This is a genomic window from Pseudomonas sp. GW821-FHT01C01 (assembly GCF_059422645.1).
In genome coordinates this window covers 1-57,671 of sequence record NZ_JBWKXF010000028.1, presented here as the reverse complement: position 1 = coordinate 57,671, position 57,671 = coordinate 1, and the positions used below count along the sequence as shown (strand labels likewise).

Sequence of the window (57,671 nt, the reverse complement as noted above, 5' to 3'; positions counted from 1 at the left end):
GTGATCGCATCAATCTTCAGCGTTGGCTGGCCGACACCCACCGGCACCGACTGCCCATCCTTGCCACACGTGCCCACGCCGCTGTCCAGCGACAGATCATTACCCACCATCGACACTTTGCTCATGGCTTCCGGCCCGTTGCCGATCAGGGTCGCGCCTTTGACCGGAGCGGTGATCTTGCCGTCCTCGATCAGGTACGCCTCGCTGGTGGAGAACACGAACTTGCCGCTGGTGATGTCCACCTGACCGCCACCGAGGTTGGCGCAGTAGATGCCGCGTTTCACCGAAGCGATGATTTCCGCCGGGTCGCTTTCGCCGGCGAGCATGTAGGTGTTGGTCATGCGCGGCATCGGCAGGTGCGCGTAGGATTCGCGACGGCCGTTACCGGTGCGTGCAACGCCCATCAGGCGGGCGTTGAGCTTGTCCTGCATGTAGCCTTTGAGTACGCCGTTTTCGATCAGCGTTGTGCACTCGGTCGGCGTACCTTCGTCATCGACGCTCAATGAGCCACGGCGACCGGCCAGGGTGCCATCATCGACAATGGTGCACAGCTTGGACGCAACCATCTCGCCCATGCGCCCGCTATAAGCCGAGCTGCCCTTGCGATTGAAGTCGCCTTCCAGACCATGACCGACGGCTTCGTGCAGCAGCACGCCCGACCAGCCGGAGCCGAGCACCACCGGCAGCGTACCGGCCGGTGCCGGAATCGCTTCAAGGTTGACCAGTGCCTGACGCAATGCTTCGCGGGCATAGCCCATGGCGCGGTCTTCGCCGAGGAAATAACGGTAATCGGTCCGACCGCCACCACCATGACCGCCGCGCTCGCGGCGACCGTTCTGCTCGACGATCACACTGACGTTGAAACGCACCAACGGCCGCACATCCGCCGCCAGACCGCCGTCGGTGGAAGCCACCAGAATCCGTTCCCAGACACCGGCCATGCTCACGGTGACTTGCTGGATGCGTGGGTCGAGGGCGCGGGTCGCGGCGTCGATTCGCTTGAGCAAATCGACTTTCTCGGCGCGGGTCAGCACTTCCAGCGGATTGTCCGGCGCATACAACTGCGCAACATCCTGGCTGGTAAAAGCCTGGACGGTGCCGTGTTGCCCGGCCCGGGAAATCGAACGGGCGGCACGCGCCGCCGCGCCCAGGGCTTCGAGAGTGATGGCATTGCTGTAGGCAAAACCGGTTTTTTCGCCCGATTGCGCACGCACGCCCACGCCTTGGTCAAGGTTGAAGCTGCCTTCCTTGACGATGCCGTCTTCCAGCGCCCAGGACTCGGAGATCTGTCCCTGGAAATACAGGTCGGCCGCATCGATGCCCGGCCCGGCCAGATCGCCGAGTACGCCTTGCAGGCTCTCGATCGTGACGCCACCGGGCGCCAGCAGGTGTTCACTGACTGAGGACAACAACTCGCTCATATGCTTTACGCCTTAAATTCGTCGTTCTGATGCAGGTCGCTGGGCGCCCTGCGAGAAAAAGCGCCGGTGACTGGACACCGGCATCCGCGCCCGGATGGACGCCTGTTCGCTGCTGTCGCGTTCAGCCAGCAGCACGGCCTCGCCCTGATCCTGTTGCGCCAGCACACGCCCCCACGGGTCGACGATGGCGGCATGACCATAGGTTTCCCTTGGCCCCGGATGCGTCCCGCCCTGGGCTGCCGCGAGTACGTAACATTGCGTCTCGATGGCCCGCGCCCGAATCAGCACATCCCAATGCGCCGCGCCGGTCACCGCCGTGAACGCCGAGGGGGCAGTAATCAGTTCCGCACCGGCAGCGCGCAGTTCACTGTACAGCTCGGGAAAGCGCAGGTCATAGCAGACCGTCAGGCCGACCTGGCCGACCGGTGTGTCCGCCACGACCACACCGCTGCCATAAGCATAGTCATCGGATTCACGATAACGGCCACGATTGTCCGCCACGTCCACGTCGAACAGGTGCAGCTTGTCGTAGCGCGCCACCGTTTCGCCCTGGTCATCGACCAGCAACGAACAGGCATGCGCTTTCGCCGTCGGTTGATCCACCGGCGGCAACGGCAATGTGCCGGCCACAATCCATAACTTGAGGTCGCGTGCGGTCTGTTTCAACCAGGGCAGGATCGGGCCGTCGCCCAGTGCTTCGGCGCGCCCGATGTCGGCAATGTCGCGCCGGCCCATGGCGGCGAAGTTTTCCGGCAATACCGCCAGTTTCGCGCCGCCGGCGGCCGCTTGTTCAAGCAGTCGACGGGCCTGGGCCAGATTGGCCAGCACATCGCTCTGGCTGACCATTTGAATCACCGCTACAGACATGGCCTTTTCCTTATTGAAATCAACACAGACCTTGTAGGAGCGAGCTTGCTCGCGATGGACGTGAACGATGACGCAGGCTGTCTGAAAAACGCGTCGCGTTCAAACTCATCGCGAGCAAGCTCGCTCCTACAGGGGGGCGAGCCGCAATGGTCATGCTACTCCATAGGCCCGAAGGTTGGCTTTTCAAAAAGGCTTGTCGAAGGTGATTTTCGGTTCTTTCCACGGCCCTTTGACGGTGTACTTCACACTGGCGAAACGGGCGACACGGTCACCGATCAGCTTGTCGATCAGGAACAGCGCCCCGCCGACCGCGGGTGCACCGATGATTAGTGCGGCAATCGGCAAGTTATTGGTTACCGGCAAGGTCACCAACAGTTTCGCATCGATCTGGTCGGCCACCAGGTTCAGGGTGCCATCGAGCTCGATGGTGCTCGATGGCCCCGTCAGCCGGATCGGCTCACGGGTGACATACACTCCATTGGTCCCCACCAGCAGCCCCTTGACCTGGTCATAACTCAGACCTTTGCCGAACAGGTCGGAGAAATCCAGGCGCAGACGCCTGCCAATGGAGTTGAAGTTGAGCAATCCAAATACCCGCAACGCCTGAGCACTGCCTTCGACCTCGACGAACTGGCCCTGATTGAGCGTTGCATCAAGCGAGCCGGAGAAACGTTTGGTCGCCACCCAGGCCGGCGAGCCGGGCCAGCGGCCATCGACATCCATGTAAAAGTCCTTGCTGGTGACGCTCGGCGCATACCCCCAGTTCTTGAGCACATCGGCGAGGTTCTTGCCGCTGATGCGTCCCTTGTACCAGCTTGTGCTGGCGCCGGGCGTGCCTTCCCAACCACCGCTGCCCACCAACAGAATGCCCTTGAGGCCCAGGTCCAGCGAGTTGAACACGATACCCTTGGCCGTCGGACGAATCTTCAGCGACCAGCCCCCCACCAGATCCTGGCCCTGGAATAGCTGATTAATGGTGATGTCCATCGCGGGGATTTTCGTCGGGTCCACCGAGGCCAGCGGATCAGGCGAGTTTTCATCGGCCAGCACGGTCGGGTCCGGTGCCGGCAGGCGCACGGTTTGCAGATTGACCGTGATCGGCGCCCCTTTCGCATCGGGAAGGTTGGCGTTGCCCTTGATCTGCTGGCTGTCGAGTTGCAGCGTCCAGGCGGAAGGGTTGCGCGCCAGCTGGATCGAGGCCTGATCGAGCGTGGTGCCAATACCGCTGAGCTTGTCCACCTTGAAATCCGCACCGCTGAGCAATTGCTTGGCGCTGCCTCCGGGATCCTGCCCGGCGTATTTATCCACCAGATCCTTCCACGGGCCAACGTCCAGCTCCGACAGCACGCCCCGTATCCGCAGGCCTTTGGTGCCAGGCAACACGGCCTCGCCGCCACCGAGGAACAAGTCCCCGCGACCGTCGGCGAAATTGCTGGCCGGGGCTGCAAACGTGAAACTCGCCAGGTCCCCGTAGTTGACCCAATAACGCCGTTCGTCGCCCTGCAAGGTCATGCGAAACGTCGTGTCGCGCCCGGCATCGGTGGTCATGCCGAACGGTGCAGGCAAATCGACGGCCACGCCCTTGAGGTTGGAGTTGACCATCAATTGGCTGTCGGCGCCGTTCAGGGTCAGTTGCAGTTGATAGGGGATCACGCCACTCACTGGCAGAGGCTGGGTAACCTTCAGCCAGTCGGTCAGTTTCTTGACCTCGACCTGGCCGGACGCGCTGACCCGGGTATTGAGTTTGCCTGCACCGCCATCGGCAAAAATCTGCGCGGTAACCGGCTTGTCGAATGCCCGTGCGCTGATGTTCTGCCCGCTCAGGCCTTTGGCACTGTCGAAACGGAAATCACCTTTGAGCTGAGTCAACTCCAGCACAGGCTCCGCCAGCTTCAAGCGCGCCTTGGCGGTCTTGAAGTCGACGAGGATCTTCGGCTCCTCGTCTTTTGCCAACGGGATATCCAGCTTCAACTTGCCTTGCAGGTCACCCTCGCCTTCCCAGCCGGCGAAAGTAGCTGCGGTGCCGATCGGTGCTTCCTGAAGGATTTTCAGGCCATCGCCCAAACCACCGGCAAATCCGCCATCGAGGAACAAATGAACGTTCTGCCCCGCAGGCACATGGGGAATGTCGACGTAGATATCGCTGACCTGCGTGTCGAGCAACTGGCCCTTGCTGGCCAGAATCCGCACCCCGCTGTCCTCAACAAACACATCACCACTGACCTTGCTGACATGGGGCCAGCCCGGCTGGAATGCCAGTTCGGCATCGTGGACCTTGAAGTACAGGCTGATGCTGCGATCGGCGTCCGCGGCACCGTGGTGGAGCGACCCTTGATACTGGAAGAAGCCTTGATCCACCGCGCCCTTGAGAATCGCGGTGCGCAGCCATTCATCCAGCGCCGGGCTGAGGACTGCCGGCAGGTACTTGGCGGTGTAGCGTCCGTCACCGTCCACCAGGCCAACCCGCAGGTCCATGTAGTCTTCCTGGGTGTGATCGAAATGCAGGCGAATCAGGAAGTCGCCGGCAATCTTGCCTTCCTCGCCCAGTACCTTCAGGTACGGCGCGATCAGGGTGAAGCCTTCTTTATCGAGTTTCCAGGTCAGCCGCGCGTTGGCTTGAATGTACTGCCACGGTTTGGCGAAAATCGGGTCCAGGTGCAGCATGAAATCCTTGCTGTCCATGCGCAGTTCACCATGGCCCAGATCACCGCTGATGCTGCCACTGACATTTCGCGCCGCCGGCGCACCGTGATAAGCGTCGAAGCCGACCTGATCGAGATTGGCGGCAAAGCTGAACTTGCTGTCGTCGGTGGCATTGGGCCGCACGTCGATCAATACATTGCGCAGTTCGCCCGTCACCTTGAGCCGCTCGACAACGGTGGCAAAGCCTTGCGGCAACGGCGCAAGAGCATTGAGCAGCGGCGTGAGCGGGGTCAGGTCGACGCGGTCGGCCTGCAGATGCCAAAGTTCTTCGGTCTTGTTGGTGGCGGCGTTTTGCTTGAGCTGCAAATGCGTTTCCCAGCGGGTGTCGCCGAGGTTCATTGCCAGGGAATCCAGGGTCACCAGCATGCCTTCGGCATTGCGCTGGAAGTAACCGTTGAGCGCCAGGTTGTTGATCTGGATCGGCTGGCGGTCGACGTAGGCGCCCTTGAGTTGTGGCGCGTTCAAGCGCACTGCCGCGCTTTGCAAGGTGCCTTTGCCCCAGGTCGCCCACAGCTCGCCGCCGGCCTTGATCTCGGAGAAATTCCATTGCTGGCTTACACGCTCGGGCAACCACTTCGACCAGTCGCTTTGCGGCAGGCTTAGATAGACTTCGGCTTCACCGTCCTGCCATTCGCTGGCACGAATGCGCGTCCGCAGGCTCATGGCCACCGGCTGCCCGTCAGGCAGGGTCAGCCTCGCGTCGAGCCGTTGCCGCGACGCCCCGGTTTTCAGATTCAGACCGACATAAGTCAGCGTCAGCGGCGACTGTGCAAACGGCTGCAGGGTCACCTGGCTGTCGAGCACCGACAGTTGCTGGATCATTTGCATACGATTGAGCAACTGTTCCGGATCAATGGGTTGATCCTGTTGCACTGGCAAACCTTCCAGAGCCCATTGACCGTCGTCGCCCTCCTTGACGCTGATCTTCAGGCCGCTGACTTCCAGATGCGCGATGCGTACCTGGCGTGCCAGCAGGCTGGCCCAAAGGTCCGGCACTGCGCGCACCTGATCCAGATGCAAGGCATTGGCGCCCTCGCCGACCGTCACGTCGTGAGCCATCAATATGGGGGCAAATCCGCTCCAGTTGCCTTCGAGCTCACCGATCTGCAACGGCATGCCCAAGGCATCGCTGGCTTTGGTTTCGACGTCGGCACGGTACTCGGCCACCAGCGGCGTCAGCTCCCGGCCAAGGCTGACGTAGAGCGCCATCAACACCAAAACCAACGCGCACAGGCCCAGACCCCAGCGGATCAGTGCGGCCAAAATGCGTGTCAGACGGTCCATGTCAGGTGGCCCCCATGGCAAAAGTTTTGCAAAAAGCTGAGGCCAGCCATTCAGAAAAAGTTAAAACGCAGCGATTCAGAGCAACACCACGTCGTATTGTTCCTGGGAATACATGGTTTCTACCTGGAAGCGGATGGTGCGTCCGATAAACCCTTCCAGCTCGGCGACGTTGCCCGACTCTTCGTCAAGCAGGCGGTCCACCACTTTCTGGTTTGCCAATACACGATAGCCTTCCGCCTGATAGGCGCGAGCCTCACGCAGGATTTCACGGAAGATTTCGTAGCAAACGGTTTCCGGGGTCTTGAGCTTGCCGCGTCCCTGACAGGCATTGCACGGCTCGCACAACACTTGTTCAAGGCTTTCACGGGTGCGCTTGCGGGTCATCTGCACCAGGCCCAGCTCGGTGATACCGATGATGTTGGTCTTGGCGTGATCGCGCTCCAGTTGCTTTTCAAGCGTGCGCAGCACCTGGCGCTGGTGTTCTTCATCTTCCATGTCGATGAAGTCGATGATGATGATTCCGCCGAGGTTCCGCAGGCGCAACTGGCGGGCGATGGCCGTCGCAGCTTCGAGGTTGGTCTTGAAGATGGTTTCTTCGAGGTTGCGATGGCCGACGAACGCCCCGGTATTGACGTCGATGGTGCTCATGGCTTCCGCCGGGTCGACCACCAGATAACCGCCGGACTTGAGTGGGACCTTGCGTTCGAGGGCCTTCTGGATTTCGTCTTCGACGCCATACAGGTCGAAAATCGGCCGCTCGCCCGGGTAATGCTCCAGGCGGTCGGCAATCTCGGGCATCAATTCGGCGACGAATTGCGTGGTTTTCTGGAAGGTTTCCCGGGAGTCGATGCGGATCTTCTCGATCTTCGGGCTCACCAGGTCACGCAGGGTGCGCAGCGCCAAACCAAGGTCTTCGTAGATCACGCTGGGCGCGCTGATGGTTTTGATCTGGGCGCTGATCTGATCCCAGAGCCGCCGCAGGTAGCGGATGTCCATGAGAATTTCGTCGGCACCGGCGCCTTCGGCTGCCGTGCGCAGAATGAAACCGCCGGCTTCCTTGATACCTTCCTTGGCCACGCAATCAGTGACCACTTGCTTGAGGCGCTCGCGCTCGGCTTCGTCTTCGATCTTCAGGGAAATGCCGACATGGGCCGTGCGTGGCATGTACACCAGATAACGCGAAGGGATCGACAGCTGGGTGGTCAGGCGCGCGCCTTTGGAGCCGATCGGGTCCTTGGTCACTTGCACCACCAGGCTCTGGCCTTCGTGCACCAGTGCACTGATGCTCTCGACCGCCGGGCCTTCGCGCAGGGAAATTTCCGAAGCATGAATGAACGCGGCACGGTCAAGGCCGATGTCGACGAATGCCGCCTGCATCCCCGGCAATACCCGCACGACTTTGCCTTTATAGATGTTGCCGACGATCCCGCGCTTTTGCGTGCGCTCGACATGGACCTCTTGCAGGACACCGTTTTCGACCACCGCCACGCGCGACTCCATCGGCGTGATGTTGATCAGGATCTCTTCACTCATGGCAGGGTCTCGTTCAGGCATGTTCACGATAATGGCCGCATCTGTTCAGAACGTTGCTTAGTGTGCGTTCCGGGTTTGCCAACAGGGTATGCCGAAATGGCCAAGCAGTTCCGCGGTTTCGCAAAGCGGTAGTCCCACCACCGCCGAATAACTTCCATCGAGCCCGGCGACAAACACCGCACCCAGTCCTTGAATGCCATAACCACCCGCCTTGTCCTTTGGCTCGCCGCTGGCCCAGTAGGCCGCTGCTTCATCACGACTGATATCACGAAAACGCACCCGACTGGTGACAACCCGGGACTCGCAACGTTCGCCATCGAGTACCGCAATCGCGGTGAGGACCTCATGCTCACACCCTGACAACATCATCAGCATGGCGCACGCATCCGCATGATCAACCGGTTTGCCGAGAATTTTTCCGCCCTGTACCACGGCAGTATCGGCACCCAGCACGCAGAACGGTTCGTCAGACACGACTCCACCGCGACCGGCCTCGGCCTTGCCGCGCGCCAGACGCTCGACATAGGCCGATGGGGATTCTTGAGCTAAAGGGGTTTCATCGATGTCCGCACTGACGGCGGAGAACGGTACGCCGATCTGCGTGAGCAATTCACGTCGACGCGGCGAACCAGAGGCAAGATAAAGCTGTTTCATCAAGACATCTCCCTGTCCAGGTGCGGGCAAATGCCTGACCGAATCAATTGATTTTGTAACGTCGACGCAACCCGCGCAAACCGAAACTGATCCAGGGCCAGAGCAATGCACTGACCAGTGCCGGCAGCACCAGCGCCAGGGTTGGCTGACGATTGCCGGTCAGGGCACTGAGCCACAACTGAACCAGTTGGGCGAGGCCGAAGATCACCAGGATCACCAGGCTCTGCTGCCACATCGGGAACATCCGCAGACGTTGCTGCAGCGCCAGTACCAGATAGGTGATGAGGGTCAGGATCAAGGCGTTCTGACCCAGCAACGTGCCATAGAGCACGTCTTCAGCCAGCCCCAGGCAAAACGCCGTCACCATCCCGACGGTCTGCGGCAGGTTCAACGCCCAGAATGCCAGCAACAAGGCCAGCCACAGCGGGCGCAGGATTTCCATGAATTGCGGCAAAGGCGAAACGCTGAGAAGTAGACCGATGGCGAATGTCAGCCAGACTATCCAGCCGTTTCGGGATGCTTTTACACCGCCCATTATTCTCTTCCCACTGGAGTAGCCGGCACGGAGACTGGCGGTTTGGCGGCAGGCTTCGCGGCAGCGGGTTGCGCCGCAGGCGGTTTAGCCGCCGCAGGATGCGTGCTCGCAGGCTTGGCTGGCGTGGTGGTCGGCTTGGCTGGCGCAGTGGCCGCAGGTGCCGCCGCGGCAGGAGTTGCCGGTGCGGCGGCCGGGGCTGCGGGGGCTGCCGGGTTGACCAGTTTCGGCACCGTCGCCGGAATGATCGGTCCACCGCCCTGCGCGTCCAGGTTTTCCTGGGCCTGGGCGGCAGCGTTGGCGCGCTCTTCGGCAGTCCGGTTGTCGCTGAACACCAGCAGCAGGTAACGGCTGCGGTTCAAGGCGGCGGTCGGAATGGCGCGGACAATGGCAAATGGCTGGCCGGAATCGTGAATCACTTCCTTGACCGTCGCCACCGGGTAACCGGCCGGGAAACGTTGGCCAAGGCCGGAGCTGACCAGCAAGTCGCCTTCCTTGATGTCGGCGGTGTCGGCCACATGACGCAACTCGAGACGCTCGGGGTTGCCGGTGCCGCTGGCAATCGCCCGCAAACCGTTACGGTTCACCTGCACTGGAATGCTGTGGGTGGTATCGGTCAGCAGCAAGACGCGGGAGGTATAAGGCATCAGCTCGACCACCTGGCCCATCAGGCCACGGGCATCAAGTACCGGCTGACCGAGGACCACGCCGTCGCGTTCACCCTTGTTGATGATGATGCGATGGGTAAAGGGGTTGGGATCCATGCCGATCAACTCGGCCACTTCGACCTTCTCGTTGACCAGTGCCGAAGAGTTGAGCAACTCGCGCAGCCGAACGTTCTGCTCGGTCAGGGCGGCAAGCTTCTGCATGCGCCCCTGCAGCAGCAGGTTCTCGGTCTTGAGTTTTTCGTTTTCGGCGACGAGTTCGGTCCGGCTGCCAAACTGACTGGCAACGCCTTCCCACAGTCGTCCGGGCAGGTCGGTGATCCAGTAGGCGTCCATCAGCACCAGCGACATCTGGCTGCGTGCTGGCTTGAGCAGACTGAAGCGGGCATCGACCACCATCAGCGCGACCGATAGCACGACCAGCACCAACAGGCGCACGCCCAGCGAAGGACCCTTGGTGAAAAGCGGTTTAATAAGCCGCTCCTCCCAGGCAAATGTTCTGTTTATTCATACGGCAGCAATCCGGCCTGGATGCAGACTGACAGAAGATAAACGCGAACAGGCAGCACCGCAAAGTGCCGCCTGCGCGCTCAACAGCATAGAAGCGATCCGGCGACTTACTCGCTGGAAAGCAGGTCCATGGTGTGTTTATCCATCATTTCCAATGCACGGCCACCGCCGCGAGCAACGCAGGTCAGCGGGTCTTCGGCAACGATCACCGGCAGACCGGTTTCCTGGGCCAGCAACTTGTCCAGGTCACGCAGCAAGGCGCCACCACCGGTCAGTACCAGGCCACGCTCGGCGATGTCGGAAGCCAGTTCCGGAGGCGATTGCTCCAGGGCGCTTTTCACGGCCTGAACGATGGTTGCCAGGGACTCTTGCAGAGCTTCCAGCACTTCGTTGGAGTTCAGGGTGAATGCGCGTGGAACGCCTTCGGCCAGGTTACGGCCACGAACGTCGACTTCGCGAACTTCGCCGCCCGGGTAGGCGGTACCGATTTCCTGCTTGATGCGTTCGGCAGTGGACTCACCGATCAGGCTGCCGTAGTTGCGACGCACGTAGGTGATGATCGCTTCGTCGAAGCGGTCGCCGCCAACACGGACGGATTCGGCGTAAACCACACCGTTCAGGGAGATCAGCGCGATTTCAGTGGTACCGCCACCGATATCCACGACCATCGAACCGCGGGCTTCTTCAACCGGCAGGCCGGCGCCGATCGCAGCGGCCATTGGCTCTTCGATCAGGAACACTTCACGGGCACCGGCGCCGAGGGCCGATTCACGGATGGCACGACGCTCAACCTGGGTGGATTTGCATGGAACGCAGATCAACACGCGAGGGCTAGGCTGCAGGAAGCTGTTTTCGTGAACCTTGTTGATAAAGTACTGCAGCATTTTTTCGCAAACGCTGAAGTCGGCGATCACGCCGTCCTTCATCGGACGAATGGCAGCGATGTTGCCCGGTGTACGGCCGAGCATGCGCTTGGCTTCGGTGCCGACAGCAACGACACTTTTCTGGTTACCGTGTGTCCGAATGGCCACAACGGAGGGCTCATTCAGGACGATACCGCGCTCGCGCACGTAAATAAGGGTGTTGGCAGTGCCCAGGTCAATGGAAAGATCGCTGGAAAACATGCCACGCAGTTTCTTGAACATGGGAAAGGGACCCTAGGCAACGCGTGGGTAAAAAAGTGCGGCAAACTCTAACAACGACAGGGATTTTGGGCAAGGCGCCAATATGTTAAATTGGCCGCTTTTCTGTGCACCAAGCCCCACAATCGCGGCCTTATGACCGTAGAAGTGCGGTAGTGTTCCGACAATCTAACACACGGACGCCGTCCGTTTTGTTTTCCACTGGAGAATCCCAATGGCGCTAGAACGCTCCGATGTGGAAAAAATCGCTCATCTGGCCTGCCTTGGCCTCAATGATGCCGATCTTCCACACATCACTTCGGCCCTCAACAGCATTCTCGGGCTGGTCGACGAAATGCAGGCGGTCGATACCGACGGTATCGAGCCGCTGGCCCACCCTCTGGAGGCCAGCCAGCGCCTGCGTGCAGACGTCGTGACCGAGACCAATAACCGCGAGGCCTACCAGTCCATCGCACCAGCGGTCGAAAACGGCCTGTACCTGGTTCCGAAAGTCATCGACTAAAGGGAAAGAGCCTGCAATGCATCAATTGACTCTGGCCGAGATCGCCCGCGGACTCGCCGATAAAAAGTTTTCCTCCGAAGAGCTGACCAAAGTCCTGCTGGCGCGCATCGTCCAGCTCGATCCACAGCTCAACAGTTTCATCAGCCTCACCGAGGACCTGGCGCTCACGCAGGCGAAAGCCGCTGACGCCCGCCGGGCCAATGGTGAGAGCGGCGCCCTGCTCGGCGCGCCGATCGCCCACAAAGACCTGTTCTGCACCCAGGGCATCCGCACCAGCTGCGGCTCGAAGATGCTCGACAACTTCAAGGCACCGTATGACGCCACCGTCGTCGCCAAGCTGGCCGCTGCCGGGGCCGTGACCCTGGGCAAGACCAACATGGACGAATTCGCCATGGGTTCGGCCAACGAGTCGAGCTACTACGGCGCGGTGAAAAACCCGTGGAACCTGGAACACGTTCCAGGCGGTTCGTCCGGCGGCTCGGCGGCGGCGGTTGCCGCTCGTCTGTTGCCAGCGGCCACCGGCACCGACACCGGTGGTTCGATCCGTCAGCCGGCAGCCCTGACCAACCTCACCGGCCTGAAACCGACCTACGGTCGTGTTTCGCGCTGGGGCATGATTGCCTACGCGTCCAGTCTCGACCAGGGCGGCCCAATGGCACGCACCGCCGAAGACTGCGCGATTTTGTTGCAAGGTATGGCCGGCTTCGATCCGAACGACTCCACCAGCATCGATGAGCCCGTGCCTGACTACAGCGCCAGCCTCAACGGTTCGCTGCAAGGCCTGCGCATCGGCGTGCCGAAAGAGTATTTCAGCGCCGGTCTCGACCCGCGCATCGCCGAACTGATCCACAACAGCGTCAAGGAGCTGCAAAAGCTCGGCGCCGTGATCAAGGAAATCAGCCTGCCGAACATGCAGCACGCGATTCCTGCGTACTACGTGATCGCCCCGGCGGAAGCCTCGTCCAACCTGTCGCGTTTCGACGGCGTGCGCTTCGGCTATCGCTGCGAAGATCCAAAAAACCTGGAAGACCTGTACAAGCGCTCCCGTGGCGAAGGCTTCGGCGCGGAAGTGCAGCGCCGGATCATGGTCGGTGCCTACGCGCTGTCCGCCGGGTACTACGACGCCTACTACCTCAAGGCGCAGAAGATCCGTCGCTTGATCAAGAACGACTTCATGGCGGCCTTCAATGAGGTCGACATCATCCTCGGCCCAACCACGCCAAACCCGGCCTGGAAGCTCGGCGCCAAGAACAGCGACCCGGTCGCTGCGTACCTGGAAGACGTCTACACCATCACCGCCAACCTCGCCGGCCTGCCGGGCCTGTCGATGCCGGCCGGTTTTGTCGACGGTCTGCCGATCGGTGTGCAACTGCTCGCCCCGTATTTCCAGGAAGGCCGTTTGCTCAACGTTGCGCACCAGTATCAGTTGAACACTGACTGGCACACCCGCACCCCAACCGGCTTCTGAGGAGACACACATGCAATGGGAAGTCGTGATCGGGCTGGAGATTCACACCCAGCTCACCACCCGGTCGAAAATCTTTTCCGGTAGTTCCACCACGTTCGGCTCCGAGCCGAACACCCAGGCCAGCCTGATCGACCTGGGTATGCCCGGCGTGCTGCCGGTGCTGAACCAGGAAGCGGTGCGCATGGCGGTGATGTTCGGTCTGGCGATTGACGCCGAGATCGGCCAGCACAACGTGTTCGCCCGTAAAAACTATTTCTACCCGGACCTGCCCAAGGGCTACCAGATCAGCCAGATGGAATTGCCGATCGTCGGCAAGGGTCACCTGGACATCGCTCTCGAAGACGGCACGGTCAAACGCGTCGGCATCACTCGCGCGCACCTTGAAGAAGACGCCGGCAAGAGCCTGCACGAAGAGTTCAGCGGCGCCAGCGGCATCGACCTGAACCGTGCCGGCACCCCGCTGCTGGAAATCGTCTCCGAGCCGGACATGCGCAGCGCCAAGGAAGCCGTGGCCTACGTCAAGGCGATCCACGCGCTGGTGCGTTACCTGGGCATCTGCGACGGCAACATGGCCGAAGGTTCGCTGCGTTGCGACTGCAACGTGTCGATCCGTCCGAAAGGTCAGGTCGAGTTCGGCACCCGCTGCGAGATCAAGAACGTCAACTCGTTCCGTTTCATCGAGAAAGCGATCAACAGCGAAATCCAGCGTCAGATCGAGCTGATCGAAGACGGCGGCAAAGTGATCCAGCAGACCCGCCTGTACGATCCGAACAAGGACGAGACCCGTCCGATGCGCAGCAAAGAGGAAGCCAACGACTACCGTTACTTCCCCGATCCGGACCTGCTGCCGGTGGTCATCGAGAACTCATTCCTCGACGACGTCCGCGCCACGCTGCCCGAGCTGCCACCGCAGAAGCGCGAGCGCTTCCAGGAGCAGTTCGGTCTGTCGGTGTACGACGCCAACGTGCTGGCCACCAGCCGCGAGCAGGCGGATTACTTCGAGAAGGTCGCGAGCATCAGCGGCGACGCCAAGCTGGCGGCGAACTGGGTGATGGTGGAGTTGGGCAGTCTGCTCAACAAGCAAGGCCTGGACATCGAACAGTCGCCGGTTTCCGCAGAGCTTCTGGGTGGCATGCTGTTGCGCATCAAGGACAACACCATCTCCGGCAAGATCGCCAAGGTGGTGTTCGAAGCGATGGCCAACGGCGAAGGCAGCGCGGACGAGATCATCGACAAGCGCGGCCTCAAGCAAGTGACCGACACCGGCGCCATCTCGGCGGTACTGGACGAAATGCTCGCGGCCAACGCCGAGCAGGTCGAACAATACCGTGCGGCAGACGAAGCCAAACGCGGCAAGATGTTCGGCTTCTTCGTCGGCCAGGCCATGAAAGCCTCCAAAGGCAAGGCCAACCCGCAACAGGTCAACGAACTGCTGAAAAGCAAGCTCGAAGGCTGATGAGAATGGAGCCAGCCCGGCAATCTGGCTCCATTCCCCTGTGGGAGCGGGCTTGCTCGCGAATGCGGTTTGGCACTCAATTCAATGTTGACTGTCAGAATGCATTCGCGAGCGAGCCCGCTCCCACATTTGTTTTTTGGAACGCCCAAATGAAACGTCTGCTCGGCGCCTGCGCCCTCCTCTCGCTCCTGGCCGGCTGCGCCAGCACCGACACCGTCGATCCGCATGGCTACGACAAAACCGGCGTGGCTTCGTACTACGGTGCCAAACACCAAGGCAAACGCACCGCCAGTGGCGAGCGTTTCGACAAGAATTCCATGACCGCCGCCCACCGCCAGTTGCCCTTCGGTACGCGGGTGAAGGTCACCAATCTGAATAACGACAAATCCTGCGTGGTGCGTATCAATGATCGCGGGCCGCACACCCGTGGCCGCCTGATTGACCTGTCCCATGAAGCTGCCGAGCGCCTCGGCATGCTCAAAAGCGGCACCGCCCGGGTACGCGTCCAGGCCCTCGACGACTGACCGATGGAGCCCCGACCATTTTCGGATTAGCCGATATACCCCTGATCAGCGTGATCGAATTGCTCAGCGGATTGCTCCTGCTGATTGTCGGTGCCGAATTGATGGTGCGCGCCGCCGTACGCATCGCCGCGCGCTTGCACATACGACCGCTGATCATCGGCCTGACCATCGTCGCCCTCGGCAGCAGCGCCCCGCAGATGGCGGTCAGCCTGCAAGCGACCCTCACGCACAATGCCGACATCGCCGTCGGCAGCGTGATCGGCAGCAGCATTTTCAACATCCTCGTCACCCTCGGGTTGTCCGCGCTGATCATTCCGCTGCGGGTTTCCCGGCAACTGGTGCGCCTGGATATTCCGTTGATGATCGGCGCCAGCCTGTTGGTGTTCGTACTCGCCTGGAATGAAGAGCTGACCCGTGCCGACGGCGTGATGTTGCTGACGGCACTGGCGATTTACCTGGGGTTGTTGCTGCGCCAGTCGCGACACTCGGCACGCCCGGTATCGAGCCATGACCATCATGCGCAAGCGCCATGGTTGAGCAACCTGCTGATGATCGTCGCCGGGCTGGCAATGCTGGTGTACGCCGGGCATTTGCTGCTGGGTGCAGCCGTTGCGGTCGCCACCGATCTTGGGTTGTCGGAGCGGATCATCGGCCTGACCATCGTCGCCGTCAGCACATCACTGCCTGAACTCGCCACTTCGTTGATCGCGGCAACGCGCGGCGAGCGCGATATTGCCGTGGGCAACGTGATTGGCAGCAACCTGTTCAACCTCCTGGGTGTGCTCGGCTTTACCGCGCTGGTGGCGCCATCGCCGCTGTCGGTGTCGCCCAACGCCCTGGATTTCGACCTGCCGGTGATGCTCGGCGTCGCGGCGCTGTGCCTGCCGGTGTTTTACTCCGGCTACCGGGTGACCCGCGCCGAAGGCCTGCTGTTTCTGGGCTTGTACCTGGCCTATGGGCTGCACGTGGTGTCATTCACTACCGGCATGCCACTGGCCGGCAAGCTGGAACACTTGATGCTGTTTTTCGTCCTGCCGGCGCTGGTGGCGTTTTTGCTGTTCACGTCGCTGCGCGCCTGGCATCGCCAACACCATAAGAGGGATGTCCCATGACCGAGAATAAAAAACCCGGCGTTGAAGTCCGCCGCCAAGTGATGGGCGACGCCTTCGTCGACCGCGCACTGGGCAATGCCACCGAATTCACTCAACCGCTGCAGGACTTCGTCAACGAACACGCTTGGGGCGGTGTGTGGAATCGCGAAGGCCTACCGCTGAAAACCCGCAGCCTGATCACCCTCGCCGCGCTGACCGCACTCAAGTGCCCGCAGGAATTGAAAGGTCACGTGCGCGGTGCGCTGAACAACGGCTGCACGGTGGATGAGATTCGCGAGGCGTTGTTGCATTGCGCGGTGTATGCCGGTGTGCCGGCGGCGATTGATGCGTTTCGGGCGGCGCAGGAAGTGATCGACAGTTACCAGAAGCCTGAGTGAGTCATTGAAATCGGGGTGCCCGACATGACGCCTTCGCGAGCAAGCCCGCTCCCACAGAGGAATGCATTCCAAATGTGGGAGCGGGCTTGCTCGCGAATGGCTCGAAAGAACACCGCAAAGCCTGAGGTCAGATCCACCCACCCCACTGCAAAAAGAAGATCCCGATGTTGGTGGTGATCGCCGCCATCAGCGTGGTGATCACGATAATTGCCGCCGCCAATTCATGATTGCCATCGGCCGCCCGGGCCATGACAAAACTGGCCGCGGCGGTCGGGCTGCCGAAGTACAGAAACAGAATCCCCAGCTCCGCACCACGAAAACCCCACAACCACGCCCCCAGCGTCGCCAGCACCGGCAAGCCGATCATCTTCAACAGACTTGAACTCAGCGCCATGTTGCCGCTTTCGCGCAGCGCCGCCAGGGACAGCGTGCCGCCGATGCAGATCAGCGCCAGCGGCAAGGTGGTTTGCGCCAGATACTGGCCGGAGGTTTCCAGCCAACCCGGCAAGCCGATCTTGAAATAGGCGAACGGCGCGGCCGCAATCACACTGATGATCAGCGGATTGCTGAACACGCTTTTGCAGATGCTCCACGGATCAGACTTGATCACCGGGCTGTAGACCGCCAGCACGATGGTCGAGAGTGTGTTGTAAAACAGGATCACCAGCGCCGCGAGGATCGCCCCGAGTGAAATCCCGTAGTCGCCGTACATGCTCGCCGCCAGTGCCAGGCCGATCACGCCGTTGTTACCGCGAAAGGCACCCTGGGTGTAGATCCCCCGATCCTCCCGCGGACACTTCAAGATCGCCCAGCTCCAGGCAATGGCAAAGCACACCAGGGTCGCCATGGAAAAGTAGATCAGCAGCGCCGGCTGCAACGCCGCGTGCAGGTCGGCATGCAGGATGCCCAGAAACAGCAGCGCCGGCATGGTGACGTTGAACACCAGGGCCGACGCGGTGTGGATGAAGTTGTCGTTGATCCAGTCGATGCGCTTGAGCAACACCCCGAGAAACAGCATGGCGAACACCGGTGCGGTGATATTCAGGGTTTCGAGGAAAATTGCCAGCATGCCAGAGAGGACCTTGGGGTGGGCGTCGTTAGGGGGCTAATGATAAGCCACCGGACACTTCGGCGTCTGGTAGATCGCCTTCGCTGGCAAGCCAGCTCCTACAAGGATTGCGCTGACTCTGTAGGAGCTGGCTTGCCAGCGAAGAACGATAACGCGGTCTCAGGTGATCGGCGCCGGGTTGAACAAGGTGATGTCGTTGTGCAACTTGTGCTGCTCGGCCCACGTCTGTTTCTTGCCGCTGGCCACGTCCAGGTAGTAGTGGAATAGCTCCCAGCCCAGCTCCTCGATTGATGCGCGACCAGTGGCAATGCGCCCGGCGTCGATGTCGATCAGGTCCGGCCAGCGCTGTGCCAGTTCGGTCCGGGTCGACACCTTGACGACCGGAGCCATGGCCAACCCGTAAGGCGTGCCACGACCGGTGGTGAACACGTGCAGGTTCATCCCCGCCGCCAGCTGCAACGTGCCGCAGACAAAGTCGCTCGCCGGGGTCGCACAGAAGATCAGGCCTTTGCGCTTGAAACGCTCGCCTGGGCCGAGCACGCCGTTGATTGCGCTGCTGCCGGACTTGACGATCGAGCCCAGGGATTTCTCGACAATGTTCGACAACCCGCCCTTCTTGTTGCCCGGCGTGGTGTTGGCACTGCGATCCGCTTCGCCCTTGGCCAGGTAACGGTCGTACCAGTCCATTTCCCGCACCAGTTCCTGGGCGACTTCCTGGTTTTCCGCACGGGAGGTCAGCAGATAAATGGCATCGCGCACTTCGGTGACTTCGGAAAACATCACCGTCGCACCCGCCCGCAGCAACAGGTCCGAGGCATAACCGAGCGCCGGGTTGGCGGTGATGCCGGAGAACGCATCACTGCCGCCGCATTGCATGCCGAGGATCAGCTCGGACGCCGGCACGGTTTCCCGACGGCGTTGATCAAGCTTCTTCAAGCGCGTCTCGGCCAGTTCCATGATCTGCTCGATCATTTCGGTGAAGCCGTGGCTGGAGTCCTGCAAGCGGTACAGCCATGGCTCGCTCAAATCCACCGAACTATCGTTCTCGTGCATCACCTGCCCGGCCTGCAATTTCTCGCAGCCCAGGCTGATCACCAGCGCTTCGCCGCCCAGGTTCGGGTTGCGCGCCAGGTTGCGCACGGTGCGGATCGGGATGTACGCGTCGGTGGCGGTGATCGCCACGCCACAGCCGTAGCTGTGGGTCAGGGCTACTACGTCATCGACGTGCGGGTACTTGGGCAGCAACTCGGCCTTGATGCGCTTGACCGCATGATCGAGCACGCCGGTCACGCATTGCACGGTGGTGGTGATGCCCAGAATGTTGCGCGTGCCAACGGTACCGTCGGCGTTGCGATAACCCTCGAAGGTGAAGCCTTCCAGCGGTGCTTGCGCGGCCGGCACGTCGGTGGACAGCGGCAGGCTGTCCAGCGGCGGCGCAGTCGGCATGCGCAGTTGATCTTCCTTGACCCAGCTGCCACGAGGGATCGGCTGCAAGGCGTAGCCAATAACCTGACCGTAACGAATCACCTGGCCACCTTCCGGAATGTCTTCCAGGGTGACTTTGTGGCTCTGCGGCACGAAGTCCACGGTGACCAGGCCGTCCGCAAACTCGGTACCGGCCGGTACGCCTTGATCGTTGACCACGATCACGACGTTATCCCGCTCGTGCAGGCGGATATAGCGCGGCGAGTCGGAATGTTCAATCAACTGCATGACGCCGCTCCTCAGGAATGCGCTTGAGACAATTTGTTGTTGGTTTCAGGACCGCTGACCGGTGGTTCTTTGAGCACCACACGCTTGATCGGACCGACGATCACCAGATAGCTGAACACCGCCACCAGTGCGTTGCAGCCGACGAACACCAGCGCCCATTTGAACGAGCCGGTGGAGCTGATGATGTAGCCGATGACGATCGGCGTAGTGATCGAGGCAATGTTGCCGAACATGTTGAACAGGCCGCCACTCAAACCGGCGATCTGCTTCGGCGAAGTGTCGGACACCACCGCCCAGCCCAGCGCGCCCACGCCTTTGCCGAAGAACGCCAGGGCCATGAAGCCCACGACCATCCACTCGATGTCGACATAGTTACAGGCCACGATGCTGCTGGAAACCAAAAGACCGGCAATGATCGGCGCCTTGCGGGCGAAGGTCAGGGAGTGGCCCTTGCGCAGCAGGTAGTCGGAAATCACCCCGCCGAGCACACCGCCGATGAAGCCGCAGATCGCCGGCAACGAAGCGATGAAACCGGCCTTGAGGATGGTCATGCCGCGCTCCTGCACCAGGTACACCGGGAACCAGGTCAGGAAGAAATAAGTGATGGCGTTGATGCAGTACTGGCTCAGGTACACGCCGAGCATCATGCGGTTGGTCAGCAACTGGCGGACGTAGTCCCATTTCGGGCCTTCGACGCGCTTGCCGGGTTCCTGGCCCTTGGCCTTGTCCTGGTCCATGTCGACCATGCCGCCGTTCTCGGCAATGTGCTTGAACTCGCTCTCATTGATCAGCGGATGTTGGCGCGGGCTGTGGATAACCTTCAGCCAGATCAGCGAGAACACAATCCCGATCACGCCCATGACGATAAACACGTGCTGCCAGCCGAATGTGAAGACGATCCAGCCCATCAGCGGTGCAAAGAGCACGGTGGCAAAGTACTGCGCCGAGTTGAAAATCGCCGACGCGGTGCCGCGTTCAGCAGTCGGGAACCAGGCCGCCACGATGCGTGCGTTGCCGGGGAAGGATGGCGCTTCGGCCAGGCCCACCAGGAAACGCAGCATGAACAGCGCAACCACCGCCGTGGACATGCCGAACTCGCCGACATACCCCTGCAGCACGGTGAACAGCGACCAGGTGAAGATGCTCAGTGCGTAGACTTTTTTCGAGCCAAAGCGGTCGAGCAACCAGCCACCGGGGATTTGCCCGGCCACGTAGGCCCAACCGAATGCGGAGAAGATGTAGCCGAGGGTAACGGCGTCGATGCCGAGGTCTTTTTGCAGGCTGGAGCCGGCAATTGCGATGGTAGCGCGGTCGGCGTAGTTGATCGTGGTCACGAGGAAAAGCATGAGCAGAATCAAATAGCGGACGTGAGTCGGCTTCTGGGTCGATTGCATGTAGATGTACTCCCACTGATTATTTTTATGCGCGGGTGAATCTTTGTTTCCCCTGTAGGAGCGAGCTCTGCTCGCGATGGTGGTCAACGATGACGCGGGGTATCAGGTTTACCGCCGCGATCTCACGACCATCGCGAGCAAGCTCGCTCCTACAACAGGGATGTTGCGTTACGAACCGATGTAAGAGGTTTTTACAACCGTGTAGAACTCTTGCGCATAGCGACCTTGCTCACGTGATCCATAGGATGAACCTTTACGCCCACCGAACGGAACGTGGTAATCCACACCGGCGGTCGGCAGGTTGACCATCACCATCCCGGCCTGGGAGTGGCGCTTGAAGTGGTTGGCGTACTTCAGCGAGGTGGTGGCAATGCCCGCCGACAACCCGAACTCGGTGTCGTTGGCCATGGCCAGCGCAGCTTCGTAGTCGGCCACGCGCACCACGTTGGCCACCGGGCCGAAGATCTCTTCGCGGCTGATGCGCATCGACGCTTCACTGTCGGCAAACAGGGTCGGCGCGAGGAAGTAGCCTTCGGTGTCGCAGGTCACCAGACCACCGCCACTGACCAGTCGCGCACCTTCGGACTGGCCGATGTCGATGTACTTCATGTCCTGTTCGAGCTGGGCTTGCGAAACCACCGGACCGATGTCGGTGCCAGCCTTCAATGCGTGGCCGACCTTGATCGACTTCATGCGCGCGGCCATGGCTTCGACGAACCGGTCGTGGATGCCGGCGGTGACAATGAAGCGGCTCGAAGCCGTGCAACGCTGGCCGGTGGAGTAGAACGCGCTCTGCACCGACAGCTCGACCGCTTGCTTGAGGTCGGCGTCATCGAGAATGATCTGCGGGTTCTTGCCGCCCATTTCCAGCTGGACCTTGGCCTGACGCGACACGCAGTTCACAGCGATCTGACGCCCCACGCCCACCGAACCGGTGAAGCTGATGCCATCGACTTTCGGGCTGTTGACCAGTGCATCACCCACCACACGACCGCTGCCCATCACCAGGTTGAACACGCCGGCCGGGAAACCGGCACGGGAGATGATTTCGGCCAGCGCCCAGGCGCAACCCGGAACCAGGTCAGCAGGCTTGAGCACGACGCAGTTGCCGTAGGCCAGGGCCGGGGCGATTTTCCACGCCGGAATGGCGATCGGGAAATTCCACGGGGTGATCAGACCAACCACGCCCAAGGCTTCGCGAGTGACTTCGACGTTGACGCCCGGACGCACCGACGGCAGATAGTCGCCGGACAGCCGCAGACATTCACCGGCGAAGAACTTGAAGATGTTGCCGGCGCGGGTCACTTCGCCGATGGCTTCCGGCAGGGTCTTGCCCTCTTCCCGGGCCAGCAGGGTGCCGAGCTCTTCGCGACGGGCGAGGATTTCAGTACCGACTTTATCCAGGCAATCGTGACGAGCCTGAATGCCCGACACCGACCACGCCGGGAATGCGCCACGGGCAGCGTCGATGGCGGAGTGGACCTGAGCCAGGTCAGCCTTGGCGTAGTCGCCGATGACATCGGTCAGTTCGGACGGGTTGATGTTGGTCGAATAATCGCCGCCGGCAACCCATTCGCCGTTGATGTAGTTATCAAAACGTTTTGAATCAGCCACTGAATCATCTCCTCACGCAAAAAGCCGCTGATTGCTCAGCGGCCCTGGTTTTGTCGAGTGTTACTGCGCGCCCTGCTTGTCGATCAGCGCGGCGAGCATTTCGTACTCTTCGCCGGTCAGATCGGTCAGCGGTGCACGCACAGGACCGGCGTCATAGCCGGCAATTTTTGCCCCGGCCTTGACGATGCTCACGGCGTAACCGGCCTTGCGGTTACGGATATCCAGGTACGGCAGGAAAAAGTCGTCGATGATCTTGCCGACGGTGGCGTGATCTTCGCGAGCGATGGCGTGGTAGAAGTCCATCGCGGTTTTCGGGATAAAGTTGAACACCGCCGAGGAGTAGACCGGCACGCCCAACGCCTTGTAAGCCGCGGCGTAGACTTCGGCGGTCGGCAGACCACCCAGGTAGCTGAAGCGATCACCGAGGCGGCGCCGGATCGACACCATCAACTCGATATCACCCAGGCCATCCTTGTAGCCGATCAGGTTCGGGCAGCGCTCGGCCAGGCGTTCCAGCAGCGGCGCAGTCAGGCGGCAGACGTTGCGGTTGTAGACCACCACGCCGATGTTGACCGACTTGCACACGGCTTCAACGTGAGCGGCAACGCCGTCCTGGCTGGCTTCGGTCAGGTAGTGCGGCAGCAGCAACAAGCCCTTGGCGCCCAGACGCTCGGCTTCCTGTGCATATTCGATGGCCTGGCGAGTGGAACCGCCCACGCCGGCCAGGATCGGCACGCTGGTGGCGCAGGTGTCGACGGCAGTCTTGATGATTTCCGAATATTCACTGGCCGCCAGGGAGAAGAACTCACCGGTGCCGCCCGCGGCGAACAACGCCGAGGCGCCGTATGGGGCCAGCCATTCGAGACGCTTGATGTAGCCCGCACGATTGAAGTCGCCCTGAGCATTGAAATCGGTGACCGGGAAAGACAGCAGACCGGCAGAGAGGATGGACTTCAGTTCTTGTGGATTCATTATTCGAACACCCTGAATAGCGACGTAGTGTGAGATAACCGTTCAGCTCGCGCCGAAGTTGTAGGTCATCGTACAACTTAAAATATAACCGTCAACTGCATTTCATCGCTGCGGGTGAAAATTGTTCGACAGGAGCGAGGAGAAGGCTCGGTTCAGGGACTTCCGGTTCGATGTAGACGAAAGCGAGCGTAGCGTTGACGCGGCGCTATGGAGGTACGTTGTCGGAAGATCGGGGGGGGGGATAAGTAAATGGGCGACTGACTGAAGGTTTGGCGGGATGGCTTACGGCTCTTTCGCGAGCAAGCCCGCTCCCACATTGGATTTTCGGTGTACACAAATTTTGTGTTCGACAACGATCAAATGTGGGAGCGGGCTTGCTCGCGAAGGCAATCTATCAGGCTAATACCGGATCGAAATCAGAACACTCAGCCCCGCTGCGCCTCAGCCTCTTCATGGGCATGACGCAGCCGCTCGCGGCTGTTGGTCAGGTGCAGACGCATGGCTGCCCGCGCCGCATCGGAGTCCTGGCGGGCAATCGCGTCGTAGATCTCTTCGTGCTCACGGCTCAGGCGATTCATGTAGTGCTGCTGATCGTCATGGGCCAGCTTCGCGGAGTTCAACCGTGTGCGCGGAATGATGCTGGTGCCCAGGTGGGTCATGATGTCGGTGAAGTAGCGATTGCCGGTGGCGAGGGCAATCTGCAGATGGAACTGGAAGTCCGAGGCCACGGCATCGCTGGCGTGGGAGACGCTTTCATTCAGCGCATCCAGCGCCGCGCGCATCAGACCAAGCTGCTCGGGACTGCGGCGTTGCGCAGCCAGCCCGGCAGACTCCACTTCCAGACTGATGCGCAGTTCCAGGATCGCCAGCACATCACGCAAGGTCACGACGGTCGCCGGGTCGATGCGGAAACCGCTCGGGCTCGGCGTGTCGAGCACGAAGGTGCCGATGCCGTGGCGGGTTTCCACCTGGCCGGCCGCCTGCAAGCGGGAGATCGCTTCGCGCACCACCGTGCGGCTGACGCCATGGGCATCCATGATGGCCGACTCGGTGGGCAACTTGTCGCCGCGCTTGAGATGGCCGTCACGGATCTGCTCGGACAGCACCGTCACCAGTTCCTGAGCGAGGCTGCGGCGCTTGCGTGGGAGGCGTGGTGCGTCGATCGGGTTTTCCATGGTGTACATCTGTCTCGAAAAGTTCGGCGGCTGAAAGCGCATCATAGCGCAACGCAGTTGTACGATCACCGTCAAGGTGACCACCAAACCCTGTGGGAGCGGGCTTGCTCGCGAAGGCGACGCGTCAGACACCGTCAATATCGAATGTCAGACCGCTTTCGCGAGCAAGCCCGCTCCCACAAGGGGTTTGTGGTGTTTATGCGGTCACGGCCTGGTCCACCAAGTGGCCATTCTCGATACGGATGTGCCGCGGATGGAAGCGCTTGAGGCTGCTGCGATGACCAACGCTGACAATGCTCAGCCCCGGCAACTCATCAATGAGCGCCTGGTACAGCGAAGCCTCGTCCTCTTCGTCCATCGCCGAGGTCGCTTCGTCCATGTACAGCCATTGCGGCGCATAAAGCAGTGCGCGGGCAAAGGCCAGGCGTTGCTGTTCACCCGGCGACAACATGCGTTGCCAGTGGTTGGCTTCGTCGAGACGGGCAATCAGGTGCGGCAAGCGGCAGGTTTCCAGCACCTGCACGTAGCGCTCGTTCGGATAAGTATCGCCGGGCTGTGGATAACTGAGGACATCACGCAGGGTGCCAATTGGCAAATACGGTTTTTGCGGCAGGAACAGGTAGCGCGCCGATGGCAGGCGGATACTGCCGTGACCAGTCGGCCACAGGTGTCCCATCGCCCGCAGCAAGGTCGACTTGCCGCTGCCGGAACGACCGCTGAGCATCACACGCTCGCCCTCATTCACGGTCATGTCGGCATTGGTCAGCAGGTGACGACCTTCAGCCAGGTCGAGGCCGAGGTTGTGCACCTTCAGAACTGAGCCCGAACTCTGTACGTCGATGGCCGGCGCACGCACTTCGTTGTCACGCATGGCCTGGTGGAAGCTCAGCAGACGATCGCAGGTGGCGCGCCATGAGGCGAGGCTCTGGTACGCGCTGATAAACCAGCTGAAGCTTTCCTGCACATTGCCGAATGCCGAGCTGATTTGCATCAGTTCGCCCAGTTCGATCTTGCCGGAGAGGTAACGCGGCGCGGCAACCATGAAGGGGAAGATGATGGCGGCCTGACTGTAACCGGCGGTGAAGAAAGTCAGGCGCTTGGACACCTTCATGATGTCCCAGAAGTTGTGCCAGACCATCCCGAAGCGACCGCTCAACCGACGATTTTCGTTCGGTTCGCCGTTGTACAACGCGATGCTTTCGGCATTCTCGCGAATCCGCACCATGGAGAAACGCAGGTCGGCTTCGAAGCGTTGTTGTTGGTTGTTCAGACCGATCAGGCGACGACCGATCAAGTGCGTCAGCCAACTGCCGACCACGGCGTAAACCAGCACGCACCAGAACATGTAGCCGGGAATGGTGATACCGAATACTTCAATACTGCCCGACACGCCCCACAGAATGATCGAGAACGACACCAGACTGACGATATTGCGCAGCAGCCCGATACCCAGCTCAAGGGTGTTGGAGGTGAAGTTGTTGAGGTCTTCGGAAATCCGCTGGTCCGGGTTATCGGTGTAACCGCCCTGCTCCAGCTGGTAGTAGTTTTTGTCCCCCAGCCAGCGGGTGAAATGCTTTTCGGTGAGCCAGGCCCGCCAGCGGATCGTCAACATCTGCGTCAGATAGAGGCGGTATACCGCGCCGACAATCGCCACCGCGGCAATCGCGCAGAAGTACAGGATCAGTTGCCAGAACGCGGCTTCGTCCTTCTTTTGCAGGGCGTTGTAGAAATCCTTGTACCAGGTGTTGAACCACACCGAGATCCCCACGCTGATCAGCGACAGCGCAATCACTGCGATCAGCAGCGTCCAGGCCTTGACCTTCTCTTCACTGCGCCAGTAAGGCGTGATCATCGCCCACACTTTGCGAAAAAACTGCCCGCGCACGGCGTCGTTGACCGCGGAATACTCAGCGTTCTGATTCATGGATAAGGCTCGATAGAGAAAAGAACACGCACGGACCGATCATAGATGATCGGTCCGGTTTGTCGCGAGATGCGGCCCACATACGTTCAGCGCAGGTTCAGCGGCGAACGGGGCGCTTCTGCAGTTTGCGCTGCAGGGTGCGGCGGTGCATGCCCAAGGCGCGGGCAGTGGCGGAAATGTTGCCTTCGTGCTCGGTCAGCACGCGCTGGATGTGTTCCCACTGCAGGCGGTCCACGGACATCGGGTTTTCCGGCACCAGGCTGTCGAGGTCGGCGTGTTCGGACAGCAGCGCCGCCAGCACGTCGTCGGCGTCCGCCGGTTTGCACAGGTAGTTGCAGGCACCGCGCTTGATCGCCTCGACGGCGGTGGCAATGCTCGAATAACCGGTGAGAATCACCACGCGCATTTCCGGATCCATTTCCAGCAATTTTGGCAGCAGCACCAGGCCCGAATCGCCGTCCATCTTCAGGTCCAGGGCGGCATAATCCGGCAGATCGGCCTTGGCCAGTTCCAGGCCTTCCTCGGCGGAACTGGCGGTGCTGACGCGAAAACCGCGGCGGGCCATGGCGCGGGCCATGACGCGGGTGAACGTGGCGTCGTCATCGACCAGCAGCAAATGCGGCAGTTCTTCGCCTTCGACTTGGATCTCTTCACTCATGTTCGTCTCCTCGGGCGACACGGGGCAGGCGCAGCTCGGTGAGCGTGCCGCCTTCCTCATGACTGTAGAGTTTCACTGAGCCGCCGGCGCGTGTCACGCTGGCCTTGCTCAAAAACAGGCCCAGGCCGAAGCCTTTGCCCTTGGTGGTAAAAAACGGTTTGCCGATTTGTTCGGCGATGGCCAGCGGCACACCGGCGCCATGGTCACGAATGCTGATGGTCAGGTCCTCGGCGTCCCAGTCCAGCGTCACTTGCAACCCCTCGGGGCAGGCATCGGCGGCGTTGTTCAGCAGATTCAGCAACGCCTGGGTCAAGTCCGGCGGCGGCGCCATGCGCGGTACCGCGCCCTGGCCGAGGCGCTGGAAGCGATAACTGGCTTCCGGGCGCATCAGGTGCCAGCGATTGAGGGCTTCATCGAGCCAGTCGGTGACGTCCTGCATCTCCACCGCCAGGCGGCGATTGGCCTCGGCGGCGCGCACCAGTTGCTGCAAGGTCTCTTTGCACAGTTTGACCTGATCCTGCAGCACGCTCAGGTCATCCTGCAACATCGGGTCATGGTGATCCTGACGCATTTCCTTGAGCAGCACGCTCATGGTCGCCAGCGGTGTGCCCAACTCATGGGCCGCACCGGCAGCCTGGGTGGCGACGGCCAGCAATTGCTGATCACGCAGGCCTTCTTCGCGACGAATGGCGCGCAGTTCTTCCTGACGGCGCAGCTCTTCAGCCATGCGCGCGGCGAAGAACGTGATCACTGCGGCGGCGAGAGCAAAGCTCAGCCACATCCCGTACACCTGCAGGTTTTCCCGGGCGATCGGGAAGGTTTGCAACGGATAGAACTGCGCCAGCAACAGCGTGTACATCGTCAGCGCGATACCTGACAGGATCACCGAATAACGCCATGGCAACGTCACCGCAGCGATGGTCAGCGGCACCAGGTAATAAGAAACGAAGGGGTTGGTCGAGCCACCGGAGAAATACAGCAGCGCACTGTGGATAAACAGGTCGCAGGCCAGTTGTACGGCGTATTCGAGCTCGGTCACCGGCCACGAGGTGCGCAGGCGAATCGCCGTGAACACACACAACAGCATCGAGCAACCGAGGGTCGCGGCCAGTTGAAACCAGGGCAGCGGCAGCAATTCGAGCCAGTAGGCCAGGCCCACGGAACCGGCCTGGGCGGCCAGCACCAACGTGCGGATGAACGTCAGCCGCCAGAGGTTCTGGCGAGTGGCGGAAGTGATTTGAACGGGGGCGAGCATGAGCTCTCCTGATGAGCGCTCCAGGCGGATCGCAGGGAGTATAACCAAGCACGGGGGTGGACAGGCAAAAGTGCGGCAAACGGCCACAGCCTATTGGCCAGCACACATCCCTTGTAGCAGCTGCCGAAGGCGGCGTTCGGCTGCGAAGCAGTCGTCAATCAGGCTTCGTGTTTATACAAAGACATCATGCACGCAGGTTTTACGACTGCTGCGCAGCCGAACGCCGCCTTCGGCAGCTGCTACACAGGATCGCGTCGATCTGTATAGAAGTTGTAACTGTGCGAACCGGAGCATAAAAGCTAGAGTCTGATGGTTTCACGCAGGCCCGGACCATACCCCTGCGCACCTTTCAAGGAGCCTTCATGCACACATTCCGCCGCAGCGCCGCCCTCCTCGCCCTGAGCCTTGGCACCGTCGCCAGCCTCCCGGCCCTGGCCGCCGACGAGCTTCATTACAACCAGATTTCCCTGCGCGCCGAAGTCAGTCAGGAAGTGGCCCGCGACCTGATGATCGTGACCCTCTACACCGAAGAACAGAACAGCGACCCGGCCAAACTCGCCGCCGACGTCAGCACCACCATGAACAAGGCACTGGCCCAGGCCAAGCAAGTCAAGGACATCACCCTGCGTCAGGGCAGTCGCAATAGCTATCCGATCTACGACACCAAGGGCCAGAAAATCACCGGCTGGCGCGAGCGTGCCGAATTGCGCCTGGAAAGCCCGGACTTCGCTGCATTGTCGAAGCTGACCGGCGAACTGCTCACCGACCTGAAAATGGGCGGCATGGACTTCGCCATCGCCACCCCGACCCGCAAGGCCAGCGAAGATGCACTGCTCAAGGATGCCGTGAGCGCTTTCAAGGCCCGCGCCCAACTGGCCACCGATGCCCTCGGTGGCAAGAGTTACAAAATCGTCAACCTGAACCTCAACAGCAACGGTTATCCACAGCCTTACCTGCGCGCGCCGATGATGATGAAAGCCGCCGCCATGGACGCCGCACCGGTGACGCCGGATGTCGAAGCCGGCACCAGCCAGGTCGGCATGACCGCGGATGGTTCGATTGAAGTGCTGATGCCTTGACTCGATAGCCCATCCACAAAAAAACGGCGATCACTCACATGATCGCCGTTTTTTTTCGGGCAGTTTTCAGGCTTGAGCTATAACTGGATAGTCAGCCGAGAAAAGCCGGCAGTTGCACTGGGTGCAACTGAGATCGATTGGCCACTATCGGTGCAACAATAACCACTCTTATTCACGCCATACCCACCCCACAAAACGGGGGTATAAATAAGTAACACCCCGCCCTGATGGGGAGCATCCAGCGCTCAGGACGCACCGTAAAAGTGCGTCGTTTGCACCCTGAAAATGCCACGCAAACGGTCAAATGCGTCAGGACTTACACAAATGCGACATTAAGGTACGTTCGTGCCACCGTTTAAGGCTTGTAGTCACTCTGGATCTTGCATTGGGTATGGCCCCTGCATAAGTATCCGCAGGCACGACTCACGAGGTCGTCCTCTAATTCCAAAAATGACAACAAATCATGAGGCCACCATGCTTAAACAAGCGGTCATTCCGTTTTTAGTTGGCGCAAGCTTGCTAGCCAGCGCACCGTTCGCCCAAGCAGCGACTAACCTGGTGTTCTGCTCCGAAGGGAGCCCGGCCGGTTTCGATCCAGGTCAATACACCACCGGAACCGACTTCGACGCCTCTGCAGAAACCATGTTCAACCGCCTCACCCAGTTCGAGCGCGGCGGCACCGCCGTTATTCCTGGGCTGGCGACCAAGTGGGACATCTCCGATGACGGCCTGAGCTACACCTTCCACCTGCGTGAAGGCGTCAAGTTCCACACCACCCCGTATTTCAAGCCGACTCGTGAGTTCAACGCCGACGACGTGCTGTTCACCTTTAATCGCATGATTAACAAGGATGACCCGTTCCGCAAAGCGTACCCGACCGAATTCCCGTACTTCACCGACATGGGGATGGATACCAACATCACCAAGATCGATAAAGTCGACGACCACACTGTCAAGTTCACCCTCAAAGACGTCGATGCCGCGTTCATCCAGAACATGGCCATGAGCTTCGCCTCGATCCAGTCCGCCGAGTACGCTGCCCAGCTGCTCAAGGAAGGCAAGGCCGCCGACATCAACCAGAAGCCGGTTGGCACTGGTCCGTTCGTGTTCAAGAGCTACCAGAAAGACTCCAACATCCGCTACACCGGGAACAAGGACTACTGGAAGCCTGACGACGTGAAGATCGACAACCTGATCTTCGCCATCACCACCGACCCGTCGGTTCGTATCCAGAAGCTGAAGAAGAACGAGTGCCAGGTCACCCTGTTCCCTCGTCCGGCCGACCTGAAGGCGCTGAAAGAAGACAAGGACCTGAAACTGCCTGACCAGGCCGGTTTCAACCTGGGTTACATCGCCTACAACGTGATGCCCAAGGTCAAGGGGCAAACCGATGCGAACCCGCTGGCCGAGCTGAAGGTGCGCCAGGCACTGGACATGGCGGTCAACAAGCAACAGATCATCGACTCCGTGTACCAGGGCGCCGGCCAACTGGCCGTCAACGCCATGCCGCCGACCCAGTGGTCCTACGACACCACCATCAAGGATGCGCCGTACAACCCTGAGAAAGCCAAAGAGCTGCTCAAGGAAGCGGGCGTGAAAGATGGCACCGAAATCGTTCTCTGGGCGATGCCGGTACAACGTCCATACAACCCGAACGCCAAACTGATGGCAGAAATGCTGCAGTCCGACTGGTCCAAGATCGGCCTCAAGGTCAAGATCCAGAGCTACGAGTGGGGCGAGTACATCAAGCGCTCCAAAGGTGGCGAAAACCAGGCGATGCTGATTGGCTGGAGCGGCGACAATGGTGATCCGGACAACTGGCTGAACGTGCTGTTCGGTTGCGACTCGCTGGAAGGCAACAACTTCTCCAAGTGGTGCGACAAGAAGTTTGACGACACCGTCAAGCAAGCCAAGCGCACCTCGGACCAGGCCAAGCGCACCGAACTGTACAAGCAGGCGCAACACCTCCTCAAAGATGCTGTACCAATGACACCTATCGCTCACTCGACGGTGTTCCAACCTATGCGCGCCAACGTGCAGGACTTCAAGATCAGCCCATTTGGCTTGAACTCTTTCTACGGCGTCAGCGTCAGCAAATAAGGTTTTGCAACGGCGACGTTTCTGACGTCGCCGTTGCTTTATCTACCGAGAAAGCAGGAATTCGCCTACATCCAAATCCGCAGCTGACTACAGCATCGGGCGAGGACGCGTTGCCATTTCCTACGAGTCTTTAGGACTCTACGCATTTACTGCCGGACCCGTGGCTCATACCGTCGGGATCCGACCAGTGCACGCGTGGGTCATCGGTTACTGCTGCGTGCATGGCTTGAAATCAGTGATGCCTCTACGTCTCCGGACGGGACGACGGCTCATTGACAACACTTTGAGAGAAAAGGAAGCGTTATGCGCCATACCTTGGTTTTATCCGCACTGCTGGGCACCGGCCTGTTGGCCGCCACTTCCATCAGCCAGGCCGCCAACAACAGCCTGGTGTTCTGCTCCGAGGGCAGCCCCGCCGGTTTCGACACGGCGCAGTACACCACTGCGACCGACAACGACGCCGCCGAGCCGCTGTACAACCGACTGGCAGAGTTTGAAAAAGGCGCGACCAACGTCGTACCGGGCCTGGCCACGAGCTGGGATATTTCCGAGGACGGCCTCAAATACACGTTTCACCTGCGCGAAGGGGTGAAGTTTCATACCACCAAATACTTCACGCCGACCCGCGACTTCAATGCCGATGACGTGCTGTTCACGTTCAATCGCATGCTCGATCCGCAACAACCTTTCCGTAAGGCTTATCCGACAGAGTTTCCGTATTTCAACGGCATGAGCCTGAACAAGAACATCGCCAAGGTCGAAAAGACCGGGCCGCTGACCGTGGTCTTTACGCTCAACAGCGTGGACGCCGCGTTCATCCAGAACATTGCCATGAGCTTCGCCGCCATCCTGTCGGCCGAGTACGCCGACAAACTGCTGGCCGAAGGCAAGCCGAGCGACATCAACCAGAAGCCGATCGGCACCGGGCCGTTCGTGTTCAAGAGCTACCAGAAAGACTCGAACATCCGCTACACCGGCAACAAGCATTACTGGGACCCGAGCCGGGTCAAGCTCGACAACCTGATTTTCGCCATCAACACCGACGCTTCGGTGCGCGTGCAGAAACTCAAGGCCGGCGAGTGCCAGATCACACTGCACCCGCGCCCTGCCGATGTGACCGCGCTGAAGAACGACCCGGCGCTGCAACTGATCGAGAAGCCTGGTTTCAACCTCGGCTATATCGCCTACAACGTGCGCCATAAGCCGTTCGACCAGCTCGAAGTGCGTCAGGCGCTGGACATGGCAGTGAACAAGCAAGGCATTCTCAATGCCGTTTACCAGGGCGCGGGGCAACTGGCGGTCAACGCCATGCCGCCGACCCAATGGTCCTACGACGACACCATCAAGGACGCCGCCTACAACCCGGAAAAAGCCAAGGAACTGCTCAAGGCTGCCGGCGTCAAGGAAGGCACCGAAATCACCCTCTGGGCCATGCCGGTCCAGCGTCCGTACAACCCTAACGCCAAGTTGATGGCCGAGATGCTCCAGGCTGACTGGGCGAAGATCGGCCTCAAGGTCAAGATTGTCAGCTATGAGTGGGGCGAGTACATCAAGCGCACCAAGAACGGCGAGCACGACATCAGCCTGATCGGCTGGACCGGTGACAACGGTGATCCGGACAACTGGCTGGGCACGCTGTACAGCTGCAATGCCATTGGCGGTAACAACTACTCGATGTGGTGTGATCCGGCCTACGACAAGCTGATCAAGCAGGCCAAGGTCGTCACCGACCGTGACCAGCGCACCCTGCTCTACAAACAGGCGCAGCAGTTGCTCAAGCAGCAAGTGCCGATCACGCCAGTCGCCCACTCAACGGTCAACCAGCCGCTGAGCGCCAAAATCGAAGGGTTCAAGGTGAGCCCGTTCGGCCGCAACGTTTTCTCGGGTGTCAGCATAGAAAAATAACCGATTAGCCAGAAATGCCGGGGGGCGGATTTTCCGCCCTCACGCAGACGCTTTGCCGTCTTTTGCCAATTTGGCTGACAGCAAACGTTTGCGATGCCGTGAATGAGTTCTAAACCAATAGCCGGATCACAAAAAAAGACCGGTATAAAAAAAGAAAGTAAGGAGCTTTACCCATGAAACTGAGCAGCACCGCGTTACTGGCCTTGGCCATCAGCAGCGTAACCGCCACGGCTTACGCAGAAACCCAAAGCCAGGCTTTCACCCCGGTTACCGTGAACGAGAAAAGCGCCCAAAGCGAAGCCACCGGCTTTGTCGAAGGCCAGTCGATCACTGGCACCACGCGTAACTGGTACGCCAACGAGCAACTGCAACGCGGCGCCAAATTCGCCTACAAGAAAGACGGCGTTTCGACCCCGACCGATCGCCGGATCAACTGGGTCCAGGGCACCATCCTCAAGTACAACTCGGGCTTCACCGAAGGCACTGTCGGTTTCAGCACTGAAGTCGCCGCCTACAACGCCATTGCCCTGGACCGGGACCGCAAAGACCTGGCGTCCAACAACGGTGGCGCACCGGGCTCTCGTCCAGGCGCGGGCAACAACCGTACCCTGACCAAAGAGGGCGGCGACGCTCAAGGCCAGTGGAGCAAAATGGGCCTGGCCAACGTCAAGGCCCGTGTCTCCAACACCACCCTGACCGCCGGCCGCATGAACTTCAGCAGCCCGATGGTCGACGTGATCGGTAACCGTGCATTGCCTTCGAGCTTCGAAGGTGTGGCCATCCACAGCGAAGAGCTGAACAACCTGGCCTTCGACCTGGCCACCTTCGACCGCAACTCTCCGCGTACCGAAGAAAGCCAGCGCAAATTCCGCACTGAATACGCCAACGGCATCGTCGAAACCGACCACGTCTACACCGGCGGTATCACCTACAACCCGCTCGCCAGCCTGACCACCAGCCTCTGGGCGACCCAGGCTGAAGACATCTGGAACCAGTACTACTTCGGCGCCTCTCACGTACTGGGCGACAGCCAGGTACTGAGCCTGACCACCGGCCTGAACTACTACAAAACCAAGGACACCGGTAAAGCCCTGATCGGCGATATCGACAACGACACCTACTCCCTGTCGTTCGGCCTGACCCACCAGGCGCACACCCTGACTTTCTCGTATCAGGAAGTGAACGGTAACGAGTACTTCGACTACCTGCACGAAACCAACGGCATCTACCTGGCCAACTCCCTGCTGTCGGACTTCAACGGCCCGAACGAAAAATCGTTCCAGGTTGCCTACGGTCTGAACATGGCCGAATACGGCGTGCCAGGTCTGAAGTTCAACATCTACCAGGCGCGTGGCTGGGGCATCGACGGTACTCACTACACCGGCAACCAGGGTGTGGCTGGCAAAGGCTACGACGGTATCCAGTCGCAAGATGGCGAACACCATTACGAATACGGCATCGGCGCGACCTACGCCGTGCAGAGCGGCCCACTCAAGGCCACCACGATCCGCGGCACCTACACCGCTCACCGTGCCAGCGAAAACCAGGCTGACGGCAGCATCAACGAGTTCCGTCTCGTGACCACGGTTCCGTTCAACATCCTGTAACGCACCTGCCGGACGGCTGATTCAGTGACGAATCGGCCGTTCGGCTTTTGTCCATTAACTGATTGCAGAGGGTTCTTGATGAAAATGCTTCCCCTACGTGCGGCCATCGCGGCCGCGTTGCTCAGTGTCGCTGTCGGCGTTTCGGCCAAACCCCTGGTGGTTTGCACGGAAGCCAGCCCTGAAGGCTTCGACATGGTCCAGTACACGACTGCAGTCACCGCCGATGCCGTGGCCGAAACCATCTTCAATCGCCTGGCGGACTTCAAGCCCGGCACTACCGAAGTGATTCCGGCGCTGGCCGAATCCTGGGACATCAGCGATGACGGCCTGAGCTACACGTTCCATCTGCGTAAAGGCGTCAAGTTCCACACCACCGAATACTTCAAGCCGACCCGCGACATGAATGCCGACGACGTGGTCTGGAGCTTCCAGCGCCAACTGGACCCGAATCATCCGTGGCACAAGCTGTCGAGCGTAGGCTTCCCGTACTTTGAAAGCATGGGCTTCAAGGAACTGCTGAAAAACGTCGAGAAAGTCGACGACAACACGGTCAAGTTCACCCTGACCCGTCGCGAAGCGCCGTTCCTGGCCGACATTGCCATGGCGTTCTCCTCGATCTACCCGGCCGAGTACGCCGACCAGTTGCTCAAGGCCAACAAGACCGGCGACCTGAACAACAAGCCAGTCGGCACCGGTCCGTTCGTCTTCCAGCGCTACAACAAGGACGCTCAGGTTCGCTTCAAGGCCAACCCGGAGTACTTCCGTGGCAAGCCACCGGCTGATGCGCTGATCCTGGCCATCGCCACCGACAACAACGTGCGCCTGCAGAAGCTCAAGGCCAACGAGTGTCAGGTCGCGCTGTATCCAAAACCGGATGACATTCCGAGCATCAAGAAAGACGACAAGCTGAAAGTCGATGAACTGAATGCAATGACCGTCTCGTACGTCGCCATGAACACCACGCACAAGTACATGAGTGACGTACGGGTGCGCAAAGCCATCGACATCGCCTTCGACAAAGAGGCGTACGTCAATGCGTTGTTCGGCAAGGGCAATGCAACGGCCGGGGTCAACCCGTACCCGGACACCCTGCTGGGCTACAACCACAGCCTGAAGAACCCGGCCCATGACCTGGACAAGGCTCGCGCCCTGCTCAAGGAAGCCGGCGTACCGGAAGGCACCACGTTCACCCTGTTCACCCGCAACGGCGGCGGTCCGACCAACCCGAACCCGATGCTCGGCGCGCAGATGATGCAAGCCGACCTGGCCAAGGTCGGGATCAAGATCGACATCCGCGTGATGGAATGGGGCGAAATGCTCAAACGCGCCAAAAACGGCGAGCACGACATGGTTTCCGCCGGATGGGCGGGCGATAACGGCGACCCGGATAACTTCCTGACGCCTATGCTCAGTTGTGAAGCGGCCAAGAACGGAGAAAACTACGCCCGCTGGTGCAATGACAAGTTCCAGGCGCTGATCGACCAGGCCCGGGAAAAAACCGATCCGGCCGAGCGTGCAGCGCTCTACGAACAGGCCCAGGTTATTTTTAACCAGGACCAGCCATGGATCAGCATGGCGCACACTAGAATGTTTACCGCAATGCGCAACAACGTAGAGGGCTACCAAATTAGCCCCCTCACCACGAATAACTTCGCCACCACCCAGGTGAAGTAGATAAGAAAACTCCCGGCATGCCTGACCCCAGGCCTGCCGGGCACGCCTAACCGGCTGATGAGGTACACCTTACGATGTTTAGTTTTATTGCCCGCCGACTGGGATTACTGATCCCCACGTTTTTCGGCATCACCTTGCTGACATTCGCGTTGATTCGCATGATCCCTGGCGACCCCGTGGAAGTCATGATGGGCGAACGCAGAGTCGACCCGGAAATGCACGCTCAGGCAATGGAACGCCTAGGTCTGAACAAACCCCTGTATGCCCAGTACCTGGATTACATCGGCAAACTGGCCCACGGCGATCTCGGTGAATCCCTGCGAACCCGTGAAAGCGTCTGGTCCGAATTCACTTCCCTGTTCCCCGCGACCCTGGAACTGTCCTCGGCCGCCCTGTTGTTCGCCGGCGTCCTGGGCCTTCTGGCCGGGGTGATCGCGGCACTCAAGCGAGGGTCCCTGTTCGACCATGGGGTGATGGGTGTCTCCCTGGCGGGATACTCGATGCCGATCTTCTGGTGGGGCCTGATCCTGATCATGTTCTTCTCGGTAAGCCTGGGCTGGACCCCGGTATCCGGGCGGATCGACCTGCTCTATGACATCGAGCCACGCACCGGCTTCATGCTGATCGATACCCTGCTGGCCAACGAGCCGGACGCCTTCTTCGACGCCCTGCACCACCTGATCCTGCCGGCCATCGTGCTCGGCACCATTCCGCTGGCAGTGATCGCGCGGATGACCCGTTCGTCGATGCTCGAAGTGCTGCGTGAAGACTACATCCGCACCGCCAAGGCCAAGGGCCTGTCGCCGGCACGCGTGGTGTTCGTGCACGGCCTGCGCAACGCGCTGATTCCGGTACTGACGGTGGTCGGCCTGCAAGTCGGCACCCTGCTGGCCGGTGCGGTCCTGACCGAAACCATTTTCTCCTGGCCCGGCATCGGCAAATGGCTGATCGAAGCCATTGGCGCCCGGGACTATCCCGTCGTGCAAAACGGCATCCTGTTAATCGCCTGCCTGGTGATTGTGGTCAACTTCGTAGTGGACATCCTCTACGGCTTTGCCAACCCACGCATCCGTCATCAGCGCTGAGATCATGACCATGACCACTCCAATTCCATCGGTAGCAGTCGATCAAAGCCTGCTGTACCCGTCTCCGTACAAAGAATTCTGGCAAGCGTTCTCCAAGAACAAAGGTGCCGTCGCCGGCCTGATGTTCATGCTGCTGGTGATTTTCTGCGCCATCTTCGCCCCTTGGGTCGCGCCGCATAACCCGAGCGAGCAGTACCGCGACTTCCTGCTGACACCGCCGGCCTGGCTGGAAAGCGGGCAACTGCAATTCCTGCTGGGGACCGATGAACTCGGTCGCGACCTGCTGTCGCGTCTGATCCACGGTTCGCGCCTGTCCTTGATGATCGGCTTGTCGTCGGTGGTCATGTCGCTGATTCCGGGCATCCTGCTGGGTCTGTTCGCCGGGTTCTTCCCGCGCGTGCTCGGCCCGACCATCATGCGCCTGATGGACATCATGCTGGCCCTGCCGTCCCTGCTGCTGGCCGTGGCGATTGTCGCCATCCTCGGCCCTGGCCTGATCAACACCGTGATCGCCATCGCCGTGGTGTCCCTGCCGTCCTACGTTCGCCTGACCCGCGCGGCGGTGATGGGCGAGTTGAACCGCGACTACGTGACCGCCGCGCGTCTGGCCGGTGCGGGCCTGCCACGCCTGATGTTCGTTACCGTGCTGCCTAACTGCATGGCGCCGCTGATCGTTCAGGCGACCCTGAGCTTCTCGTCGGCGATCCTCGATGCCGCCGCACTGGGCTTCCTCGGCCTTGGCGTACAACCGCCAACCCCTGAGTGGGGCACCATGCTGGCTTCGGCCCGCGACTACATCGAACGCGCCTGGTGGGTGGTGAGCCTGCCTGGTCTGACCATTTTGCTCAGCGTGCTGGCAATCAACTTGATGGGTGACGGCCTGCGCGACGCGCTGGACCCGAAACTCAAGAACGCCGCCTGAGGAGATTCCCATGTCACTGCTAGAAATCAAGAATCTCAATGTTCGCTTCGGCGACAAAAACGCCACGCCAGTGGTCGATGGCCTCGACCTGAAAGTGGACAAGGGCGAAGTATTGGCCATCGTTGGCGAATCGGGTTCCGGCAAGTCCGTGACCATGATGGCGCTGATGGGCCTGATCGAGCATCCGGGGATCGTCACCGCTGACGCCCTGAATTTCGATGGCAAGAACATGCTCAAGCTCAACAATCGCCAGCGTCGGCAGATCGTCGGTAAAGACCTGTCCATGGTCTTCCAGGATCCGATGACCGCGCTGAACCCGAGCTACACCGTCGGTTTCCAGATTGAAGAAGTGCTGCGCCTGCACCTGAAAATGTCCGGCAAGGCTGCCCGCAAGCGCGCCATCGAACTGCTGGAAAAAGTTGAAATCCCGGGTGCCGCCAGCCGTATGGACGCCTACCCGCATCAACTGTCCGGCGGCATGAGCCAGCGCGTCGCGATTGCCATGGCGATTGCCGGCGAGCCGAAACTGCTGATCGCAGATGAACCGACCACGGCGCTGGACGTGACCATTCAGGCGCAGATCATGGACCTGCTGCTGGCGTTGCAGAAAGAGCAGAACATGGGCCTGGTGCTGATTACCCACGACCTCGCCGTCGTGGCCGAAACCGCCCAGCGCGTGTGCGTGATGTACGCCGGCCAAGCGGTTGAAGTGGGCCAGGTGCCGCAACTGTTCGACATCCCGGCGCACCCATACAGCGAAGCGCTGCTCAAGGCGATTCCGGAACACAGCCTGGGTGCCACGCGCCTGTCGACCCTGCCGGGCATCGTTCCCGGTCGTTACGACCGTCCACAGGGTTGCCTGCTGTCGCCGCGCTGCCCGTACGTGAAAGACAACTGCCGCCAGCAACGTCCGGCCCTTGACCAGAAAAGCAACAGCCTCGCTCGCTGCTTCTACCCGCTGAACCAGGAGGTGGCGTAATGGCCGTCGTTCTTACCGCCCGCGACCTGACCCGTCACTACGAGGTGTCCCGAGGCCTGTTCAAGGGTCACGCCACCGTGCGCGCCCTCAACGGCGTGTCGTTCGAACTGGAAGCCGGCAAGACCCTCGCTGTCGTCGGCGAGTCGGGCTGCGGCAAATCCACCCTGGCCCGTGCCCTGACCCTGATCGAAGAGCCGTCCTCCGGCTCCTTGAAAATCGCCGGCCAGGAAGTCGCCGGCGCCGACAAGGCCCAGCGCAAGCAACTGCGCAAAGACGTGCAGATGGTGTTCCAGAGCCCGTACGCTTCGTTGAACCCTCGGCAAAAAGTCGGCGATCAGCTTGCAGAGCCATTATTGATCAACACCAACCTGAGCGCTGCGGAACGTCGCGAGAAAGTCCAGGCGATGATGAAGCAGGTGGGCTTGCGTCCCGAGCACTACCAGCGTTATCCGCACATGTTCTCCGGCGGTCAGCGCCAGCGGATCGCCCTGGCCCGGGCGATGATGCTGCAACCGAAAGTGCTGGTGGCGGACGAACCGACCTCGGCGCTGGACGTATCGATTCAGGCGCAGGTGCTCAACCTGTTCATGGATTTGCAGCAAGAGTTCAACACCGCCTACGTGTTCATCTCCCACAACCTGGCGGTGGTACGCCACGTTGCCGACCATGTGATGGTGATGTACCTCGGTCGCCCGGTGGAAATGGGCACGAAAGAGGACATTTACTCCCGTCCCCTGCACCCCTACACCCAAGCGCTGCTGTCGGCGACGCCGGCCATCCACCCGGATCCGGACAAACCGAAAATCAAGATCGTCGGCGAATTGCCCAACCCGCTGAACCCGCCGTCCGGCTGCGCTTTCCACAAGCGCTGCCCGTACGCCACCGAGCGTTGCAGTACTGAAGAGCCGGCCCTGCGCCTGCTCGACGGCCGCCAGGTGGCGTGCCACTACGCCGAGCAATTCCTCGACGGCGCGGCATAAAAATGTGGGAGTAGGCTTGCTCGCGAAGGCGTCATTCCAGTCAACATCAACGTCGACTGACAGACCGCTTTCGCGAGCAAGCCCGCTCCCACAGGTAACGCGTTAACCAAACCCCTTCTACTTCGATTGCGCATCGGTCTGGTAGAGGGGGTTTTCTTTTGTCTGTGGCTTACGTCTGGCTGTCGCCTTCCTCTTCATCATCGGAGTCCGGCTCGTCGGTGGTCGAGTCATCATCGTTGCCGGCACCACCCTGCCCCTTATCGCCCGGCTCCGATTCGGATTTGGCGAGCATAAACCCCGCGTAACCCGCTTGCCCGCTCGAAGCCTGCTCCCCGTGATCGATACACTCGGCCCACGCCATCGAAGTTCCGAGCGAGAGCATCACCAACACCTTCAACAGCAGTAAAACGCGAAACAACCTGTTCATAGCCGATTCCTTCCTTTCGTAGAGTGCCTGTCTGGTGCTGAGTGAAATCTAGTTCCGATCAGCCGTGTTCTCCAGATTGGACGCTATCGAGCGGGGGGAAATACAGAGGGTTGGGAGACTGGTTTTGAATAGGGATTATTCCCAATTCAACTAACACCGAAGCACCCTGTAGGAGCGAGCTTGCTCGCGATGGCCGTTAACGATGACGCGCACTCTGGATAAACGCGGCGCACTTGAGATCATCGCGAGCAAGCTCGCTCCTACAGGGAATTGCGCCAGGCAACAAAAAGCCCCGAGGCTTTCGCGTCGGGGCTTTTTGATTTTGCAACTCAGCGCTTAATGATGCTCGCGCGTCGCACGGAATTTCACGTCCGGCCAGCGCTCTTCCATCAGTGCCAGGTTGACCCGCGTCGGCGCGAGGTAGGTCAGGTGACCGCCGCCGTCCAGTGCCAGGTTTTCCACAGCCTTGTTGGAGAATTCCTCAAGCTTCTTCTTGTCGCTGCATTCGATCCAGCGTGCGGAGTAAACAGTGATCGGCTCGTAGGAGCACTCGACCTTGTATTCCTCTTTCAAACGGCTGGCGACCACATCGAACTGCAGCACGCCGACGGCGCCGAGGATGATGTCGTTGCTGCGCTCCGGGAAGAACACCTGGGTCGCGCCTTCTTCGGCCAGTTGCTGCAGGCCCTGGCGCAGTTGCTTGGATTTCAGCGGATCTTTCAGACGTACGCGACGGAACAGTTCCGGGGCGAAGTGCGGGATGCCGGTGAAGCCCAGGACTTCGCCTTCGCTGAAGGTGTCGCCGATCTGGATGGTGCCGTGGTTGTGCAGGCCGATGATGTCGCCGGCAAACGCTTCTTCCAGTTGCTCACGCTCGGAGGAGAAGAAGGTCAGCGCGTCGCCGATCCGCACGTCCTTGCCGGTGCGCACGTGACGCATCTTCATGCCTTTTTCGTACTTGCCCGAGCAGATACGCATGAAGGCGATGCGGTCGCGGTGTTTCGGGTCCATGTTTGCCTGGATCTTGAAGATAAAGCCCGAGAACTTCTCTTCCACCGGCTCCACGGTGCGCTCGTTGGCCACCCGAGCCAACGGGCGCGGAGCCCAATCAACGACGGCGTCGAGGACGTGGTCTACACCGAAGTTGCCGAGTGCCGTACCGAAAAACACCGGGGTCAGTTGACCGTCGAGGAATTCCTGCTGGTTGAACTCGTGGCAGGCACCCTGCACCAGCTCAAGCTGTTCGAGGAAACGTTCGTACTCGTCGCCCAGATGCGCACGGGCTTCATCGGAGTCGAGCTTTTCGATGATCTTGGTTTCGGTGCGCTCGTGGCCGTGACCGGCGGTGTACACGATGATGTAGTCATCGGCGAGGTGATACACGCCTTTGAAGTCACGGTAGCAACCGATCGGCCAGGTGATCGGCGCAGCCTTGATCTTCAGGACGGCTTCGATTTCGTCGAGCAGTTCGATCGGGTCGCGGATGTCACGGTCGAGTTTGTTGATGAAGCTGACGATCGGCGTATCACGCAGACGGCAGACGTCCATCAGGGCGATGGTCCGTGGCTCTACACCTTTACCGCCGTCGAGAACCATCAACGCCGAGTCCACCGCCGTCAGGGTACGGTAGGTATCTTCGGAGAAGTCTTCGTGGCCCGGGGTGTCGAGCAGGTTGATCATGTGCTCGCGATACGGGAACTGCATGACCGACGTGGTAATGGAAATACCCCGCTGCTTTTCCATTTCCATCCAGTCGGAGGTGGCATGGCGGTCGGACTTTCGGGATTTCACCGTACCGGCAATAGCAATAGCCTTGCCCATCAGCAAGAGTTTCTCGGTGATGGTGGTTTTACCGGCATCGGGGTGGGAAATAATGGCGAAAGTGCGGCGTTTCGCGACTTCGGCGGCCTGTTTGGTCATGGGAAATCGCCTGGCAGGTGATTCAAAAAAGGGCGGCGAGTATAGCCCAAATCGCGACCTCCGGACCACCGTTCGCCCGTAGCAGCTGCCGAGCCCGCGAGGCTGCGTCCGGCGGCGCAGCCGTCGCAAAACCAGAACTTGCGGTGTATCGGCAGACCTTGTTTGCCGACTCTACGACGGCTGTGCCGCCGGACGCAGCCTCGCGGGCTCGGCAGCTGCTACGGGAGTCGAGGTGCGACGACAGGTGGCCAAATAATGTTGGATTGGGGAACCTTTTAGAACGCGGAGACGTCCACTCCCCCGTTACGACCACTCGTCGGGGGCCTGAAACAGCTGCAATTCAGCCTGACGAGGCTGTGCTCATGGCTCGCTTTCACGCCGCATTGCCGGCCTGAACGAGCTGCTTCTCGCGAACATTTTTTCGGCAGCCACGTAAGGCATTGCCAGTGTTCGCCGACTGAAAAAAGGAGTCCGCCTGTGGCTATCCACTATGGCAAAGGGCTGATAGGAGGCGCGCTGGTAATCGCCCTTCTGGCCCTGCTGGTCCACTGGATCGGCATCAACACGATCGAACATTACCGCGACGATTTGTTGTTTTACCTGCAAGCTCATCTGATTCTCGTCCTCGCTTCCATGCTGGCCGCCCTTGTCGTGGGCATTCCTGCCGGCATCCTCCTCAGCCGCCCGTCCATGGTCGGCCGCGCCGAACGCTTCATGCAGTTCTTCAATATCGGTAACACCGTGCCACCACTGGCCGTGCTCGCGATTGCGCTGGGCATCCTCGGCATCGGCAGTGGCCCGGCGATCTTCGCCTTGTTCCTCGCTTCCTTGTTGCCGATCGTGCGCAACACCTACGAAGGCCTGAAAAACGTCCAGGGTTCCCTGAAAGAAGCGGCGGTCGGCATCGGCATGACCCCGCGCCAGGTGCTGTGGAAAGTCGAACTGCCGAACGCCGTGCCGATCATCATCGGTGGCGTGCGCGTGGCGTTGGCGATCAACGTCGGGACGGCGCCGCTGGCGTTCCTGATCGGCGCCAACAGTCTTGGCAGCCTGATTTTCCCAGGCATTGCCTTGAACAATCAGCCGCAGTTGCTGCTCGGCGCCGCGTGTACCGCGTTGCTGGCCCTGCTGCTCGACGGCCTGGTGACCCTCGCCAGCCGCCTCTGGCTCGAACGCGGCCTGCGCCCGTCTTAAGCCCCGGCAAAGGAATCGTCATGAAAACATCAAGCTTATTACTAGGCTGCGTTCTGCTGTGCGCAGGATTTGCCCAGGCCGCGGAAAAACCGCTTATCCGCATCGGCGCCCGGGTGTTCACCGAACAGACCCTGCTCGCGGAAATCACCGCTCAATACCTGCGCAGCAAAGGTTATGACGCTCAGGTCACCGGCGGCCTCGGTAGCAACCTGGCCCGCAGTGCCCAGGAAAGCGGGCAACTGGACATGGTCTGGGAATACACCGGCGTGTCCCTGGTTTCCTACAACCATGTGACGGAAAAACTCGACAGCCAACAGTCACTGGCGCGGGTCACTGAACTGGACGCGAAGAAAGGCCTGGCCTGGCTCTCGCCGTCGAAATTCAGCAACACCTATGCACTGGCGCTGCCGGCGAACATCGCCGCCGAGTACCCGCAGGTCCACACCATCAGTGACCTCGATCGCACATTGCGCGCCGAGGCCAAGGACAATCCGCTGGTGGCTCTGGACACCGAGTTTGCCAATCGCTCCGACGGTCTGGCCGGCATGGTCGAGCTCTACGGCATGGACCTGACCCGCAAAAACATCCGCCAGATGGACGCCGGTCTGGTCTACACCGCCCTGCGCAACGGCCAGGTGTTTGCCGGTCTGGTCTACACCACCGACGGACGCTTGAGCGCGTTCAAGCTCAAGTTGCTGGCAGACGACAAACACTATTTCCCCGACTACACCGCCGCGCCGGTCGTGCGCCAAACGTACCTCGATGCGCATCCGCAACTGGCAGCCCAGCTCAAGCCGCTGGCGGACCTGTTCGATGACGAAACCATGCGCCAGCTCAACGCCCGGGTCGATGTCGATCATCAAAGCCCTTCATCCGTTGCCGCAGATTTCCTGCGCCAGCATCCCTTGAACTGAGGAGGAGACGACATGGATTTTCTCAACGCCTTTTCCCATCTCGACTGGGCGCAAGTGCTGCACCTGACCTGGCAACACATCACCCTGGTCGGCGTCGCCGTGAGCCTGGCGATTCTGGTCGGCGTGCCGCTGGGCATTCTGATGACGCGGTTCCCGACCCTGGCAGGTCCCCTGCAAGCCAGCGCCACGGTGCTGCTGACCATCCCGTCGATTGCGCTGTTCGGCCTGTTGTTGCCGGTGTACTCGATATTCGGCCAGGGCCTGGGGCCGATGCCGGCGATCACGGCGGTGTTTCTCTATTCGCTGCTGCCGATCATGCGTAACACCTACCTCGCGCTGACCAGCGTCGAACCGGGCATCCGCGAAGCCGCGCGCGGTATTGGCATGACCTTCGGCCAGCGCCTGTGCCGGGTCGAACTGCCCATCGCTGTGCCGGTGATCCTCGCCGGTGTGCGCACCGCCGTGGTCATGAACATCGGCGTCATGACCATCGCCGCCACCATCGGCGCCGGAGGCCTCGGCGTACTCATCCTCGCTTCCATCAGCCGCAGCGACATGTCGATGCTGATCGTCGGCGCCGTGCTGGTCAGTGTGCTGGCGATCATCGCCGACCTCTTTCTGCAAGTGCTGCAACGCTCGTTGACTCCAAAAGGATTACTCAAATGATCGAACTTCAAAACCTCAGCAAGACCTTCCAAAGCAACGGCAAAGATGTGAAAGCCGTGGACTCGGTGAGCCTGACCGTCAATGAAGGCGAAATCTGTGTGTTCCTCGGACCCTCGGGTTGCGGCAAAAGCACCACGCTGAAAATGATCAACCGCCTGATCAAACCGACCTCGGGCAAGATCCTGATCAATGGCGAAGACACCACTGGTCTCGACGCAGTGACGCTGCGCCGCAATATCGGTTACGTGATCCAGCAGATTGGCCTGTTCCCGAACATGACCATCGAAGAGAACATTGTGGTGGTGCCAAAGCTGCTCGGTTGGGACAAGCACAAATGCCACGACCGCGTCCGCGAGTTGATGAGCATGATCAAGCTTGAACCCAAGCAATATTTGCATCGCTATCCGCGGGAATTGTCCGGTGGCCAGCAGCAGCGGATCGGCGTGATTCGCGCACTGGCGGCAGATGCGCCGTTGCTGTTGATGGACGAACCGTTCGGCGCCGTCGATCCGATCAACCGCGAAATGATCCAGAACGAATTCTTCGAGATGCAGCGGGCGCTGAACAAGACCGTGATCATGGTCAGCCATGACATCGACGAGGCGATCAAGCTCGGCGACAAGATCGCGATCTTCCGCGCCGGCAAGCTGCTGCAGATCGATCACCCGGACACCTTGCTCGCGCATCCGGCGGACGAGTTTGTCAGCAACTTCGTCGGCCAGGACAGCACACTCAAGCGTCTGCTGTTGGTAAAAGCCGAAGACGCGGCGGACAACGCGCCCTCCGTCAGCCCGCAAACCCCGGTGGCCGAAGCGCTGGAGTTGATGGACGAGCACGACCGACGCTACGTGGTGGTCACTTGTGCCGAGAACAAAGCCCTGGGTTACGTACGACGTCGCGACCTGCACCGCCAGACCGGCACCTGCGCGCAGTACCAACGCGAGTTCAACGCCACGGCGGCGTACGACGAACATCTGCGCATCCTGCTGTCGCGCATGTACGAGTTCAATCGTGCGTGGTTGCCGGTGATGGATGCCGAGCGGGTGTTTTTGGGTGAGGTGACACAGGAGTCGATTGCGGCGTACCTGAGTTCCGGACGTTCGCGGGGGATGAAAACCAGCATCGTATCGCCAGCCGAAGCAATCGCCGGTTAAGCCCGTAAACCTGTAGGAGCCGGCTTGCCGGCGATGGCGGTGGACCAAACGATATGGATTTCGCCTGCCAGATCGCTTTCGCCGGCAAGCCGGCTCCTACAAAGGTCGATTCCGGCGTTTTTTTTTGCGATGGACAGGTCGGAAAAAAATATCAACACACGCAGGGACAGAAGGCATTCAGAAACGCTTGATGCAAAAGCCCAAACAACTCCCGAAATGACCTTTTCGCAGCCAACTTCGCCGAAGTTGACGCTATCGCACTTCCTGGCGATCTAGCGCACAAAAGCGTCGAACGTGCAGGTATTTTTAACACTTCACAAATCCTGGGGAACATCCGACTGTCATCTGAGTCGGTTACAAAGAGTGATGCTCGTAACGCGCGTCAGAAGAGTGCAAAAACGCGACATTTTTTGTTGATCTCAGGCCCCTCACGCCCTAAAGTTCGCGCCGAACGTCCATGCTGGAAACGATCCATCCGGCTCAAGTACTGACGACGAGACAGCAAGGCCAAGGGCGCAGCGCTCCCATGGCCTTTTTGCTTTCGGCGACATGCCTTGGGAAGTAGGCGAACCAAAGTGGGGATACGGAGGACGTTCATTTGCACCCATTGATTAACAACGTTTGCCTTTAGGAGCTCCCAGGTATGTCGATCCAGGTCGAAGACTATTTCGCGCGCGAAACCTTTCAGAAAATGAAGGCGTTCGCCGACAAACAGGAAACCCCGTTCGTGGTGATCGACACCGCGATGATCGCCCAGGCCTATGACGACCTGCGCGCCGGTTTCGAATTCGCCAAGGTCTACTACGCGGTCAAGGCCAACCCGGCCGTCGAAATCATCGACCTGCTCAAAGAGAAAGGTTCGAGCTTCGACATCGCCTCGATCTACGAGCTGGACAAAGTGCTCGATCGCGGCGTCAGCGCCGACCACATCAGCTACGGCAACACCATCAAGAAATCCAAGGACATCCGCTACTTCTACGAGAAGGGCGTGCGCCTGTTTGCCACCGACTCCGAAGCCGACCTGCGCAACATCGCCAAGGCCGCCCCTGGGGCAAAAGTTTACGTACGCATCCTGACCGAAGGCTCGACCACCGCCGACTGGCCGTTGTCGCGCAAATTCGGCTGCCAGACCGACATGGCCATGGACCTGCTGATCCTTGCTCGCGACCTGGGCCTGGTGCCTTACGGCATCTCGTTCCACGTCGGCTCGCAGCAGCGCGACATCAGTGTCTGGGACGCAGCGATCGCCAAGGTCAAAGTGATCTTCGAACGCCTGAAGGAAGAAGACGGCATTCACCTGAAGCTGATCAACATGGGCGGCGGCTTCCCGGCCAACTACATCACCCGCACCAACAGCCTGGAAACCTACGCGGAAGAAATCATCCGCTTCCTGAAAGAAGACTTCGGTGATGACTTGCCGGAAATCATCCTCGAGCCAGGCCGTTCGCTGATCGCCAACGCCGGCATCCTGGTCAGCGAAGTGGTGCTGGTCGCGCGCAAATCCCGTACCGCGGTAGAGCGTTGGGTGTACACGGATGTGGGCAAGTTCTCCGGCCTGATCGAAACCATGGACGAAGCCATCAAGTTCCCGATCTGGACCGAGAAGAAGGGCGAGATGGAAGAAGTGGTCATCGCCGGCCCGACCTGCGACAGCGCCGACATCATGTACGAGAACTACAAGTACGGCCTGCCGCTGAACCTGGCTATCGGTGATCGCCTGTACTGGCTGTCGACCGGCGCGTACACCACCAGCTACAGCGCCGTCGAGTTCAATGGCTTCCCGCCGCTGAAATCGTTCTACGTGTAAATACATCACGCAGAAATCAAAAAGCCCATGACGCGTCATGGGCTTTTTTGTGCTTGCGATTTGTAGGAGCTGGCTTGCCAGCGAAGGTGGTAAATAATGACGCGTTTCTACAGGCTGAATGCGGTGTTCTTTAGCTCATCGCCGGTAAGCCAGCTCCTACAGAAGGGCTGTGTTCCTGCTCGAGTTGAGCAGTGCGCTCGAGGTATTCGTTCGCCACAGCACGGATTTGCGGATCGATCGCGCTCATCAACGTCTCACTCGCCACCCGCAGGAAACTCAGATTTCCTCCTGTCAGCGCCTTGTGCAGCCACACCAACGCACCATCGACATTTCCTTCATCAGCCAATACCGCCGCATAACTGAACTGCCCGCGAAAATCCCCGCCCTCGGCCGAACGCCGATACCAGTCGCGGGCCCCGCGCAAATCCATGGGGCACACCCGCCCTTCTTCCAGATATCGCCCCAGCAGGTTCATCGACTTGGCATGGCCCAAGTGTGCTGCGCGTTGATAGAAGCTGAACGCCAGCGCTTGATCCTTGTTTACCCCGCGCCCGGTGGCGAGCAGATTGGCGTAGTTGTACATCGCCCAATCCAGTCCGGCCTGCGCCGCGACTCGATAATGCCGCGCCGCAAGCGATGCATCGGCAACACAACCCCAGCCATGTTCGTGACAACGGCCGAGCATGTTGCGCGCCATCAGGTGTCCCTGGCGCGCAGCGATACCGAACCAGCTCAGCGCCAGCGGTTGGTCCTGCGCGATACCCTGGCCGTCGAGCAGAATCTGCCCGAGCAAGGCCTGGGCTTCGACCTCACCCTCACGTGCGGCGATCAGGATGGCCTGGGCCGCGCGGGCCGGACTTTCGTCAAGCATGGAGCGCAGGCGCTCACCGTCGAGCATTTCCTCGCGGCGTAAACGAAAGTCCGCCACTTACACCTCGACCCAGCGACGCAACAGGTTGTGATAGGTGCCGGTCAGGCGGATCAGCGATGGATGATCAGGCACATCGCGGGTCAGTTGCTGGATGGCCCCGTCCATCTCGAACAATAGGGCGCGCTGGCTGTCTTCGCGCACCAGGCTTTGAGTCCAGAAAAACGAGGCGAATCGCGTTCCGCGCGTCACTGCGTTGACCTTGTGCAGGCTGGTGCCGGGGTACAGCACCATGTCGCCGGCAGGCAGCTTCACCCGCTGGGTGCCGAAAGTGTCCTGGATTTCCAGCTCGCCGCCGTCGTAATCCTCGGGCTCGCTGAAGAACAGCGTGGCGGACAAATCCGTGCGCACCCGCTCGATGCCGCCTTTGGGCTGTCGAACTGCGTTGTCGATATGGAAATCGAAACTGCCGCCGGCGGTGTAACAGTTCAGCAGCGGAGGAAAGACTTTGTGCGGTAACGCTGCCGACATGAACAGCGGATTTTTCCACAGCCGTTCCAGCATTGCCGCGCCGATCTCCTTGGCCAGCGGGTGGCCTTCCGGCAGCTGCAAATTGTGCTTGGCCTTTGCCGATTGGTAGCCCGCGGTGATTTTGCCATCGGCCCAATCGGCCTGTTCCAGGGCCTCGCGAATGCGCTGCACCTCGTCTTTTTCGAACAGACCTGGAATGTGCAGCAGCATGACAAAGACACCTGAAAACAAAGGGGCGCCAATGGTATTGATTCTTATTGCCCATGTAAAACCCAACAGACGAACGAGACAGCAAAAACCGTAAGGGTAAATTGTAAAGAATGTAAATTCAGCGCGAATAGTAATATTTCGCAATTGATACAAATACGTGTTTACCCTATATTCCGCCGCCTCAAATCCTTGGGGAGGGGAATTCAAATGTCACGTCAACAACCACAAGTACCGGTCAGCTCACCACGTCTGCTTGCATCGGCCATCGGCATGGCGATTACTGCCGGCTCTGCGGGCCACATGGTTTTCGCGGCGGAAAAAACCGACGGGAAAGCACCGGACAATGTGATTTCGCTGGGCGCCACCGCCATCACCGGCGAAGCCCGGGACGAGACGACCTACAACGTAGAGAAAGCCTCCTCGCCCAAGTACACCGCGCCGCTGATCGACACGCCGCGCTCGGTGACCGTTGTTCCGCAACAAGTCCTGAAAGACACCGGCTCGCTCAACCTGCAGGATGCGCTGCGCACTGTTCCAGGTATCACCTTCGGTGCCGGTGAAGGCGGCAACCCGCAAGGCGATCGCCCTTTCATCCGCGGCTTCGACGCCCAGGGCGACACCTATCTGGACGGCGTGCGCGATACCGGTTCCCAGAGCCGCGAGATCTTCGCCGTTGAATCGATTGAAGTCAGCAAAGGCCCGAACTCTGCGATCGGCGGCCGTGGTGCTGCTGGCGGCAGCATCAACCTGGTCAGCAAAAAGGCTCACTTGGGCAATTCGCTCGATGGTGGTTTCACCTGGGGCTCCGACCAGACCCAGCGCTACACCTTCGATGGCAACTACCAGTTCACCGACACCGCCGCTGGCCGTCTGAACCTGCTGAGCCACGAGAGCAACGTCGCCGGTCGTCAGAGCATCGACTACGACCGTTGGGGTGTTGCACCGTCCCTGGCCTTCGGTCTGGGTACCGATACTCGCGTCAACCTCGACTACTACCATCTCGAAAGCAACGACACGCCGGACTCGGGAATTCCGTACTCCATCCCGGTCGGTGGCTCTACAGCCCGTACCAAGGCCAACCCGGACAAGCCGAATGACGGTGGCAACAGCAGCAACTGGTATGGTCTGAACGACCGCGACTTCCGCAAGACCCGCACCGACACGGCGACCTTCGCCATCGAACACGACCTGAACGACGCGCTGACCATCAAGAACACCCTGCGTCACGGTACCAGCATGCAGGATTACATCCTGACCCAGCCGGACGACAGTAAAGGCAACGTCAACAACGGCAGCGTCTGGCGCCGCGCGAACACTCGCGTGAGCAACACCGAGACCACCACCAACCAGACCGACCTGTTTGGTGATGTCTATATCGCCGGGTTCAAGAACAGCTTCTCCACCGGTGTCGAATACACCCACGAGGAAAGTGAAAAATCCTCGTACAACGTCAACACGGACACCACCCCGGGAACAGCCGCGGTGACCACCAACTGCTCGCCGGCACTGATTGGCGCGCCAAGCGGTTACAACTGCACCTCGCTGTCCAACCCGAATCAGAATGATCCGTGGAGCGGTGCCATCTCGCGCAACTATGCAGGTACCGACACCAAGGCCAACACCTACGCACTGTATGTGTTCGACACCCTGACGTTGTCCGAACAGTGGCTGGTGAACATGGGCCTGCGCTACGACCATTTCGACACCAGCTACAAAACCTTCAACGGCTCCAGCGTGACCACGTCCAAGGGCGATGACACCAGCGAATTCGTTACCGGTCAGTTCGGCGTGGTGTACAAGCCAGCCGAAAACGGCAGCATCTATGCGTCCTACGCGACATCTGCCACGCCACCGGGCAACACCCTGGGCGAAGGTTCGGAAGGCAACCCGTTGGGTGGCACGCCGGATCGCAACGGCAACCTGCTGAAAAGCGACATGGAGCCGGAAACCACCAAGAACTACGAAATCGGTACCAAGTGGGACCTGTTGAACGATCGTCTGTCCGTGACCGCCGATATCTTCCGCACCGAGAAAGACAACGCTCGTGTGCAAACCAACACCACCACGTTTGAAAACGTCGGCAAAACCCGCGTTCAAGGTATCGAACTGTCGGCCAGCGGCAAGCTCACCGACAAGTGGCAAGTGTTCGCCGGTTACGCCTACATGGACAGCGAGCAAGTCGATGGCGGCGACCTGCCGGCAAACAAAGCCAACGATGGCAACGAACTGCCTAATACGCCGAAAAACAGCGCCAGCCTGTGGACGACTTATCAGGTCACGCCAAGGCTGACCATCGGTGGTGGCGCGTTCTATGTCGATGACGTGTTCGGCAACGTAGCCAACACCACCATGGTTGATTCCTACGTTCGTTACGACGCGATGGCGGCCTACAAGCTGAGCAAAAACGTCGACCTGCAACTGAACGTGCAGAACCTGACCGACGAAACCTACTACGACAAGGCGTTCTCGACTCACTTCGCCAACCAGGCGGCCGGTCGTACCGCTTTGCTGAGCACCAACTTCCACTTCTGATAGATGCAAAAACTGTGGGAGCGGGCTTGCTCGCGAAAGCGGTCCGTCAGCAGGCATTGACGTTGACTGACACGACGCCTTCGCGAGCAAGCCCGCTCCCACATGGAATGCGCTCGAAAGACCAGGCCCCGTTCAACTGAACGGGGCCTTTGTGCGTAAAAAAGAATGTTTCTCGACAACGCCACGGCATAATGCGCGGCGTAATGAATCAATTTGAACGAACAAGGCGAGCGACGTGTTGAAGAAAACCCTGTTCCAGTTGCACTGGTTTTTCGGCATCAGCGCCGGGCTGGTCCTGGCCCTGATGGGCATCACCGGGGCGACGGTGTCGTTTCAGGATGAAATCCTGAGCACACTCAACTCTTCTGTGTTGCAGGTCGAAAAACAGGTCGCCGGTGTGCTGCCGCCCGCCGAACTGGTAGAGCACATCGAAGCCGTGTCGGGCAAAAAAGTCTCGATGCTCACGGTGGAAACCGACAGTGGCAACGCCGCCAAAGTGTGGTTCACCCCGCCACCGGGTGAACGCCGTGGCGAGATGCGCTACTTCGATCCGTACACTGCCGAATTCCTCGGCGACGCCACCGGCCAGGACTTTTTCGGCCTGATGCTGCAACTGCACCGCTTCCTCGCCATGGGCGACACGGGTCGGCAGATCACCGGCGCGTGCACATTGATTCTGGTGTTCTTTTGTCTGTCCGGCCTGTACCTGCGCTGGCCTCGCCAGTGGAGAAGCTGGCGTGCCTGGCTGACCCTGGACTGGAAGAAAAAGGGCCGCAGCTTCAACTGGGACCTGCACTCGGTGGCCGGCACCTGGTGCCTGGTGTTTTACCTCCTGGCGGCGCTGACCGGGTTGTCGTGGTCCTACGAGTGGTACAACAAGGGCCTGACCCGGTTGCTCTCTGACTCACCGCAGAACGAACGCGTTCGTGGCGGACGTGGCCCGGCGCCGGAAGGTCCGGCACCGACGGCCGATTACTCGGCGATGTGGAGCAGCATCTACAGCGCGGCCGGTCCGCAACTCAGTTCCTATAACGTGCGCATGCCGCCAGTGGCCGGCCAACCAGCGACCGTTTACTTCCTGCTGAAAACTTCGCCCCACGACCGCGCCCTCAACCAGATCACCCTCGACCCGGCTACCGGCGTGGTCAAACGGGTTGACCGCTACAGCGACAAGAGCCTCAAGGCGCAACTGCTGACCAGCATTTATGCGCTGCACGTCGGCAGTTACTTCGGCATCGTCGGGCGCATCATCCTGACCCTCACCGCGCTGACCATGCCACTGTTTTTCGTCACCGGCTGGTTGCTGTACCTGGATCGTCGCCGCAAAAAAAACCAGGTCAAGGCAGCCCGCAAGGACCTCGTGCAAACCGCCAGCGATGCGCCGGCGTGGCTGATCGGTTTTGCCAGCCAGAGCGGGTTCGCCGAGCAACTGGCCTGGCAGACCGCCGGGCAATTGCAGGCCGCGGGCCTGCCGGTGAAAGTGCAGCCGTTGGCGGACCTCAGCGAGCAGGATTTGCGAGACTCGAACAACGCGCTGTTCGTCGTCAGTACCTTCGGTGACGGCGAAGCGCCGGACAGCGCCAGGGTTTTCGAACGCAAGGTGCTGGGCCGCACGCCAAGCCTGGAGCGCCTGAACTACGCGGTCCTCGGTCTCGGGGACCGGCAGTATCAACACTTCTGCGGATTCGCCAAACGCCTGCACACCTGGCTCGGTGAGCACGGCGGCAAGACCTTGTTCGCGCCGGTGGAAGTCGACAGCGGCGATCCATACGCCTTGCGCCACTGGCAACAGCAACTGGGCCTGCTGACCGGCCACGCGCCCGTCGACACCTGGCAAGCGCCCAGCTACGACAACTGGACACTGGCCCGTCGTGAACTGCTCAACCCGGACAGCAGCGGATCCCCTGTGTATTTGCTCGGCCTCAGCGCTCCGACTACCAGCAGTTGGCTGGCGGGCGACCTGGTGGAAGTGTTGCCGCGCAATTGCCCGTGGGCCATCGAGCATTTCCTCGACGGCCTGGGGATTCACGGTGAAACCAAGGTGCAGCTCAACGGCCTGGAGGAAACCCTCGAACAGGCCCTGGCCAGCCGCCAGTTACCGGAGAACCGCGCCCATCTGGTCGGCCTGCATGCGCAAGCGCTGGCAGAGGCCCTCGTGCCGTTGGCCATGCGCGAATACTCCATTGCGTCGATCCCGGCCGATGGCGTGCTGGAATTGATCGTGCGCCAGGAAGTGCATACCGACGGCAACCTCGGCGTCGGTTCCGGCTGGTTGACCGAACACGCACCTGTGGGCAGTTCCATCAGCCTGCGCGTACGGCGCAACAGCGGTTTCCATCTGCCGGCCCGACCGGTGCCGATGATCCTCTTGGGCAATGGCACTGGGCTGGCCGGGTTGCGCAGCCTGCTCAAGGCACGGATTGCCGACGGCCAGCAACGTCACTGGCTGCTGTTTGGCGAGCGCAATCGCGAGCACGACTACCTGTGCCGTGATGAGTTGGAAGAATGGTTGATTGCCGGCGACATCGAGCGCCTCGACCTGGCGTTTTCCCGGGACCAGGCCGAAAAGATTTACGTACAGGATCGCCTGCGTGAATCGGCGGCCGAGCTCAGGAAATGGTTGGCGGACGGTGCGGTGATCTACATCTGCGGCAGCCTCCAAGGCATGGCTTCGGGTGTGGACCAGGTGCTCAACGAAGTACTGGGCGCCGCCGAAGTGGAGCGCCTGATCGAACAGGGCCGCTACCGCCGCGACGTGTACTGATTCACTGAGTTCCCTGTGGGAGCGGGCTTGCTCGCGAAAGCGGAGTGTCAGCAAAGATGATTTCGACTGACACGACGCCTTCGCGAGCAAGCCCGCTCCCACATGGGTTCATGGGTGAATCAAACCGGCTGCAACTTCTGCTCGAACACAGACACCCCGTCCAGATCGCGCAACACCACACTCAACTCCCCGCTCTGCCCATCGATATTCACCTCGCCAAAAAACTGAAACCCGGCAAACGGCGAGACGTTCTGCGCGGGTGGCGCCTTCTCGAACACCGCTTCAGGGCCAAAGGTTTTATCCAGCGGATTAGGCCCGAAGCTGCCCGCATTCAATGGCCCGGCAACGAACTCCCAGAACGGTTCGAAATCCTGAAACGCCGCCCGATCCGGGTGGTAATGATGGGCCGCGCAGTAATGCACATCCGCGGTCAGGAACAGGAAATTGCGCACCTGCTGCGCCCGCAGAAAACCGAGCAGCTCGGCGACCTCCAGTTCACGCCCCTGGGCTGGACCGGGGTCACCGTTGGCCACCGCTTCCCAGCGCGCGACACCGGGGCTGACTTCACCATCCGGCACGCCGAGGCCAATGGGCATGTCGGCGGCGATCACTTTCCATTGCGCGTTCGAGGCCTGCATTTCGCGCTTGAGCCAGTCCAGTTGCGCACGCCCGAGGAAAGGTTTTTCTGCGCCAAGATTGTCATCGTTGGCGCCGCGATAGCTGCGCATGTCGAGCACAAACACATCGAGCAACGGCCCGTAACCAAGCTTGCGATAGATCCGCCCGCCGCCATCGGCGCTCTGCAAGCGCATCGGCGCGTATTCGAGCCAGGCCTGGCGCGCGCGGTCCACCAGGCTGTGGATATCTTTGTCCTGGTAACGCGCATCCAGCTGCTTGCCCGGCGACCAGTTGTTCACCACTTCGTGGTCGTCCCACTGCCAGATCTGCGGGACCTCGGCATTGAAGCGACGGATGTTTTCGTCCATCAAGTTGTAACGGTAATTACCGCGATACTCATCAAGGGTTTCGGCGACTTTGCTCTTCGCCTCGGTGGTGATGTTGCGCCACACCCGGCCGCCTTCGGTGGTGAGTTGTGCCGGCACGGGGCCATCGGCGTAGATGGTGTCGCCACTGTGGATAAAGAAATCCGGCAGACGCCGGCGCATCGCCTCGTAAATGCGCATGCCACCAATGTCCGGGTTGATACCGAAACCCTGGCCGACCGTGTCGCCACTCCAGACAAAACGGATGTCGCGGCGGGTCTGCGGCACGCTGCGCAAGTGACCGAACCATGGCTCGCTGGAAACGCCGCTCTGGGCGTCTTCGAACTGCACGCGATAGAAAATCGCCTGGTCGGCGGGCAGTCCGGTGAGTTCGACCCGGGCAGTGAAATCGGTGCGCGCATCGGCCAGGGGCGAGACGAATCGCCGAGGGTTGGGAAACAGGCTGCGGGTGTCCCACTCAACCACCATCCGTGCGGGGCGATCGCAGCGGCTCCAGACGATCGCCCGGTCACCCAGCAGGTCGCCGGACTGCACGCCGTCGGTGAGTTGCGGCCGATCCTTGACCGAAGCGATCACCGCCGGCGCCAGCCCCGGCAGCAGCAATCCGGCGCCGACCGCCTGCATGACACGACGGCGCCCGAGGTTGAATTCGCTCATGGTGTTCTCCCTGAAAAAGGAAAAACTTAAGCATGGCCGTGTGACCCACACATGACACACAGAGTCCGCATTTTGTAGCAGCTGGCGAAGCCTGCGTCCGGCTGCGCAGCAGTCGTAAATCCGGCTTGCACGATCTCTCTGACGTACCGCGAACTCTGATTTTACGAC

The 57,671-nt window shown here is 60.4% G+C and carries 44 protein-coding genes (1 of these 44 running past the window's edge); 22 read left to right on the top strand and 22 right to left on the bottom strand.

Annotated elements, in window-relative coordinates:
* The 8 genes from tldD to mreB form a co-directional block, all read right to left on the bottom strand.
* Positions 1–1,421, bottom strand: the 5' portion of a protein-coding gene (gene tldD / locus AC07XF_RS17765; RefSeq protein WP_056728350.1) for a metalloprotease TldD. It extends 22 nt beyond the left edge of the window; the window shows 1,421 of its 1,443 coding nt (coding positions 1–1,421); it begins with the start codon at positions 1,419–1,421; its stop codon lies beyond the left edge, outside the window.
* 12 nt (positions 1,422–1,433) lie between these two features.
* Positions 1,434–2,288 carry a carbon-nitrogen hydrolase family protein gene (locus AC07XF_RS17760; protein WP_495027464.1) on the bottom strand — a complete coding sequence of 285 codons (855 nt, stop codon included), beginning with the start codon at positions 2,286–2,288 and terminating at the stop codon, positions 1,434–1,436.
* A 183-nt stretch (positions 2,289–2,471) separates the two neighbouring features.
* Positions 2,472–6,275: a YhdP family protein gene (locus tag AC07XF_RS17755; protein WP_495027463.1), complete on the bottom strand. Its 3,804-nt coding sequence runs from the start codon at positions 6,273–6,275 to the stop codon at positions 2,472–2,474.
* Positions 6,276–6,350: 75 nt separating this feature from the next.
* The gene (gene rng, locus AC07XF_RS17750) at positions 6,351–7,808 is read right to left on the bottom strand and encodes a ribonuclease G (protein ID WP_007970246.1); all 1,458 of its coding nucleotides are present in this window, start codon (positions 7,806–7,808) and stop codon (positions 6,351–6,353) included.
* A 57-nt stretch (positions 7,809–7,865) separates the two neighbouring features.
* Complete coding sequence (locus AC07XF_RS17745) at positions 7,866–8,462, bottom strand: Maf family protein (protein WP_495027462.1); 597 nt, start codon at positions 8,460–8,462, stop codon at positions 7,866–7,868.
* 43 nt (positions 8,463–8,505) lie between these two features.
* The gene (mreD, locus tag AC07XF_RS17740) at positions 8,506–8,997 is read right to left on the bottom strand and encodes a rod shape-determining protein MreD (protein ID WP_218544027.1); all 492 of its coding nucleotides are present in this window, start codon (positions 8,995–8,997) and stop codon (positions 8,506–8,508) included.
* On the bottom strand, positions 8,997–10,133 hold the full coding sequence (mreC, locus tag AC07XF_RS17735) for a rod shape-determining protein MreC (protein WP_495027478.1): 1,137 nt from the start codon (positions 10,131–10,133) through the stop codon (positions 8,997–8,999). The genes mreD and mreC overlap by 1 nt, the downstream gene beginning before the upstream one ends.
* 143 nt (positions 10,134–10,276) lie before the next feature.
* Complete coding sequence (mreB, locus tag AC07XF_RS17730) at positions 10,277–11,314, bottom strand: rod shape-determining protein MreB (protein WP_002555108.1); 1,038 nt, start codon at positions 11,312–11,314, stop codon at positions 10,277–10,279.
* A 211-nt stretch (positions 11,315–11,525) separates the two neighbouring features.
* On the opposite strand from mreB, the gene gatC reads away from it, so the two are divergent.
* The 6 genes from gatC to AC07XF_RS17700 all read left to right on the top strand — a co-directional run bounded on the left by gatC (position 11,526) and on the right by AC07XF_RS17700 (position 16,750).
* On the top strand, positions 11,526–11,813 hold the full coding sequence (gene gatC, locus AC07XF_RS17725; protein WP_024011606.1) for an Asp-tRNA(Asn)/Glu-tRNA(Gln) amidotransferase subunit GatC: 288 nt from the start codon (positions 11,526–11,528) through the stop codon (positions 11,811–11,813).
* A gap of 16 nt (positions 11,814–11,829) precedes the next feature.
* Positions 11,830–13,281 (top strand): Asp-tRNA(Asn)/Glu-tRNA(Gln) amidotransferase subunit GatA, encoded by a 1,452-nt coding sequence (gatA, locus tag AC07XF_RS17720; protein ID WP_495027461.1) that lies wholly within the window; start codon positions 11,830–11,832, stop codon positions 13,279–13,281.
* Between the two features lie 10 nt (positions 13,282–13,291).
* The gene (gene gatB / locus AC07XF_RS17715; RefSeq protein ID WP_495027460.1) at positions 13,292–14,737 is read left to right on the top strand and encodes an Asp-tRNA(Asn)/Glu-tRNA(Gln) amidotransferase subunit GatB; all 1,446 of its coding nucleotides are present in this window, start codon (positions 13,292–13,294) and stop codon (positions 14,735–14,737) included.
* A 149-nt stretch (positions 14,738–14,886) separates the two neighbouring features.
* Positions 14,887–15,261: a septal ring lytic transglycosylase RlpA family protein gene (locus AC07XF_RS17710; RefSeq protein ID WP_204929193.1), complete on the top strand. Its 375-nt coding sequence runs from the start codon at positions 14,887–14,889 to the stop codon at positions 15,259–15,261.
* A gap of 50 nt (positions 15,262–15,311) precedes the next feature.
* On the top strand, positions 15,312–16,373 hold the full coding sequence (locus AC07XF_RS17705; RefSeq protein ID WP_495027459.1) for a calcium/sodium antiporter: 1,062 nt from the start codon (positions 15,312–15,314) through the stop codon (positions 16,371–16,373).
* Positions 16,370–16,750: a carboxymuconolactone decarboxylase family protein gene (locus tag AC07XF_RS17700; protein WP_046040018.1), complete on the top strand. Its 381-nt coding sequence runs from the start codon at positions 16,370–16,372 to the stop codon at positions 16,748–16,750. Before AC07XF_RS17705 ends, AC07XF_RS17700 begins: the two co-directional genes overlap by 4 nt.
* 127 nt (positions 16,751–16,877) lie before the next feature.
* Here the strand turns inward: AC07XF_RS17700 and AC07XF_RS17695 are convergent, their stop codons facing one another.
* From AC07XF_RS17695 to AC07XF_RS17655, 9 genes are all read right to left on the bottom strand, one after another.
* Complete coding sequence (locus AC07XF_RS17695) at positions 16,878–17,819, bottom strand: AEC family transporter (RefSeq protein ID WP_495027458.1); 942 nt, start codon at positions 17,817–17,819, stop codon at positions 16,878–16,880.
* A 159-nt stretch (positions 17,820–17,978) separates the two neighbouring features.
* Positions 17,979–19,532 carry a galactarate dehydratase gene (garD, locus tag AC07XF_RS17690; protein ID WP_495027457.1) on the bottom strand — a complete coding sequence of 518 codons (1,554 nt, stop codon included), beginning with the start codon at positions 19,530–19,532 and terminating at the stop codon, positions 17,979–17,981.
* 11 nt (positions 19,533–19,543) lie between these two features.
* Positions 19,544–20,926: an MFS transporter gene (locus AC07XF_RS17685; RefSeq protein ID WP_495027456.1), complete on the bottom strand. Its 1,383-nt coding sequence runs from the start codon at positions 20,924–20,926 to the stop codon at positions 19,544–19,546.
* 168 nt (positions 20,927–21,094) lie between these two features.
* Positions 21,095–22,540: an aldehyde dehydrogenase family protein gene (locus AC07XF_RS17680; RefSeq protein WP_495027455.1), complete on the bottom strand. Its 1,446-nt coding sequence runs from the start codon at positions 22,538–22,540 to the stop codon at positions 21,095–21,097.
* 60 nt (positions 22,541–22,600) lie between these two features.
* Entirely contained in the window at positions 22,601–23,512 is a 912-nt protein-coding gene (gene kdgD / locus AC07XF_RS17675; RefSeq protein WP_007981458.1) for a 5-dehydro-4-deoxyglucarate dehydratase, read from the bottom strand.
* 425 nt (positions 23,513–23,937) lie between these two features.
* Positions 23,938–24,687 carry a FadR/GntR family transcriptional regulator gene (locus tag AC07XF_RS17670; protein ID WP_495027454.1) on the bottom strand — a complete coding sequence of 250 codons (750 nt, stop codon included), beginning with the start codon at positions 24,685–24,687 and terminating at the stop codon, positions 23,938–23,940.
* Between the two features lie 196 nt (positions 24,688–24,883).
* Complete coding sequence (locus AC07XF_RS17665; protein WP_495027453.1) at positions 24,884–26,611, bottom strand: ABC transporter ATP-binding protein/permease; 1,728 nt, start codon at positions 26,609–26,611, stop codon at positions 24,884–24,886.
* Between the two features lie 97 nt (positions 26,612–26,708).
* Positions 26,709–27,269, bottom strand: coding sequence for a response regulator transcription factor (locus AC07XF_RS17660; RefSeq protein WP_007981466.1), 561 nt, complete (start codon positions 27,267–27,269; stop codon positions 26,709–26,711).
* Positions 27,262–28,524: an ATP-binding protein gene (locus AC07XF_RS17655; protein ID WP_495027452.1), complete on the bottom strand. Its 1,263-nt coding sequence runs from the start codon at positions 28,522–28,524 to the stop codon at positions 27,262–27,264. The genes AC07XF_RS17660 and AC07XF_RS17655 overlap by 8 nt, the downstream gene beginning before the upstream one ends.
* 362 nt (positions 28,525–28,886) lie before the next feature.
* Here AC07XF_RS17655 and AC07XF_RS17650 point away from each other — a divergent pair, with 362 nt between their 5' ends.
* The 9 genes from AC07XF_RS17650 to AC07XF_RS17610 all read left to right on the top strand — a co-directional run bounded on the left by AC07XF_RS17650 (position 28,887) and on the right by AC07XF_RS17610 (position 40,855).
* On the top strand, positions 28,887–29,603 hold the full coding sequence (locus AC07XF_RS17650) for an SIMPL domain-containing protein (RefSeq protein ID WP_495027451.1): 717 nt from the start codon (positions 28,887–28,889) through the stop codon (positions 29,601–29,603).
* 474 nt (positions 29,604–30,077) lie between these two features.
* Positions 30,078–31,703, top strand: coding sequence for an ABC transporter substrate-binding protein (locus tag AC07XF_RS17645; RefSeq protein WP_007981472.1), 1,626 nt, complete (start codon positions 30,078–30,080; stop codon positions 31,701–31,703).
* A gap of 303 nt (positions 31,704–32,006) precedes the next feature.
* A complete protein-coding gene (locus tag AC07XF_RS17640; RefSeq protein ID WP_495027450.1) occupies positions 32,007–33,608 on the top strand; it encodes an ABC transporter substrate-binding protein in 1,602 nt (533 codons plus the stop codon).
* 173 nt (positions 33,609–33,781) lie between these two features.
* Positions 33,782–35,215: an OprD family porin gene (locus AC07XF_RS17635; protein ID WP_495027449.1), complete on the top strand. Its 1,434-nt coding sequence runs from the start codon at positions 33,782–33,784 to the stop codon at positions 35,213–35,215.
* A gap of 78 nt (positions 35,216–35,293) precedes the next feature.
* On the top strand, positions 35,294–36,889 hold the full coding sequence (locus AC07XF_RS17630) for an ABC transporter substrate-binding protein (RefSeq protein ID WP_495027448.1): 1,596 nt from the start codon (positions 35,294–35,296) through the stop codon (positions 36,887–36,889).
* 74 nt (positions 36,890–36,963) lie between these two features.
* Positions 36,964–37,974 carry an ABC transporter permease subunit gene (locus AC07XF_RS17625; RefSeq protein ID WP_495027447.1) on the top strand — a complete coding sequence of 337 codons (1,011 nt, stop codon included), beginning with the start codon at positions 36,964–36,966 and terminating at the stop codon, positions 37,972–37,974.
* A gap of 10 nt (positions 37,975–37,984) precedes the next feature.
* A complete protein-coding gene (locus AC07XF_RS17620; protein WP_495027446.1) occupies positions 37,985–38,896 on the top strand; it encodes an ABC transporter permease subunit in 912 nt (303 codons plus the stop codon).
* 10 nt (positions 38,897–38,906) lie between these two features.
* Positions 38,907–39,875: an ABC transporter ATP-binding protein gene (locus tag AC07XF_RS17615; protein ID WP_495027445.1), complete on the top strand. Its 969-nt coding sequence runs from the start codon at positions 38,907–38,909 to the stop codon at positions 39,873–39,875.
* A complete protein-coding gene (locus tag AC07XF_RS17610) occupies positions 39,875–40,855 on the top strand; it encodes a peptide ABC transporter ATP-binding protein (protein WP_495027444.1) in 981 nt (326 codons plus the stop codon). The genes AC07XF_RS17615 and AC07XF_RS17610 overlap by 1 nt, the downstream gene beginning before the upstream one ends.
* A gap of 169 nt (positions 40,856–41,024) precedes the next feature.
* On the opposite strand, the gene AC07XF_RS17605 is transcribed toward AC07XF_RS17610, so the two are convergent.
* Together AC07XF_RS17605 and AC07XF_RS17600 are read right to left on the bottom strand one after the other, a co-directional pair.
* Complete coding sequence (locus AC07XF_RS17605; protein ID WP_495027443.1) at positions 41,025–41,282, bottom strand: hypothetical protein; 258 nt, start codon at positions 41,280–41,282, stop codon at positions 41,025–41,027.
* Positions 41,283–41,618: 336 nt separating this feature from the next.
* Entirely contained in the window at positions 41,619–43,202 is a 1,584-nt protein-coding gene (locus AC07XF_RS17600; RefSeq protein WP_007981495.1) for a peptide chain release factor 3, read from the bottom strand.
* Between the two features lie 477 nt (positions 43,203–43,679).
* Here AC07XF_RS17600 and AC07XF_RS17595 point away from each other — a divergent pair, with 477 nt between their 5' ends.
* The 5 genes from AC07XF_RS17595 (at position 43,680) to AC07XF_RS17575 (ending at position 48,937) form a co-directional block, all read left to right on the top strand.
* Complete coding sequence (locus AC07XF_RS17595; protein ID WP_495027442.1) at positions 43,680–44,396, top strand: ABC transporter permease; 717 nt, start codon at positions 43,680–43,682, stop codon at positions 44,394–44,396.
* A gap of 20 nt (positions 44,397–44,416) precedes the next feature.
* The gene (locus tag AC07XF_RS17590) at positions 44,417–45,310 is read left to right on the top strand and encodes a glycine betaine ABC transporter substrate-binding protein (protein ID WP_495027441.1); all 894 of its coding nucleotides are present in this window, start codon (positions 44,417–44,419) and stop codon (positions 45,308–45,310) included.
* Positions 45,311–45,322: 12 nt separating this feature from the next.
* Positions 45,323–45,976: an ABC transporter permease gene (locus AC07XF_RS17585; RefSeq protein ID WP_495027440.1), complete on the top strand. Its 654-nt coding sequence runs from the start codon at positions 45,323–45,325 to the stop codon at positions 45,974–45,976.
* Positions 45,973–47,130, top strand: coding sequence for an osmoprotectant ABC transporter ATP-binding protein OsmV (locus AC07XF_RS17580; RefSeq protein ID WP_495027439.1), 1,158 nt, complete (start codon positions 45,973–45,975; stop codon positions 47,128–47,130). The genes AC07XF_RS17585 and AC07XF_RS17580 overlap by 4 nt, the downstream gene beginning before the upstream one ends.
* Positions 47,131–47,773: 643 nt before the next feature.
* A complete protein-coding gene (locus AC07XF_RS17575; RefSeq protein ID WP_008000974.1) occupies positions 47,774–48,937 on the top strand; it encodes a type III PLP-dependent enzyme in 1,164 nt (387 codons plus the stop codon).
* A gap of 130 nt (positions 48,938–49,067) precedes the next feature.
* On the opposite strand, the gene AC07XF_RS17570 is transcribed toward AC07XF_RS17575, so the two are convergent.
* Positions 49,068–49,865, bottom strand: a complete 798-nt coding sequence (locus AC07XF_RS17570; protein ID WP_495027438.1) for a tetratricopeptide repeat protein — start codon at positions 49,863–49,865, stop codon at positions 49,068–49,070.
* Positions 49,866–50,546, bottom strand: a complete 681-nt coding sequence (locus AC07XF_RS17565; RefSeq protein WP_495027437.1) for a Fe2+-dependent dioxygenase — start codon at positions 50,544–50,546, stop codon at positions 49,866–49,868. It abuts the gene before it with no gap.
* A gap of 207 nt (positions 50,547–50,753) precedes the next feature.
* Between AC07XF_RS17565 and AC07XF_RS17560 the strand changes: the two genes are divergently transcribed.
* Both AC07XF_RS17560 and AC07XF_RS17555 read left to right on the top strand, forming a co-directional pair.
* Entirely contained in the window at positions 50,754–53,078 is a 2,325-nt protein-coding gene (locus AC07XF_RS17560; RefSeq protein WP_495027436.1) for a TonB-dependent receptor, read from the top strand.
* A gap of 235 nt (positions 53,079–53,313) precedes the next feature.
* Positions 53,314–55,842 (top strand): PepSY domain-containing protein, encoded by a 2,529-nt coding sequence (locus AC07XF_RS17555; RefSeq protein ID WP_495027435.1) that lies wholly within the window; start codon positions 53,314–53,316, stop codon positions 55,840–55,842.
* A 119-nt stretch (positions 55,843–55,961) separates the two neighbouring features.
* Here AC07XF_RS17555 and AC07XF_RS17550 read toward each other — a convergent pair whose 3' ends face one another.
* Positions 55,962–57,503, bottom strand: a complete 1,542-nt coding sequence (locus tag AC07XF_RS17550; RefSeq protein ID WP_495027434.1) for an alkaline phosphatase D family protein — start codon at positions 57,501–57,503, stop codon at positions 55,962–55,964.
* Positions 57,504–57,671 lie beyond the last annotated feature (168 nt).

Bases quoted from the DNA above. Each gene is read 5' to 3' on its own strand.
- AC07XF_RS17710 (WP_204929193.1), top strand. From the start codon at position 14,887: ATGAAACGTCTGCTCGGCGCCTGCGCCCTCCTCTCGCTCCTGGCCGGC.
- mreB (WP_002555108.1), bottom strand. From the start codon at position 11,314: ATGTTCAAGAAACTGCGTGGCATGTTTTCCAGCGATCTTTCCATTGAC.
- AC07XF_RS17635 (WP_495027449.1), top strand. From the start codon at position 33,782: ATGAAACTGAGCAGCACCGCGTTACTGGCCTTGGCCATCAGCAGCGTA.
- AC07XF_RS17685 (WP_495027456.1), bottom strand. From the start codon at position 20,926: ATGCAATCGACCCAGAAGCCGACTCACGTCCGCTATTTGATTCTGCTC.
- AC07XF_RS17565 (WP_495027437.1), bottom strand. From the start codon at position 50,546: ATGCTGCTGCACATTCCAGGTCTGTTCGAAAAAGACGAGGTGCAGCGC.
- AC07XF_RS17695 (WP_495027458.1), bottom strand. From the start codon at position 17,819: ATGCTGGCAATTTTCCTCGAAACCCTGAATATCACCGCACCGGTGTTC.
- AC07XF_RS17575 (WP_008000974.1), top strand. From the start codon at position 47,774: ATGTCGATCCAGGTCGAAGACTATTTCGCGCGCGAAACCTTTCAGAAA.
- AC07XF_RS17640 (WP_495027450.1), top strand. From the start codon at position 32,007: ATGCGCCATACCTTGGTTTTATCCGCACTGCTGGGCACCGGCCTGTTG.
- rng (WP_007970246.1), bottom strand. From the start codon at position 7,808: ATGAGTGAAGAGATCCTGATCAACATCACGCCGATGGAGTCGCGCGTG.
- AC07XF_RS17605 (WP_495027443.1), bottom strand. From the start codon at position 41,282: ATGAACAGGTTGTTTCGCGTTTTACTGCTGTTGAAGGTGTTGGTGATG.
- gatA (WP_495027461.1), top strand. From the start codon at position 11,830: ATGCATCAATTGACTCTGGCCGAGATCGCCCGCGGACTCGCCGATAAA.
- AC07XF_RS17700 (WP_046040018.1), top strand. From the start codon at position 16,370: ATGACCGAGAATAAAAAACCCGGCGTTGAAGTCCGCCGCCAAGTGATG.
- AC07XF_RS17760 (WP_495027464.1), bottom strand. From the start codon at position 2,288: ATGTCTGTAGCGGTGATTCAAATGGTCAGCCAGAGCGATGTGCTGGCC.
- AC07XF_RS17645 (WP_007981472.1), top strand. From the start codon at position 30,078: ATGCTTAAACAAGCGGTCATTCCGTTTTTAGTTGGCGCAAGCTTGCTA.
- kdgD (WP_007981458.1), bottom strand. From the start codon at position 23,512: ATGAATCCACAAGAACTGAAGTCCATCCTCTCTGCCGGTCTGCTGTCT.
- AC07XF_RS17660 (WP_007981466.1), bottom strand. From the start codon at position 27,269: ATGAGTGAAGAGATCCAAGTCGAAGGCGAAGAACTGCCGCATTTGCTG.
- AC07XF_RS17610 (WP_495027444.1), top strand. From the start codon at position 39,875: ATGGCCGTCGTTCTTACCGCCCGCGACCTGACCCGTCACTACGAGGTG.
- gatB (WP_495027460.1), top strand. From the start codon at position 13,292: ATGCAATGGGAAGTCGTGATCGGGCTGGAGATTCACACCCAGCTCACC.
- AC07XF_RS17670 (WP_495027454.1), bottom strand. From the start codon at position 24,687: ATGGAAAACCCGATCGACGCACCACGCCTCCCACGCAAGCGCCGCAGC.
- AC07XF_RS17600 (WP_007981495.1), bottom strand. From the start codon at position 43,202: ATGACCAAACAGGCCGCCGAAGTCGCGAAACGCCGCACTTTCGCCATT.
- AC07XF_RS17580 (WP_495027439.1), top strand. From the start codon at position 45,973: ATGATCGAACTTCAAAACCTCAGCAAGACCTTCCAAAGCAACGGCAAA.
- AC07XF_RS17615 (WP_495027445.1), top strand. From the start codon at position 38,907: ATGTCACTGCTAGAAATCAAGAATCTCAATGTTCGCTTCGGCGACAAA.
- AC07XF_RS17625 (WP_495027447.1), top strand. From the start codon at position 36,964: ATGTTTAGTTTTATTGCCCGCCGACTGGGATTACTGATCCCCACGTTT.
- AC07XF_RS17590 (WP_495027441.1), top strand. From the start codon at position 44,417: ATGAAAACATCAAGCTTATTACTAGGCTGCGTTCTGCTGTGCGCAGGA.
- AC07XF_RS17655 (WP_495027452.1), bottom strand. From the start codon at position 28,524: ATGCTCGCCCCCGTTCAAATCACTTCCGCCACTCGCCAGAACCTCTGG.
- AC07XF_RS17550 (WP_495027434.1), bottom strand. From the start codon at position 57,503: ATGAGCGAATTCAACCTCGGGCGCCGTCGTGTCATGCAGGCGGTCGGC.
- AC07XF_RS17585 (WP_495027440.1), top strand. From the start codon at position 45,323: ATGGATTTTCTCAACGCCTTTTCCCATCTCGACTGGGCGCAAGTGCTG.
- garD (WP_495027457.1), bottom strand. From the start codon at position 19,532: ATGCAGTTGATTGAACATTCCGACTCGCCGCGCTATATCCGCCTGCAC.
- AC07XF_RS17745 (WP_495027462.1), bottom strand. From the start codon at position 8,462: ATGAAACAGCTTTATCTTGCCTCTGGTTCGCCGCGTCGACGTGAATTG.
- AC07XF_RS17620 (WP_495027446.1), top strand. From the start codon at position 37,985: ATGACCACTCCAATTCCATCGGTAGCAGTCGATCAAAGCCTGCTGTAC.
- gatC (WP_024011606.1), top strand. From the start codon at position 11,526: ATGGCGCTAGAACGCTCCGATGTGGAAAAAATCGCTCATCTGGCCTGC.
- mreD (WP_218544027.1), bottom strand. From the start codon at position 8,997: ATGGGCGGTGTAAAAGCATCCCGAAACGGCTGGATAGTCTGGCTGACA.
- AC07XF_RS17560 (WP_495027436.1), top strand. From the start codon at position 50,754: ATGTCACGTCAACAACCACAAGTACCGGTCAGCTCACCACGTCTGCTT.
- AC07XF_RS17755 (WP_495027463.1), bottom strand. From the start codon at position 6,275: ATGGACCGTCTGACACGCATTTTGGCCGCACTGATCCGCTGGGGTCTG.
- AC07XF_RS17650 (WP_495027451.1), top strand. From the start codon at position 28,887: ATGCACACATTCCGCCGCAGCGCCGCCCTCCTCGCCCTGAGCCTTGGC.
- AC07XF_RS17665 (WP_495027453.1), bottom strand. From the start codon at position 26,611: ATGAATCAGAACGCTGAGTATTCCGCGGTCAACGACGCCGTGCGCGGG.
- AC07XF_RS17630 (WP_495027448.1), top strand. From the start codon at position 35,294: ATGAAAATGCTTCCCCTACGTGCGGCCATCGCGGCCGCGTTGCTCAGT.